General features: G+C 45.0%; 70 protein-coding genes, 2 rRNA genes and 2 other annotated features (1 of these 74 cut by a window edge). All 72 genes read right to left on the bottom strand.

Annotation, left to right across the window (positions count from 1 at the left end; translation table 11 throughout):
- Positions 1-525, bottom strand: partial view of an N-acetylmuramoyl-L-alanine amidase CwlD gene (cwlD, locus tag VKA52_RS09205; RefSeq protein ID WP_160916749.1) — the 5' portion only. Its footprint begins 201 nt before the window's first position; only the first 525 of its 726 coding nucleotides appear in the window; the start codon lies at positions 523-525; the stop codon falls past the left edge of the window.
- Between the two features lie 122 nt (positions 526-647).
- A complete protein-coding gene (locus tag VKA52_RS09200) occupies positions 648-1,496 on the bottom strand; it encodes a VOC family protein (protein ID WP_326315272.1) in 849 nt (282 codons plus the stop codon).
- 257 nt (positions 1,497-1,753) lie between these two features.
- Entirely contained in the window at positions 1,754-2,146 is a 393-nt protein-coding gene (gene rpsI, locus VKA52_RS09195) for a 30S ribosomal protein S9 (protein ID WP_075038155.1), read from the bottom strand.
- An 18-nt stretch (positions 2,147-2,164) separates the two neighbouring features.
- Entirely contained in the window at positions 2,165-2,602 is a 438-nt protein-coding gene (gene rplM, locus VKA52_RS09190; protein WP_146818442.1) for a 50S ribosomal protein L13, read from the bottom strand.
- Between the two features lie 214 nt (positions 2,603-2,816).
- Positions 2,817-3,557: a tRNA pseudouridine(38-40) synthase TruA gene (truA, locus tag VKA52_RS09185; protein WP_326315267.1), complete on the bottom strand. Its 741-nt coding sequence runs from the start codon at positions 3,555-3,557 to the stop codon at positions 2,817-2,819.
- Positions 3,558-3,573: 16 nt separating this feature from the next.
- The gene (locus tag VKA52_RS09180; RefSeq protein ID WP_115894998.1) at positions 3,574-4,371 is read right to left on the bottom strand and encodes an energy-coupling factor transporter transmembrane component T family protein; all 798 of its coding nucleotides are present in this window, start codon (positions 4,369-4,371) and stop codon (positions 3,574-3,576) included.
- A complete protein-coding gene (locus VKA52_RS09175) occupies positions 4,364-5,236 on the bottom strand; it encodes an energy-coupling factor ABC transporter ATP-binding protein (RefSeq protein WP_326315263.1) in 873 nt (290 codons plus the stop codon). The genes VKA52_RS09180 and VKA52_RS09175 overlap by 8 nt, the downstream gene beginning before the upstream one ends.
- Positions 5,212-6,051, bottom strand: a complete 840-nt coding sequence (locus VKA52_RS09170; RefSeq protein ID WP_115895000.1) for an energy-coupling factor ABC transporter ATP-binding protein — start codon at positions 6,049-6,051, stop codon at positions 5,212-5,214. Before VKA52_RS09170 ends, VKA52_RS09175 begins: the two co-directional genes overlap by 25 nt.
- A 189-nt stretch (positions 6,052-6,240) precedes the next feature.
- Positions 6,241-6,600: a 50S ribosomal protein L17 gene (gene rplQ / locus VKA52_RS09165; protein ID WP_160916742.1), complete on the bottom strand. Its 360-nt coding sequence runs from the start codon at positions 6,598-6,600 to the stop codon at positions 6,241-6,243.
- A gap of 45 nt (positions 6,601-6,645) precedes the next feature.
- On the bottom strand, positions 6,646-7,590 hold the full coding sequence (locus VKA52_RS09160) for a DNA-directed RNA polymerase subunit alpha (RefSeq protein WP_089654419.1): 945 nt from the start codon (positions 7,588-7,590) through the stop codon (positions 6,646-6,648).
- Between the two features lie 180 nt (positions 7,591-7,770).
- On the bottom strand, positions 7,771-8,166 hold the full coding sequence (gene rpsK / locus VKA52_RS09155; RefSeq protein ID WP_146818455.1) for a 30S ribosomal protein S11: 396 nt from the start codon (positions 8,164-8,166) through the stop codon (positions 7,771-7,773).
- Between the two features lie 30 nt (positions 8,167-8,196).
- Positions 8,197-8,562, bottom strand: coding sequence for a 30S ribosomal protein S13 (gene rpsM, locus VKA52_RS09150; protein ID WP_160916740.1), 366 nt, complete (start codon positions 8,560-8,562; stop codon positions 8,197-8,199).
- Between the two features lie 24 nt (positions 8,563-8,586).
- Positions 8,587-8,700: a 50S ribosomal protein L36 gene (rpmJ, locus tag VKA52_RS09145; RefSeq protein WP_002509257.1), complete on the bottom strand. Its 114-nt coding sequence runs from the start codon at positions 8,698-8,700 to the stop codon at positions 8,587-8,589.
- Between the two features lie 28 nt (positions 8,701-8,728).
- Positions 8,729-8,947, bottom strand: a complete 219-nt coding sequence (gene infA / locus VKA52_RS09140; protein WP_008636026.1) for a translation initiation factor IF-1 — start codon at positions 8,945-8,947, stop codon at positions 8,729-8,731.
- The gene (locus VKA52_RS09135) at positions 8,925-9,260 is read right to left on the bottom strand and encodes a KOW domain-containing RNA-binding protein (RefSeq protein WP_035511657.1); all 336 of its coding nucleotides are present in this window, start codon (positions 9,258-9,260) and stop codon (positions 8,925-8,927) included. The genes infA and VKA52_RS09135 overlap by 23 nt, the downstream gene beginning before the upstream one ends.
- A gap of 16 nt (positions 9,261-9,276) precedes the next feature.
- A complete protein-coding gene (gene map / locus VKA52_RS09130) occupies positions 9,277-10,023 on the bottom strand; it encodes a type I methionyl aminopeptidase (protein ID WP_160916738.1) in 747 nt (248 codons plus the stop codon).
- Positions 10,020-10,673 carry an adenylate kinase gene (locus VKA52_RS09125; RefSeq protein WP_115895002.1) on the bottom strand — a complete coding sequence of 218 codons (654 nt, stop codon included), beginning with the start codon at positions 10,671-10,673 and terminating at the stop codon, positions 10,020-10,022. The genes map and VKA52_RS09125 overlap by 4 nt, the downstream gene beginning before the upstream one ends.
- A gap of 43 nt (positions 10,674-10,716) precedes the next feature.
- The gene (secY, locus tag VKA52_RS09120; RefSeq protein ID WP_115895003.1) at positions 10,717-12,009 is read right to left on the bottom strand and encodes a preprotein translocase subunit SecY; all 1,293 of its coding nucleotides are present in this window, start codon (positions 12,007-12,009) and stop codon (positions 10,717-10,719) included.
- On the bottom strand, positions 12,009-12,449 hold the full coding sequence (rplO, locus tag VKA52_RS09115) for a 50S ribosomal protein L15 (RefSeq protein WP_089654425.1): 441 nt from the start codon (positions 12,447-12,449) through the stop codon (positions 12,009-12,011). Before rplO ends, secY begins: the two co-directional genes overlap by 1 nt.
- 30 nt (positions 12,450-12,479) lie before the next feature.
- Positions 12,480-12,662: a 50S ribosomal protein L30 gene (gene rpmD, locus VKA52_RS09110; RefSeq protein ID WP_089654426.1), complete on the bottom strand. Its 183-nt coding sequence runs from the start codon at positions 12,660-12,662 to the stop codon at positions 12,480-12,482.
- Between the two features lie 18 nt (positions 12,663-12,680).
- Positions 12,681-13,175: a 30S ribosomal protein S5 gene (rpsE, locus tag VKA52_RS09105; RefSeq protein WP_326315280.1), complete on the bottom strand. Its 495-nt coding sequence runs from the start codon at positions 13,173-13,175 to the stop codon at positions 12,681-12,683.
- Between the two features lie 23 nt (positions 13,176-13,198).
- Positions 13,199-13,561 carry a 50S ribosomal protein L18 gene (rplR, locus tag VKA52_RS09100; RefSeq protein ID WP_115895005.1) on the bottom strand — a complete coding sequence of 121 codons (363 nt, stop codon included), beginning with the start codon at positions 13,559-13,561 and terminating at the stop codon, positions 13,199-13,201.
- Positions 13,562-13,596: 35 nt separating this feature from the next.
- Positions 13,597-14,133 carry a 50S ribosomal protein L6 gene (rplF, locus tag VKA52_RS09095; protein ID WP_089654428.1) on the bottom strand — a complete coding sequence of 179 codons (537 nt, stop codon included), beginning with the start codon at positions 14,131-14,133 and terminating at the stop codon, positions 13,597-13,599.
- A gap of 30 nt (positions 14,134-14,163) precedes the next feature.
- Positions 14,164-14,562 carry a 30S ribosomal protein S8 gene (gene rpsH / locus VKA52_RS09090; RefSeq protein WP_089654429.1) on the bottom strand — a complete coding sequence of 133 codons (399 nt, stop codon included), beginning with the start codon at positions 14,560-14,562 and terminating at the stop codon, positions 14,164-14,166.
- A 30-nt stretch (positions 14,563-14,592) separates the two neighbouring features.
- Positions 14,593-14,778 carry a type Z 30S ribosomal protein S14 gene (locus VKA52_RS09085; protein WP_035511674.1) on the bottom strand — a complete coding sequence of 62 codons (186 nt, stop codon included), beginning with the start codon at positions 14,776-14,778 and terminating at the stop codon, positions 14,593-14,595.
- 26 nt (positions 14,779-14,804) lie between these two features.
- Positions 14,805-15,344 carry a 50S ribosomal protein L5 gene (gene rplE / locus VKA52_RS09080; protein ID WP_115895006.1) on the bottom strand — a complete coding sequence of 180 codons (540 nt, stop codon included), beginning with the start codon at positions 15,342-15,344 and terminating at the stop codon, positions 14,805-14,807.
- Positions 15,345-15,370: 26 nt separating this feature from the next.
- Positions 15,371-15,682: a 50S ribosomal protein L24 gene (rplX, locus tag VKA52_RS09075; RefSeq protein WP_035511676.1), complete on the bottom strand. Its 312-nt coding sequence runs from the start codon at positions 15,680-15,682 to the stop codon at positions 15,371-15,373.
- 40 nt (positions 15,683-15,722) lie between these two features.
- A complete protein-coding gene (rplN, locus tag VKA52_RS09070) occupies positions 15,723-16,091 on the bottom strand; it encodes a 50S ribosomal protein L14 (RefSeq protein WP_035511677.1) in 369 nt (122 codons plus the stop codon).
- Between the two features lie 42 nt (positions 16,092-16,133).
- Positions 16,134-16,397, bottom strand: a complete 264-nt coding sequence (gene rpsQ, locus VKA52_RS09065; protein ID WP_035511679.1) for a 30S ribosomal protein S17 — start codon at positions 16,395-16,397, stop codon at positions 16,134-16,136.
- 24 nt (positions 16,398-16,421) lie between these two features.
- Positions 16,422-16,622 carry a 50S ribosomal protein L29 gene (gene rpmC / locus VKA52_RS09060; protein WP_008636054.1) on the bottom strand — a complete coding sequence of 67 codons (201 nt, stop codon included), beginning with the start codon at positions 16,620-16,622 and terminating at the stop codon, positions 16,422-16,424.
- Positions 16,612-17,046: a 50S ribosomal protein L16 gene (gene rplP / locus VKA52_RS09055; protein WP_027953416.1), complete on the bottom strand. Its 435-nt coding sequence runs from the start codon at positions 17,044-17,046 to the stop codon at positions 16,612-16,614. Before rplP ends, rpmC begins: the two co-directional genes overlap by 11 nt.
- 18 nt (positions 17,047-17,064) lie before the next feature.
- Positions 17,065-17,706 (bottom strand): 30S ribosomal protein S3, encoded by a 642-nt coding sequence (rpsC, locus tag VKA52_RS09050; protein WP_035511682.1) that lies wholly within the window; start codon positions 17,704-17,706, stop codon positions 17,065-17,067.
- A gap of 3 nt (positions 17,707-17,709) precedes the next feature.
- Positions 17,710-18,051 carry a 50S ribosomal protein L22 gene (gene rplV / locus VKA52_RS09045; protein ID WP_035511684.1) on the bottom strand — a complete coding sequence of 114 codons (342 nt, stop codon included), beginning with the start codon at positions 18,049-18,051 and terminating at the stop codon, positions 17,710-17,712.
- Between the two features lie 20 nt (positions 18,052-18,071).
- Entirely contained in the window at positions 18,072-18,350 is a 279-nt protein-coding gene (gene rpsS / locus VKA52_RS09040) for a 30S ribosomal protein S19 (protein ID WP_035511685.1), read from the bottom strand.
- A 57-nt stretch (positions 18,351-18,407) separates the two neighbouring features.
- Positions 18,408-19,241: a 50S ribosomal protein L2 gene (gene rplB / locus VKA52_RS09035; protein WP_146818467.1), complete on the bottom strand. Its 834-nt coding sequence runs from the start codon at positions 19,239-19,241 to the stop codon at positions 18,408-18,410.
- A gap of 36 nt (positions 19,242-19,277) precedes the next feature.
- Positions 19,278-19,565, bottom strand: a complete 288-nt coding sequence (rplW, locus tag VKA52_RS09030; RefSeq protein WP_146818469.1) for a 50S ribosomal protein L23 — start codon at positions 19,563-19,565, stop codon at positions 19,278-19,280.
- On the bottom strand, positions 19,565-20,188 hold the full coding sequence (gene rplD, locus VKA52_RS09025; RefSeq protein ID WP_160916736.1) for a 50S ribosomal protein L4: 624 nt from the start codon (positions 20,186-20,188) through the stop codon (positions 19,565-19,567). The genes rplW and rplD overlap by 1 nt, the downstream gene beginning before the upstream one ends.
- A 21-nt stretch (positions 20,189-20,209) precedes the next feature.
- Positions 20,210-20,845: a 50S ribosomal protein L3 gene (gene rplC, locus VKA52_RS09020; RefSeq protein ID WP_089654434.1), complete on the bottom strand. Its 636-nt coding sequence runs from the start codon at positions 20,843-20,845 to the stop codon at positions 20,210-20,212.
- Between the two features lie 32 nt (positions 20,846-20,877).
- Entirely contained in the window at positions 20,878-21,186 is a 309-nt protein-coding gene (gene rpsJ / locus VKA52_RS09015) for a 30S ribosomal protein S10 (RefSeq protein ID WP_089654435.1), read from the bottom strand.
- A gap of 570 nt (positions 21,187-21,756) precedes the next feature.
- Entirely contained in the window at positions 21,757-22,947 is a 1,191-nt protein-coding gene (gene tuf, locus VKA52_RS09010) for an elongation factor Tu (RefSeq protein WP_089654436.1), read from the bottom strand.
- A 127-nt stretch (positions 22,948-23,074) separates the two neighbouring features.
- Positions 23,075-25,153, bottom strand: a complete 2,079-nt coding sequence (fusA, locus tag VKA52_RS09005; protein ID WP_115824706.1) for an elongation factor G — start codon at positions 25,151-25,153, stop codon at positions 23,075-23,077.
- A 41-nt stretch (positions 25,154-25,194) separates the two neighbouring features.
- Positions 25,195-25,665 (bottom strand): 30S ribosomal protein S7, encoded by a 471-nt coding sequence (gene rpsG / locus VKA52_RS09000; RefSeq protein ID WP_160916734.1) that lies wholly within the window; start codon positions 25,663-25,665, stop codon positions 25,195-25,197.
- A 52-nt stretch (positions 25,666-25,717) separates the two neighbouring features.
- Positions 25,718-26,137 (bottom strand): 30S ribosomal protein S12, encoded by a 420-nt coding sequence (gene rpsL, locus VKA52_RS08995; protein WP_089654439.1) that lies wholly within the window; start codon positions 26,135-26,137, stop codon positions 25,718-25,720.
- Between the two features lie 94 nt (positions 26,138-26,231).
- Positions 26,232-26,483, bottom strand: coding sequence for a 50S ribosomal protein L7ae-like protein (locus tag VKA52_RS08990; protein ID WP_326315229.1), 252 nt, complete (start codon positions 26,481-26,483; stop codon positions 26,232-26,234).
- Positions 26,484-26,626: 143 nt separating this feature from the next.
- A complete protein-coding gene (gene rpoC / locus VKA52_RS08985; RefSeq protein WP_326315227.1) occupies positions 26,627-30,238 on the bottom strand; it encodes a DNA-directed RNA polymerase subunit beta' in 3,612 nt (1,203 codons plus the stop codon).
- Between the two features lie 72 nt (positions 30,239-30,310).
- Complete coding sequence (gene rpoB / locus VKA52_RS08980) at positions 30,311-33,838, bottom strand: DNA-directed RNA polymerase subunit beta (protein ID WP_160916730.1); 3,528 nt, start codon at positions 33,836-33,838, stop codon at positions 30,311-30,313.
- A 315-nt stretch (positions 33,839-34,153) separates the two neighbouring features.
- Complete coding sequence (locus tag VKA52_RS08975) at positions 34,154-34,825, bottom strand: class I SAM-dependent methyltransferase (RefSeq protein ID WP_442788834.1); 672 nt, start codon at positions 34,823-34,825, stop codon at positions 34,154-34,156.
- A gap of 83 nt (positions 34,826-34,908) precedes the next feature.
- The gene (gene rplL / locus VKA52_RS08970) at positions 34,909-35,274 is read right to left on the bottom strand and encodes a 50S ribosomal protein L7/L12 (protein WP_089654443.1); all 366 of its coding nucleotides are present in this window, start codon (positions 35,272-35,274) and stop codon (positions 34,909-34,911) included.
- Between the two features lie 50 nt (positions 35,275-35,324).
- The gene (gene rplJ / locus VKA52_RS08965; RefSeq protein WP_160916763.1) at positions 35,325-35,825 is read right to left on the bottom strand and encodes a 50S ribosomal protein L10; all 501 of its coding nucleotides are present in this window, start codon (positions 35,823-35,825) and stop codon (positions 35,325-35,327) included.
- Between the two features lie 41 nt (positions 35,826-35,866).
- Positions 35,867-36,013, bottom strand: a sequence feature (ribosomal protein L10 leader region).
- A 51-nt stretch (positions 36,014-36,064) separates the two neighbouring features.
- Positions 36,065-36,760 carry a 50S ribosomal protein L1 gene (gene rplA, locus VKA52_RS08960; RefSeq protein WP_146818485.1) on the bottom strand — a complete coding sequence of 232 codons (696 nt, stop codon included), beginning with the start codon at positions 36,758-36,760 and terminating at the stop codon, positions 36,065-36,067.
- Positions 36,761-36,877: 117 nt separating this feature from the next.
- On the bottom strand, positions 36,878-37,303 hold the full coding sequence (gene rplK, locus VKA52_RS08955; RefSeq protein ID WP_035511717.1) for a 50S ribosomal protein L11: 426 nt from the start codon (positions 37,301-37,303) through the stop codon (positions 36,878-36,880).
- Positions 37,304-37,455: 152 nt separating this feature from the next.
- Complete coding sequence (gene nusG, locus VKA52_RS08950) at positions 37,456-37,992, bottom strand: transcription termination/antitermination protein NusG (RefSeq protein WP_146818487.1); 537 nt, start codon at positions 37,990-37,992, stop codon at positions 37,456-37,458.
- Between the two features lie 129 nt (positions 37,993-38,121).
- Positions 38,122-38,298: a preprotein translocase subunit SecE gene (gene secE, locus VKA52_RS08945; RefSeq protein WP_160916728.1), complete on the bottom strand. Its 177-nt coding sequence runs from the start codon at positions 38,296-38,298 to the stop codon at positions 38,122-38,124.
- Between the two features lie 40 nt (positions 38,299-38,338).
- The gene (gene rpmG / locus VKA52_RS08940) at positions 38,339-38,488 is read right to left on the bottom strand and encodes a 50S ribosomal protein L33 (RefSeq protein ID WP_074736204.1); all 150 of its coding nucleotides are present in this window, start codon (positions 38,486-38,488) and stop codon (positions 38,339-38,341) included.
- A 79-nt stretch (positions 38,489-38,567) separates the two neighbouring features.
- On the bottom strand, positions 38,568-39,224 hold the full coding sequence (gene sigH / locus VKA52_RS08935) for an RNA polymerase sporulation sigma factor SigH (protein ID WP_160916726.1): 657 nt from the start codon (positions 39,222-39,224) through the stop codon (positions 38,568-38,570).
- 81 nt (positions 39,225-39,305) lie between these two features.
- On the bottom strand, positions 39,306-39,815 hold the full coding sequence (locus tag VKA52_RS08930; protein WP_115824702.1) for an NYN domain-containing protein: 510 nt from the start codon (positions 39,813-39,815) through the stop codon (positions 39,306-39,308).
- Positions 39,816-39,818: 3 nt separating this feature from the next.
- The gene (rlmB, locus tag VKA52_RS08925; protein WP_160916724.1) at positions 39,819-40,562 is read right to left on the bottom strand and encodes a 23S rRNA (guanosine(2251)-2'-O)-methyltransferase RlmB; all 744 of its coding nucleotides are present in this window, start codon (positions 40,560-40,562) and stop codon (positions 39,819-39,821) included.
- 2 nt (positions 40,563-40,564) lie between these two features.
- Positions 40,565-40,966 (bottom strand): Mini-ribonuclease 3, encoded by a 402-nt coding sequence (locus VKA52_RS08920; protein ID WP_326315216.1) that lies wholly within the window; start codon positions 40,964-40,966, stop codon positions 40,565-40,567.
- Between the two features lie 4 nt (positions 40,967-40,970).
- Positions 40,971-42,371 carry a cysteine--tRNA ligase gene (gene cysS / locus VKA52_RS08915; RefSeq protein WP_326315214.1) on the bottom strand — a complete coding sequence of 467 codons (1,401 nt, stop codon included), beginning with the start codon at positions 42,369-42,371 and terminating at the stop codon, positions 40,971-40,973.
- A complete protein-coding gene (gene cysE, locus VKA52_RS08910; RefSeq protein ID WP_326315212.1) occupies positions 42,361-43,023 on the bottom strand; it encodes a serine O-acetyltransferase in 663 nt (220 codons plus the stop codon). Before cysE ends, cysS begins: the two co-directional genes overlap by 11 nt.
- A gap of 72 nt (positions 43,024-43,095) precedes the next feature.
- Positions 43,096-43,314 (bottom strand) — a binding site (T-box leader).
- 44 nt (positions 43,315-43,358) lie between these two features.
- Entirely contained in the window at positions 43,359-44,828 is a 1,470-nt protein-coding gene (gltX, locus tag VKA52_RS08905) for a glutamate--tRNA ligase (protein ID WP_160916719.1), read from the bottom strand.
- A 57-nt stretch (positions 44,829-44,885) separates the two neighbouring features.
- Complete coding sequence (locus VKA52_RS08900; protein WP_326315210.1) at positions 44,886-46,076, bottom strand: bifunctional 2-C-methyl-D-erythritol 4-phosphate cytidylyltransferase/2-C-methyl-D-erythritol 2,4-cyclodiphosphate synthase; 1,191 nt, start codon at positions 46,074-46,076, stop codon at positions 44,886-44,888.
- A 98-nt stretch (positions 46,077-46,174) separates the two neighbouring features.
- Entirely contained in the window at positions 46,175-47,269 is a 1,095-nt protein-coding gene (locus VKA52_RS08895) for a PIN/TRAM domain-containing protein (RefSeq protein WP_160916715.1), read from the bottom strand.
- Between the two features lie 154 nt (positions 47,270-47,423).
- Positions 47,424-48,497: a DNA integrity scanning diadenylate cyclase DisA gene (disA, locus tag VKA52_RS08890; RefSeq protein WP_206948234.1), complete on the bottom strand. Its 1,074-nt coding sequence runs from the start codon at positions 48,495-48,497 to the stop codon at positions 47,424-47,426.
- Positions 48,498-49,877 (bottom strand): DNA repair protein RadA, encoded by a 1,380-nt coding sequence (gene radA / locus VKA52_RS08885; RefSeq protein WP_160916711.1) that lies wholly within the window; start codon positions 49,875-49,877, stop codon positions 48,498-48,500.
- 261 nt (positions 49,878-50,138) lie between these two features.
- Positions 50,139-52,598, bottom strand: coding sequence for an ATP-dependent protease ATP-binding subunit ClpC (gene clpC / locus VKA52_RS08880; protein WP_160916709.1), 2,460 nt, complete (start codon positions 52,596-52,598; stop codon positions 50,139-50,141).
- Positions 52,599-52,616: 18 nt separating this feature from the next.
- A complete protein-coding gene (locus VKA52_RS08875; RefSeq protein ID WP_160916707.1) occupies positions 52,617-53,687 on the bottom strand; it encodes a protein arginine kinase in 1,071 nt (356 codons plus the stop codon).
- On the bottom strand, positions 53,687-54,235 hold the full coding sequence (locus tag VKA52_RS08870; RefSeq protein WP_160916705.1) for a UvrB/UvrC motif-containing protein: 549 nt from the start codon (positions 54,233-54,235) through the stop codon (positions 53,687-53,689). Before VKA52_RS08870 ends, VKA52_RS08875 begins: the two co-directional genes overlap by 1 nt.
- Before the next feature lie 20 nt (positions 54,236-54,255).
- On the bottom strand, positions 54,256-54,720 hold the full coding sequence (locus VKA52_RS08865) for a CtsR family transcriptional regulator (RefSeq protein ID WP_326315203.1): 465 nt from the start codon (positions 54,718-54,720) through the stop codon (positions 54,256-54,258).
- A gap of 167 nt (positions 54,721-54,887) precedes the next feature.
- Entirely contained in the window at positions 54,888-55,580 is a 693-nt protein-coding gene (locus tag VKA52_RS08860) for an MgtC/SapB family protein (protein WP_160916702.1), read from the bottom strand.
- Positions 55,581-55,665: 85 nt separating this feature from the next.
- Positions 55,666-55,779, bottom strand: a 5S ribosomal RNA gene (gene rrf, locus VKA52_RS08855).
- A gap of 89 nt (positions 55,780-55,868) precedes the next feature.
- Positions 55,869-56,002: ribosomal RNA gene (locus VKA52_RS08850) — 23S ribosomal RNA — on the bottom strand; the annotation flags it as partial.

The following is a 56,002-nucleotide window of genomic DNA, read 5'->3' as shown; positions in this document are numbered from 1 at the left end:
ATCCGTATTCCCTATGTTCTCCTTGATTTCGGATTGAATAAACTTGGCCAACGTTTTGCTTTCCTCATTTTTTGGATAGTAAAAAGTCTGGGCGCCGCTCCATTTTTCAGAAGGAATGGCATTCAAGTGTATACTGATGTATAAATCCGCTTCTTTTTCTTCAATGTACTGAACCCTGTTCCTGACATCTTCCGCCTGCCTGCGCCGAGCTTTTTCCGCTTCATCTGATGCAAGGTCATTGTCATCATCACGGGTTAGGTACACGAGTGCTCCCGCTTGCTGCAAATAATCACGAAGGTACTCAGCCATTTGCAGCGTAATGACTTTCTCTTCCGTACCATCTTTGCCAGAAGCACCAGCATCAGGTCCCCCATGCCCAGGATCCAATACAATCACTTTCCCGGACAGCGGAGATGACCATACTGTCCAAGCGTCCTTCGCTTCCTGAATCGGATAGGAAACAGCGCACACCAATACAATAATCCCTGCTAACCATAGAAAAGTTTTCAACCTAGGATTTCGCATACCTCACACTCCCTTATACTCCTCCATTTCACTATATGGGACAGGATGGACAAATATGTGAAAGCATGAGGAAGCTTTTTAGCAGGGAATCATAACACTCTATTTTCGTTTTGGTTTAAAATTTAAACAACTAACCGTATGCGGTTCTTTGATGGATCTATGGTGTAGATCACTCCATCCTTTTCATCGACAGAAGCTCCCATTTGCCGGATTCTATGGATCGCTTCTTCCCTTGAGTGGTTCTGAGGAAAATGAAGATCAAACCATTTCAACCCTGCTTCCTGCTTCTCTGGAGACGGGGCATCGGTACCCTTCCATGTGTTGAGCCCGATGTGGTGATGATAGTTAGCCGATGAAATAAACAAGGCTTCATCACCGAGCCGGCCCACTACATCGAAACCTAAGCCATCACAATAGAATTGTTTCGCTTTTTCAAGATCAGAGACATGGAGATGAACATGCCCCATGACCGTCCGATCCGGCAGCCCCACCCACCCGGGGTTCGTTTCAAAACGGAACAACCCCTCAAAGTCCAATGGGTCAACTGCCATCTTCACCTCACTGCCGGACCATTCCCATAAGGAAGAGGGCCGGTCAATATACACCTCAATTCCATTTCCATCAGGATCAGAAAAGTAGATCGCTTCACTAACGAGGTGATCGGCTGAAGCCACCTGAACGTTTTTATTAATCAAGTGTTTGACCAAATCGGCGAGATCTGACTTTTCCGGCAAAAGGAGCGCAAAGTGATACAGTCCTGTCGCTTTTCTATTAGGTGGTCTAACATCTTGATCCTCCTCAAGGACAAGAAGCGGTTTTTCTCCCCCTGCACTTAAATGAACGGCTTTACTGGACCGCGCCCATATTTGAAAACCGATAATGTTTGTATAAAAATCCAACGATCGATTCAGATCCATGACTCGTAAAGTGACTAGATTGACATGGGTGTTTTCTTTTTCATGAAAAAGCATGTGAACTCCTCCATTCGTATATCTTTTCCCTCAGTATATCGGAATAAGAATTTCACATATATTCATATGCTTTCAAGTATGTCTGGCACCGGCTTTACTTTCATAGATGCCTGGCACCCCTTTCGCTAGATCCAGTGCCAGGCACCCTTTGTTAGCACCGTTGTCTGGGACGTCATTTAAGACCTCACCGAAACAAAAATAAACATAAAAAAAGACTCCCAACCGAGTCGGTTGAGAGTCTTTTGCATAAGCAATGATTAACGCTTGGAGAATTGTGGAGCGCGACGAGCACCTTTAAGACCGTATTTCTTACGCTCTTTCATACGTGCGTCACGAGTCAATAGACCAGCGCGCTTCAATGGTGTACGGTATTCAGGATCCGCTTGTAACAATGCACGAGCGATTCCGTGACGGATTGCACCAGCTTGTCCTGTGAATCCACCGCCATCTACGTTTACATAAACGTCATAGTTACCTTCTGTTTCTGTAACAGCTAGAGGCTGTTTCAGAATCATACGAAGCGTTTCATATGGGAAAAAGTCTTCAGCATCACGTTTGTTTACTACTACACGACCAGTTCCTGGAACAAGACGTACACGAGCTGTTGAGCTCTTACGACGACCAGTACCTGAGTATTGTACTTGTGCCACTAAGATTACCTCCTTTGATTATCCGCGAAGTTCGTAAACTTCTGGTTTTTGTGCTTCATGCTTGTGGTCCGCACCAGCGTAAACATGAAGTTTCTTGCCCATCTTACGTCCAAGACTTCCTTTTGGAAGCATCCCTTTAACAGCAAGCTCTAGCATTTGCTCAGGGTATTTCGTACGCATTTCGTTAGCCGTACGGGATTTCAAACCACCTACGTGGTTAGAGTGACGATAATAGATCTTATCGTTGATTTTGTTACCTGTAAGTTGGATCTCACCAGCATTGATGATGATGACGTGGTCACCAGTGTCAACGTGTGGTGTGTATGTTGGTTTATTTTTACCGCGAAGGATCGCAGCAACTTCGCTCGCTAAACGGCCGAGTGTTTGCCCTGCAGCATCCACAACATACCATTTACGTTCAACGTTGTTTTCATTTGCCATGAAAGTTGTGCGCATATCGGTTTCCCTCCTGAAATGTTTGATTTCTCATAGACTTCGTTACTACTTTATCATTTATCTCAAATACGATTAGTTTTCCGGGGCTAACCGTGGTACAGAAATAAAATGCCATAGAATATAATATAACACCTTGTAACTATATGTCAAGGGCATGCACACCTGGATTCGTTGTTTTTTTAAAAGAGTGCCTCAATTTCCGGGGCGAACCCATCTAATAAAACACTTCCCATAAAAACAAGCCTTGCGGGGGTGCCGTCTTCCCTGCTTCGTTACGGTTTTTTGCTTCGATGATCCTCTTTACATCTTCAGGGTCACGTTCGTTCCTTCCAATTTCCAAAAGCGTGCCGACAAGAATCCGAACCATGTTATAGAGAAAGCCTGAGCCACGGAAGACAAAAACCATGTCATTTCCCTCTTTGGTTATCTCTGCTTTGTAAATCGTCCGAACCTTGGCCCCTTTGATGTCTGTCTTCGGTGAACAAAAAGAGGTGAAATCATGCTCTCCCTCAAGATGCCTGCACGCTTCTCTCATCCGGTTGATGTCAAGTTCTGCGCGTACGTGGTGAGTATAGTGACGGCGGAAGAGGTCCGGCTCATGAGCCTGATAGACATAATAGCGGTACTCTTTTCCCTTGGCATCATATCTTGCATGGAATTCTTCCGTTGCTTGCTCAGCAGAAACGACTTGAATATCATCCGGTAGAAGCGAGCCCAAGGCTCTTTTCCAATTCGCCATAGGAATATGGAGGGGAGTATCAAAATGAATCACCTGACCGACCGCGTGAACACGGGCATCCGTACGTCCGGAAGCGACCACTTTCACCTGATCTCCTTTGTGCATTTTCCTTAATGCTTTTTCAAGCTCCGCCTGAATGGTATTCCCATTAGGCTGAACCTGATAGCCGGCGTAATTCGTCCCATCATAACCGATGACCATACGAATTCTTTTCATAAAACGTTCCTCCCCGTCAGCTTCTCGTCATGAATAGGGCGATGACTAATAGAGCGAACAGGACATACAAAGAAATATCAAGCTTCGATATCCTCAGCTCCCTGAGTTTTGTACGACCTTCCCCTCCTTGATAGCCACGCGCTTCCATCGCCATAGCGAGCTCTTCTGCGCGTTTGAACGCACTGACGAACAAAGGTACTAGAAGAGGTACAATCGCCTTCACACGGTCCTTTAACGCCCCTGTGCGGAAATCTACCCCTCGGGAGGCCTGGGCTTTGGAAATTTTCTCTGTCTCCTGCATCAGTGTCGGAATGAAACGGAGGGAGATCGACATCATCAGTGCCAGTTCATGGACTGGGAACTTCACTTTTTTCAGTGGACCCAACAGCTCCTCGATGGCATCTGTAATTTCTATCGGCGTTGTTGTCAACGTAAGCAGCGAGGTCACAAGAATGAGGAGAAAGAACCGTAATGAAATGGCTCCCCCCTGGACAAGACCTTCTCTGTATACATCCCAGCCCAATATAGAAAACACGACGTCCCCCTCCCTCGTGACAATTAAATGGAGAAGGAACGTAAACACAATAAGGAACCATACCGGTTTCAAACCTTTCATAATGTAACGGAAGGGGACCCGGGATAGCAAGGCACTGCCAACAGCAAAAAGAGCAAGTACCCCGTAGCTCATAACAGAGTTAGCAAAAAATACGATCACAACAAAAAAGAAGATGATAGCGATTTTCGAACGAGGGTCAAGGCGATGGATCACGGAATCTGTCGGAATATATTGGCCGATAATTAAAGAACTACTCATGATCGCTGCCCCCTCTCACTTTGCGGGCTAATTCTTTTGCTAACTCAGCTATGGTCTGCCCTTTATACTCAAGTTCAATCCCATACTCTTTCTCAGCCTTGCTCAAGAAGGAGATAACTTCCGGAACATCCAACTGGACGCGCTCAAGGTCTTCCTTCTGTTGAAAAATCTCCAATGGAGTCCCTTCTTTGTAAAGTTCCCCATGGTTCATGATCAAAATATAATCGGCATAAGCAAGCGCATCTTCCATGCTGTGAGTGACTAAGATTGTCGTCAGTTCCTTTTCACGATGAAGGTCGTAAAACATATCCATCACTTCTCTTTGACCGCTGGGATCAAGTCCTGCCGTTGGTTCATCTAAAACAAGGACCTTAGGATCCATGGCAAGTACCCCGGATATAGCTACACGACGCATCTGCCCACCACTCAAGTCGAATGGTGAACGATCGAGCAAATCTTCAGGAAGCTTCGTTGATTGAACCGCAGCTTTTGTCCGTCGCTCAATTTCTTCCTGGGGGACACCAAAATTCTGCGGACCGAAAGCAATGTCCTTGGCCACTGTTTCTTCGAACAATTGGTGTTCAGGATATTGGAATACAACACCGACTTTCTCACGTAACTCTCTCAAGTGCTTGTTTTTCACACCAGCTTCAATGGTGAAGTTACCCACCTGTATTTTTCCTTCTGTTGGCTGCAGCAGTCCGTTCAAGTGCTGAATCAGCGTCGACTTCCCTGACCCAGTATGACCAATGACAGCTACAAAGGATCCAGATTCAATCGAGAAGGTCATATCATTCAGTGCTTTGTGTTCGAATGGACTATTCGGTTGATAGGTATAGCTTACATGGTCAAACGAGATGTGCATAAGTCCTCCAACAACTCCTGGTGATTGAGTGGCTCACGAGATAGGCTTAAACCTTCTGCTTTGAGGTGATCAGCCATTTTACTTACAAACGGAGTATCCAAGCCAATTTCAGTCAACTGTTCTTTTCTAGAGAATACGTCACGCGGCGTCCCTTCCATCCAGACTTCTCCACCATTCATGACAATCACTCTTGAAGCCAATGTCACTTCTTGAAGGTCATGGGTAATGGTCACTAATGAAAGGTCTCTTTCCTGCTGGACGTCGCTGACGGTCTGCATGATTTCTTTTCTTCCTTTTGGATCAAGCATAGCGGTTGCTTCATCAAGAATGATAAATTCAGGGGACACAGCAAGGACGCTGGCGATGGCCACGCGCTGTTTTTGGCCTCCTGATAATCGATGGGGTTCATGCGTCTCGTATGCTTCCATACGGACAGAGTTCAGACTTTCTTGAATCCGCTCAAGCATAAGGTCACGAGGCATACCGTGGTTTTCCATACCGAAGGCTACATCATCCCTTACGGTAGTCCCAACAAACTGGTTATCCGGATTTTGAAAAACCATCCCCACCTGTTTCCTGACTTCCCATACCGTCTCAGGGGTCACTTTCATTCCATCGACGATAATTTCCCCTTCCTGAGGGAACAAAAGCCCATTCATTAATTTAGCAATTGTCGATTTGCCTGAACCATTATGACCGATGATGGCCACCCATTCATCCGGACCTATGGTGAAGCTCACGTCCTTTAACACCCAGGGCATGTCTTCCTGGTATTTAAAAGACACATGACGAAACTCGACTTGTCTCTCTCCCATCTGTGTTCCTCCTCTGCTCAACTGACTATTTCCCAGGAAATATGACACCATTTCCTATCAACCGAAGGGTGGCTCATCTAAATTCCGACGCCACCCTGACGGTATTTCCTTCCATTTGGATATAAAAAAAGGGCTGGATGTAACCTCGCGATGAGATTCAGTCCTGCCCTTTTACCCTCATGGTATTCATTAAACTAGTTCAATGATCGCCATTTTCGCTCCATCACCTTTACGCTCGCCTAGCTTAAGCACGCGAGTGTAACCACCTTGACGGTCTTCATAGCGTGGGCCGATGTCAGAGAATAGCTTTTGCAAAGCTGTCTGCTCCCCATCTTCGTCGGCTTGCGCATTGTAAAGGAATGATTCAGCTTGACGACGGGCATGTAGATCGCCGCGTTTCCCTAGTGTAATCATTTTTTCTACAACAGATTTAAGCTCTTTCGCTTTAGCTTCTGTTGTTTCCAAACGTTCGTGAATGATCAAGTCTGTCGCTAAGTTGCGAAGTAGCGCCATACGCTGATCCGTTGTACGTCCTAGTTTTCTAGCCATTGATAATCCCTCCCTTATCTGAATCTCTTAGATGTGTTCTATCAATCAATCGTCTTTTCTTAGACCTAATCCCAGTTCGTCCAACTTGTGCTTCACTTCTTCAAGTGACTTGCGACCAAGGTTACGTACCTTCATCATGTCTTCTTCAGACTTATTCGCAAGTTCCTGCACTGTGTTGATACCAGCGCGCTTCAAGCAGTTGTAGGAACGGACAGATAGATCAAGTTCTTCGATCGTCATTTCTAGAACTTTTTCTTTTTGGTCCTCTTCTTTTTCAACCATGATTTCAGCTTTTTGAGCTTCATCAGTAAGGCCTACAAAGATATTGAGGTGTTCCATATAGATTTTAGCCCCAAGAGAGATCGCTTCTTCCGGACGAATGCTGCCGTCCGTCCATACATCCAACGTCAACTTGTCAAAGTTAGATGTTTGACCGATTCTAGTGTTCTCTACTTGATACGTTACACGGGATACCGGCGTAAAAATAGAGTCAACTGGAATAACGCCAATTGGTTGATCCTCATGGTTGTTTCCTTCAGCCGGACGATATCCTCGGCCGCGTTCTGCTGTAATACGTGCACGGAAGCTGGAGTTGCTATCTAATGTTGCGATGTGAAGATCTGGATTAAGAACTTCTACATCACTGTCGTGCGTAATGTCAGCCGCTGTAACTTTTCCTTCACCCTGTACATCAATCTCCAAAGTCTTTTCTTCGTCGGAATAAACCTTCAAAGCTAGTTTCTTCAGATTAAGAATAACTGTAGTTACGTCCTCGACGACACCTTCAATGGTTGAGAACTCATGAAGGACCCCGTCAATTTGAACTGATGTGACAGCAGAGCCGGGAAGTGAGGATAATAGGATACGACGCAAGGAGTTCCCTAGAGTTGTACCATACCCACGCTCAAGCGGTTCTACGACGAACTTACCAAAAGTAGACTCATCGCTGATCTCGACCGTTTCAATCTTTGGCTTTTCAATTTCGATCATTTACACTAAACCCTCCTTCAAAACGTCGAAACCCCGGTTAGACAATAGGTCTAACCGAAATTCCTCAGGTAGGCAGTCCCGATAAAAAGACAACTGCATATTTTCTCTGTCTACGACGGTGATGATATAAAAGCTATCATAACCCATTATAGACAGGGTGACAAATTCTATTCAGAACTATTATACGCGACGACGTTTTGGTGGGCGGCAACCATTGTGTGGAACTGGAGTTACGTCACGGATTGCCGTAATTTCAAGACCTGCTGCTTGTAGAGAACGGATCGCTGCTTCACGACCAGCACCAGGGCCTTTAACTGTTACTTCAAGAGTTTTCATACCGTTGTCCATAGCGTCTTTCGCTGCAGCTTCAGAAGCCATTTGAGCAGCGAATGGAGTAGATTTACGGGAACCTTTGAAACCAAGGGATCCGGCACTGCTCCATGCGATAACGTTACCTTGAACATCAGTGATCGTTACGATTGTGTTGTTGAAAGTAGAGCGGATGTGTGCCACACCGGTCTCTATATTCTTTTTCACGCGACGCTTACGACTACGAGTGTTTCCTTTACGTGCCATATAGTTAGCTTACCTCCTTTGTGATGCTTATTATTTACGTTTGTTAGCCACGGTACGACGTGGGCCTTTACGTGTACGAGAGTTGTTTTTTGTCTTCTGTCCGCGAAGTGGAAGTCCACGACGGTGACGGATTCCGCGATAAGAACCGATCTCGATCAAACGCTTGATGTTAAGAGAGTTCTCACGACGAAGGTCACCTTCCGTGTTGTGTTGTTCCACTGCTTTACGGATTTTACCTAGTTCGTCTTCTGTAAGGTCGCGAACGCGAGTATCTTCAGAAACGCCAGCTTCAGCTAGTACGTCTTTGGCAAGGGATTTACCGATACCATATACGTAAGTTAGGGATACGACTACTCGCTTATCACGAGGAATATCTACACCTGCAATACGTGCCATAAGTTACGTGCACCTCCTTCAGTTTTAGCCTTGTTTTTGTTTATGCTTAGGGTTTTCACAGATAACCATGACTTTACCTTTACGTTTGATGACTTTGCATTTTTCGCAAATTGGTTTTACAGAAGGCCTTACCTTCATCATCCATACCTCCTTTAAGATCGGAGTTTTATTTATAACGGTACGTAATACGTCCTTTAGTTAAGTCATAAGGGGAAAGTTCTACCGTTACCTTGTCTCCTGGTAAGATTCGAATGAAGTGCATGCGAATTTTCCCGGAAACGTGCGCTAAAACGGAGTGACCGTTCTCGAGTTCAACCTTGAACTGAGCGTTCGGTAAGGTTTCAACGACGGTCCCTTCTACTTCAATTACATCGTCTTTCGCCATCGAGTTGATCTCCCTTCTTCAAATCAGTCACTGCTTCATTGACATATTTTGATACGGCAAATCGAAGCTTGCCATTTGTGACACGACCAGTTTCCAGAAGGCTGTCCTGGACTTCCGGAGAGATGAAATCCATAAGCTCAACATGTTGCAAATTCTTTTTCTTTGGTCGATCATACTTACGTTTCTCTCCGTCGGCAAGCAGCACAAAGCGGCCATCCAGTACATCGATTACTACCGCGTACTGTCCTGCCTCACGCCCCTGCACAATACGAACAATTTGACCTATTCGCGGACTCGACTCAGATTCGTTCAAAAACGATCACCTTCACTTAGGATTTTGTAAGGATTTCGTACCCTTCATCCGTAATTGCAATGGTGTGCTCAAAGTGAGCGCACCTTTTACCATCTTGAGTGACTACCGTCCAATGATCGCCGAGCGTCTTCACATAGCGAGAGCCAGCGTTCACCATCGGTTCTACAGCCAATACCATGCCAGGTTTGAGGCGTGGTCCTTTGTTTGGCGGGCCGTAATGAGGAATTTGAGGATCCTCATGAAGCTCCTGCCCTACTCCGTGACCCACATACTCCCTCACAATCGAAAAGCCTTCAGGCTCAACGAAACTCTGGATCGCATGGGATATATTTGAAAGGCGTACACCTGGTTTTGCTTCATCAAGTCCTTTAAACAATGATTGCTCAGTAACTCTCAACAATTCCATGGTTTCATCATCGACGGTTCCGACCGGATACGTCCAGGCCGAGTCTCCGTGATAACCTTTATATTTGGCACCAATATCGATGCTGATGATATCACCTTCGTTCAACACCCTGTCTCCAGGGATACCATGAACGAGTTCTTCGTTGACAGATGCACAGATACTTCCACGGAATCCATTATAACCTTTAAAAGATGGGATTGCATCCATACTGCGTATGAATTCATCTGCAATCTTATCCAATTCCCCAGTTGTTATACCAGGTTGGATCTTTTGTTCCAACTTTTGGTGCGTCAAGGCGACGATCCGCCCTGCTTCACGCATAATATCTAATTCCCGTGAAGTCTTACAAATAATCATTCAGCTAGTTCTCCCAGCTTTTGATCGATGTCTTGGAATACTTCGTTGATATCTTTGTCACCTTCGAATGATACCAAGTAGCCTTTCTCTTGGTAGAAATCAAGCAGAGGTTGTGATTGCTCAACATTGACCTCCAGGCGCTTTCTTACGGTGTCAGGCTGATCGTCTTCGCGCTGAATCAACTCAGAGCCATCGTGATCACACTTGCCATCTTCTTTAGGCGGGTTGAAGACCACGTGATAGGTAGCACCGCACGTAGGGCAGATGCGTCGTCCAGTAAGACGCTCGATGAGTTGCTCCTTGGGAACATCGATATGAAGGACATAGTCCAATGACTCTTTCATATCAGTTAATAGGTTCTCAAGAGCTTCTGCTTGGGCGATTGTTCTCGGGAAACCATCTAAAAGGAATCCTTTTTGACAATCAGGTTTACTTAGACGCTCGCGAACGATTCCGATGGTCACTTCATCGGGAACCAATTCGCCTTTGTCCATATAGGATTTGGCTTCTTTGCCCAGTGCTGTTCCTTCTTTGATAGCTAATCGGAACATATCTCCAGTTGAGATATGAGGGATGTCATATTTTTCGACTATCTTCTCAGCCTGAGTACCTTTACCGGCACCAGGGAGACCCATCAGAATTAAATTCAACGTGTTCCCCTCGCTCTCATTTATTCATTAGCTTTGACACTAATTATTTAATGAATCCTTGATAGTGGCGTTTTACAAGCTGACTTTCCAGCTGCTTCATGATCTGAAGGGCAACCCCTACAACAATCAGCAGTCCGGTACCTCCGATTTGAATACTTGGTGGCAGCTGCGCGGCAGAGCCCAAGATGATCGGCAGGATAGAGACAGCTGCAAGGAAGATGGATCCTACGAATGTTAATCGGTACATCACCCGAGTCAAGTACGTTTCCGTATTGGCTCCAGGACGAATCCCCGGGATATACCCGCCTTGCTTCTTCAAGTTTTCTGCCATTTGTTCCGGGTTGACCTGAACAAAAGTATAGAAATAAGTGAAGGCAATGATCAACGCAACATAGATAATCATTCCAGGCCAGTTTTGATAATCAAATATATATTGAATGACGGAGGCTACTTCGCTGTTCTCAAAAAGACCAGCGACGGTTCTTGGTGCGATAATGAAAGATATCGCAAAGATGACCGGAATGACTCCTGCAGCATTCACTTTTAGTGGTAAGTGAGTAGAATGCCCACCTACTGGCGAACGGTTAACCAAACGTTTTGCATATTGAATAGGAATCTTACGAAGGGCTTGTTGGATGAAGATGACTCCCACAACAACCGCAATAATAACAAGTACAATCAGAGCGATGATGACCAGGTTAATGAACAATTCTTCTCCAGCACCGGAAATGTATTGATCATACAACTGGTTGACACCGGTCGGGATTGCAGCAACGATCCCTGCAAAAATTAGAATGGAAATACCATTTCCAACACCGTGTTCAGTGATTTGCTCACCAAGCCACATTAGAAACGCTGTACCGCCTGTCAAGACAAGAGCAATGATTAAGAATTTCGTAACCCCTGGGTCAGCGATCAATTGACCACCAGCCAGTGCATTAAAACCTATAGACATGCCGATGGCTTGAATGAAAGCGAGCACAATCGTTCCATAGCGGGTAAACTGAGCTAATTTTCGACGGCCGACTTCACCTTGCTTCTTCCATTCCGCAAACTTAGGAACGACGTCCATCTGCAACAATTGCATGATGATGGAGGCTGTAATGTAGGGCATGATCCCCATAGCGAAGATGGAGAAGTTTTGTAATGCCCCGCCTCCGAATGTGTTCAGGAAACCGAACGCATTCTGTTCATCCATGAAATTGATGGCTTCTCTATTTGTAAAAGGAACCGGGATGAATGTTCCCAGGCGAAAAACAATGAGCATCAACAAAGTGAAAATAATCTTCCGTCGAATATCACCCACGCGCATAAAATTGGAGATTGTCCGGAACATTAAATCACCTCAGTTTGACCGCCCGCTGCTTCAATTGCTTCTTTCGCGGAAGCAGAGAACTTGTGAGCTTTCACTGTAAGTTTCTTTTCGATTGAACCTTTAGCTAATACTTTGATTCCGGCTTTTTGGTTGCTTACCACACCAGACTCAAGCAATAGCTCAGGAGTAACCTCTGTGCCTTCTTCGAAGCGATTCAGTGCATCAAGGTTGATAATCGCAAATTCCTTACGGTGAACGTTAGTGAAACCACGCTTAGGCAGGCGTTGGAAAAGTGGCATTTGACCACCCTCGAAACCTGGGCGAGTTTTGCTTCCTGAACGCTGGCCTTGACCTTTGTGACCACGACCGGAAGTTTTACCGTTACCAGATGCCATACCACGACCTACGCGGTTACGTTCTTTACGAGTACCTTTAGCAGGTTTTAGTTCATGCAGTTTCATGCGTTGCACCTCCTTATATCTTTTGTAGAGTTAAACTTCTTTAACCGAAACTAGGTGAGACACCTTATTAGCCATACCTCGGATCGCTGGGTTATCTTCAAGTACGACAGTTTGACGGATCTTATTCAGACCTAGCGCCTTGACAGTAGAGCGCTGATCTTGCGGTCTACCAATAACACTGCGCGTGAGGGTAATTTCTAACTGTTTAGCCATTTTATTTCCCTCCTTATCCTACAGTTCTTCTACTGATTTACCACGAAGTTTAGCGACGTCTTCTGCACGCTTAAGCTCGCTAAGTCCAGTGATTGTAGCACGTACCATGTTGATTGGCGTGTTAGAACCAAGTGACTTAGATAGGATGTCTTGAACACCTGCAAGCTCAAGTACCGCACGGACAGGTCCACCAGCGATAACTCCGGTACCTTCTGCTGCTGGTTTCATAAGAATGTTACCTGCACCAAAACGTCCGTTGATTTCGTGAGGAATTGTCGTGTTCTTCACTGGTACTGTGATTAGATTTTTCTTAGCATCATCAATGGCTTTTTTGATCGCTTCCGGTACCTCTTGGGCTTTTCCTGTACCGAATCCGACATGACCATTTTTATCTCCAACTACAACCAATGCAGCAAAACGGAAACGACGTCCACCTTTAACTACCTTAGCTACACGGTTGATGGTAACTACGCGTTCTTCAAGATCAAGTTTGTTAGGATCGATGTTTGTAATCATTTATGTCCCTCCTTTAACTATTAAAATTCTAGGCCGGCTTCGCGAGCGGCTTCAGCTAGTGCTTTCACACGTCCATGATACAAGTAACCTCCACGGTCGAATACAACAACTTTAAAACCGTTGTCGATCGCACGCTTAGCCACTAATTCACCGACTTTTTGAGCAGCCTCGACATTGCCTGTAGCATCAAGGTTGAAGTCATTGTCTACAGTAGACGCACTTGCTACTGTTACTTGGCTTTCATCGTTGATTAGCTGAGCATAAATGTGTTTGTTAGAGCGATATACGTTCAAGCGTGGGCGTTCAGCGGTGCCAAAGACATTCTTACGAACGCGTGCATGACGCTTTTTACGTACGACATTTTTATCTGCCTTCGTGATCATCAGGGTCACTCCTTTCTATACGTTAGCTACGAGTCTTACTTAGCTGTTTTACCTTCTTTTCTGCGTACATATTCGCCTTCGTAGCGAATTCCTTTACCTTTGTAAGGCTCTGGAGGACGGATCGCACGGATTTTCGCAGCTACTGCACCAACAAGTTCTTTGTCGATTCCTTTAACTGTTACTTTCGTGTTGGATGGAACTTCGATTTCGATACCTTCGTGGTTATCGACTTCAACAGGGTGAGAGTAACCAGCGTTGATTACAACATTTTGACCCTGTTTCTGCGCACGGTAACCAACACCGATGATTTCAAGACTCTTTTCATAGCCTTTAGAAACACCTTCAACCATGTTACCGATCAGGCTGCGTGTAGTACCGTGAAGAGCACGGTGTTCTTTGTGGTCGCTCGGACGAGCTACAGTAAGAACGTTGTCCTCAACTTTAACTGTGATGTCCTTGTGGAAAGTACGAGTCAATTCCCCTTTAGGACCTTTAACTGTAATCGTGTTGTTATCCTGGATGATTTCTACACCTTCAGGAATTTCAAGTGATTTTAAACCTACGCGAGACATATGTTTGCACCTCCTGTCTGATCTGTTTTTTTACCAGATGTAAGCTAGAACTTCGCCACCGATGGCTTGTTCACGAGCTTCTTTATCTGTCAATACACCTTTTGAAGTGGATACAACGGCTACACCTAGGCCGTTAAGAACTTTCGGAAGTTCTTCAGCGTTAGCGTAAACACGTAGACCTGGCTTACTGATACGCTTCACACCAGTGATTACACGCTCGTTGTTTTGACCGTACTTAAGGAAGATGCGAAGAACTCCTTGCTTGTTGTCTTCTACAAATTCGTAGTCACGTACAAAACCTTCGCGCTTAAGAATATCAGCGATTTCTTTTTTAACGTTGGAAGCTGGAAGCTCAAGCTTCTCGTGACGCACCATGTTAGCGTTACGAATACGTGTCAGCATATCTGCAATTGGATCTGTCATTGTCATAACTCATTAACCTCCTTCCCTGTTTCGGGTTTACCAGCTGGCTTTTTTGACACCAGGGATTTGACCTTTATATGCAAGTTCACGGAAACAAATACGGCAAAGCTTAAACTTACGAAGTACGGAGTGCGGACGTCCGCAGCGTTCACAACGCGTGTATTCGCGCACTTGGTACTTCTGTTTACGCTGTTGCTTCGCGACCATTGATTTTTTAGCCACTATTTTCCCTCCTTATAGTTAGCTCATTATTTTTGGAACGGCATACCGAACTGAGCTAGAAGTTCACGTGCTTCTTCGTCAGAGTCAGCTGTAGTGACAATAACGATATCCATACCACGCACTTTGTTTACTTTATCGTAATCGATTTCTGGGAAAATCAATTGCTCTTTAACACCAAGTGTGTAGTTTCCACGACCGTCAAAAGCTTTCTTAGAAATACCACGGAAGTCACGCACACGTGGAAGAGATACAGCGATCAGCTTTTGGAGGAATTCGTACATGCGCTCTCCACGAAGTGTAACCTTCGCGCCGATTGGCATACCTTCACGTAGACGGAAACCTGCAATTGATTTCTTCGCTTTTGTGATAACTGGCTTCTGTCCAGTGATCAATGTTAGTTCTTCTACAGCTGTGTCAAGTGCTTTCGCGTTTTGAACAGCGTCACCTACACCCATGTTGACAACGATTTTCTCAACTTTTGGTGTTTGCATGATGGAATCATATTCAAATTTGTTCATCAAAGATGAGACAACTTCTTCTTGATATTGTTTCTTTAGTTCGTTCATCGTGTGGCCCTCCTTTCCTGTATGGCTTATTTATCTAGTGCTTCACCAGATTTTTTCGCGATACGAACTTTCTTCCCGTCCTCGACTTTGTAACCAACACGTGTCGGCTCACCAGTCTTAGGGTCGATCGGCATTACGTTGGATACGTGGATCGCAGCTTCTTGTGTTAGGATTCCACCTTGTGGATTCTCCTGAGAAGGCTTCGCGTGCTTTTTCACTTCGTTCACGCCTTCAACAAGAACACGATCTTTCTTCGGATATGCTTCAAGGATTGTTCCTTGTTTGCCCTTATCCTTACCAGTAATCACCATTACTTTATCACCTTTTTTTACGTGCATTCTTCGCGCACCTCCTTAACAAGGCATTTCATTCAGGCTTTTATAATACTTCTGGAGCTAGAGATACAATCTTCATGAATTTAGCATCACGAAGTTCACGAGCTACCGGTCCAAAGATACGAGTACCGCGTGGGCCTTTGTCATCACGCACGATTACTGCTGCGTTTTCATCGAAACGGATGTAAGAACCATCTTTACGGCGCACTCCACTCTTAGAACGTACGATAACAGCTTTTACAACTTCACCTTTTTTAACAACGCCTCCTGGTGTTGCCTGCTTCACAGTAGCAGTGATGATATCACCGATGTTAGCTGTTTTGCGGCCGGATCCACCCAATACTTTGATTGTCTGGATTTCGCGGGCACCAGAGTTGTCTGCAACTTTCAGACGAGATTCCTGTTGAATCATAACATGTAACCTCCCTTCGGATTAACTCCGAGCGAACTTTATTTAGATAATGACAGACTCTTCAACAACTTCTAGAAGACGGAAACGCTTAGAAGCAGACAATGGACGAGTTTCCATGATGCTTACGATGTCGCCGTTTTTCGCTTGGTTGTTTTCGTCATGAGCTTTGAACTTTTTGGAATACTTTACGCGCTTGCCGTAAAGTTTGTGGAACTTATAAGTTTCTACTAGTACGGTGATGGTCTTATCCATCTTGTCAGAAACGACACGGCCAGTATAAACTTTACGATTATTACGTTCAGTCATGTGAGGGTGACCTCCTCTCATCTATTAGTTATTTACGCCTAGCTCACGTTCACGAGCAACAGTCTTCATACGTGCGATGGACTTGCGAACTTCACGGATACGTGCAGTGTTCTCAAGTTGACCTGTTGCCAATTGGAAGCGTAGGTTGAAAAGTTCTTCTTTAAGAGACTTAACTTTTTGTTCAATTTCGGCAGTGGTTAATTCACGGATCTCATTAGCCTTCATTGATTTCACCACCAATTTCTTCACGTTTTACGAATTTTGTACGGATCGGCAGTTTGTGTGAAGCAAGACGCAACGCTTCGCGTGCAACCTCTTCAGATACACCTGCGATCTCGAACATGATTTTCCCTGGCTTCACGACAGCTACGAAACCTTCTGGAGCACCTTTACCGGAACCCATTCGTACTTCTAGGGGCTTAGCAGTATAAGGCTTATCAGGGAAGATTTTAATCCAAACTTTACCGCCACGCTTCATGTAACGAGTCATCGCGATACGCGCTGCCTCGATCTGGCGGGCTGTGATCCATGCAGGATCAATTGCTTGCAAACCATATTCACCGAATGCTACTTCAGTACCGCCTTTTGCACGGCCTTTTAAGCTAGTACGGTGTTGACGACGATATTTAACACGTTTAGGCATTAACATAATGCTTTTCCCCCTTCCTTACTTGTCAGTTTTAGTTGGAAGGACTTCTCCACGATAGATCCACACTTTAACACCAAGCTTACCGTAAGTAGTGTCAGCTTCTGCAGTTCCGTAATCGATGTCTGCACGAAGTGTGTGTAGTGGTACTGTTCCTTCACTGTAATATTCAGCACGAGCGATATCCGCGCCACCTAGACGACCAGATACTTGGGTACGAATACCTTTAGCTCCTGCACGCATAGCGCGTTGTATTGTTTGTTTTTGAGCACGACGGAAAGATACGCGGTTTTCCAATTGACGTGCGATATTGTCAGCCACAAGAGTAGCGTCAAGATCTGGCTTTTTCACTTCAACGATGTTGATGTGAACGCGTTTACCAGTTAGTTGGTTTAGAGCTTTACGAAGTGCTTCTACTTCAGAACCGCCTTTACCGATAACCATTCCTGGCTTAGCTGTGTGCACAGTAATGTTTACACGGTTTGCTGCGCGTTCGATTTCTACCGTAGAAAGAGCAGCATCTTTAAGACGATTTTCAACATATTCACGAATCTTAATGTCTTCATGTAACAAGTCTGCATAGTCTTTGCCAGCGTACCACTTGGATTCCCAATCGCGGATAACGCCGATACGAAGACCTACCGGATTAATTTTTTGACCCACTGATTATCCCTCCTTTTTTTCTGATACGACCACTGTGATGTGGCTTGTGCGTTTGTTGATTTGGCTTGCGCGGCCCATAGCGCGAGGGCGGAAACGTTTAAGAGTTACGCCTTCGTTTACAAACGCTTCGGAAACGTATAGGTTTTCCGGGTCCATTTCATAGTTGTGTTCTGCGTTAGCGATCGCGGAGTTAAGAAGTTTCTCAACTACTGGAGATGCGCCACGCTGTGTTAGACGTAGTGTAGCCAGAGCTTCACCAACATTTTTTCCTCGAATTAAATCAATTACCAGACGAGCTTTACGAGGAGCGATACGAACGGTTTTAGCAACTGCTTTAGCTTGCATTAGAGTGCCTCCTCTCTATATTAACGTTTTGTTTTCTTATCGTCGCCAGAGTGTCCCTTGAACGTACGGGATGGCGCGAATTCACCTAGTTTGTGACCAACCATGTCTTCAGTCACATAAACTGGTACGTGCTTACGACCGTCATAAACGGCGATTGTGTGTCCGACGAAGTTAGGGAAGATCGTAGAACGGCGAGACCAAGTCTTTACGACCTGCTGTTTATTATCTTCGTTCAACTTCTCGACTTTTTTCATTAAGTGATCATCTACAAAAGGTCCTTTTTTCAGGCTGCGGCCCATGAATAAACCTCCCTTCGCGATTGAGAGACGGGTTTTACTGCCCGCCCGACAATCCCGTTATTTTTTACCGCGTCTACGTACGATATATTTATCAGACGGCTTGTTGCGTTTTCTCGTTTTGTATCCAAGAGTTGGTTTACCCCATGGAGATACTGGAGATGGCATACCGATTGGTGCGCGTCCTTCACCACCACCGTGTGGGTGATCACTAGGGTTCATTACGGAACCACGTACTGTAGGGCGCTTACCTTTCCAACGAGAACGTCCAGCTTTACCTACGCTGATTAGTTCGTGCTCAAGGTTACCGACTTGACCGATTGTTGCACGGCAAGAGCTTAGTACCAAGCGAACTTCACCTGATGTCAGGCGTACAAGCGTGTATTTTTCTTCACGACCAAGGATTTGTGCAGAAGCACCTGCAGAACGGACAAGCTGTCCTCCGCGTCCTGGTTTAAGTTCTACGTTGTGTACGATTGTACCAACTGGAATGTCTTTCAACTGAAGAGCATTACCTGGTTTGATATCTGCACCTTCACCAGAAATAATTTCCGTTCCAACCTTCACACCTTTTGGAGCTAGGATGTAACGTTTTTCACCATCAACATAATTGATTAGTGCAATGTTAGCGGAGCGGTTCGGATCATATTCGACTGTAGCAACGCGTCCAGGTATTCCATCTTTGTCACGCTTGAAGTCGATAATACGATACTGACGCTTGTGGCCTCCGCCCTGATGACGAACTGTCAGCTTACCCTGGTTGTTACGTCCACCTTTTTTATGAAGTGGAGTGACAAGGGAGCGTTCAGGTTTGTCAGTTGTGATTTCAGCGAAATCAGATACTGACATGTGTCGACGACCGTTAGTAATCGGTCTGAACTTTTTAATCGCCATCTTTATTTCCCTCCTTCATATTTCAATTCGTGTATTTTATGCTTCGAAGATTTCTAGTTCTTCGCTGTCCTGAGTCAATGTGATGACTGCTTTCTTACGATCGGAGCGGTAGCCGCCGTAACGACCCATACGCTTGAACTTACCTTTAAGGTTCATTGTGTTGACTTGTGCAACTTGAACGCCAAAGATTTCTTCAACTGCTTTTTTAATTTCAGTTTTGTTAGCTTTCGGGCTAACTTCAAACGTATATTTCTTTTCTCCCATAAGATCAGCAGAATGTTCAGTAATGACAGGGCGCTTGATAATATCGCGTGGTTCTTTCATTATGAGAGCACCTCCCCTGCTTTTTCAGCTGCTTCCTTAGTAAGGATCAGCTTGTCATGCGTTAGCAAGTCTAACACACTTACTTGCTCTACAGGAAGACTCTTCACTGTAGGGATATTGTTAGATGATAGAGTTACATTTTCGTCTGCTTCAGCAGTAACGATCAATGCTTTCTCGTTAACATCTAGTGCTTTTAGAATGTTTGCAACTTCTTTTGTTTTCGGAGCATCAAGAGAAAGGCTCTCAAGAACAATGATGTTTTCTTCTTTCACTTTAGAAGAGAAAGCAGATTGAAGTGCCAAACGACGTACTTTTTTAGGCATCGTGTAGCTGTAGCTGCGTGGTGTAGGACCGAAAACAGTTCCGCCACCTACCCATTGTGGTGAACGGATAGATCCTTGACGCGCACGGCCTGTACCTTTTTGGCGCCATGGTTTGCGTCCGCCGCCACTAACTTCAGAACGTCCTTTTACTTTGTGTGTGCCCTGGCGAAGATTCGCGCGTTGCATCAACACAGTTTCGTGTAAAACGTGAGTATTAGGTTCAATTCCAAATACAGATTCATTTAGTTCGATTTCACCAACATTAGAACCGCTTTGGTTTAATAGTGCTACTTTAGGCATGACATATCCTCCCTTCGTTTATTATTTGCTAGCCTTAATTGCACTTGTAATCTTAACGTAAGATTTTTTCGCGCCTGGTACATTACCTTTGATAAGTAGTAGATTACGCTCAGCGTCCACTTTTACTACTTCAAGGTTTTGTAGTGTTACTGTTTCGCCACCCATTTGTCCTGCAAGACCTTTGCCTTTGAAGACTTTGGACGGGTCAGCACCTTGCCCCATAGAACCGGAACGACGGTGGAAACGGGAACCGTGAGTTTTAGGTCCAGTAGATTGGTTGTGGCGCTTGATTGCACCCTGGAATCCTTTACCCTTAGAAGTTCCTGTAACGTCAATTGCGTCACCAGCTTCGAAAATATCAACTTTAACCTCTTGACCTAATTCAAAGTCATCAAGGTTTGTATTACGGAATTCACGAACGTAGCGCTTAGGTGTTGTGCTTGCTTTATCAGCGTGCCCTTGAGCAGCTTTCTTCAAGCGGTTTGACTTTTCATCAGCAAAACCAAGTTGGATCGCTTCATAACCGTCATTTTCTGTTGTTTTCTTTTGAAGAACAACGTTTGGCTCAGCCTGAACAACTGTTACTGGGATCAACTCGCCATTTTCAGAGAAAATTTGAGTCATGCCGACTTTTCGTCCTAAGATTCCTTTCGTCATCCGTTACACCTCCTATTATCTTTACGATTTATTTATAGTTTAATTTCGATATCCACACCAGATGGTAGATCCAAACGCATAAGTGAATCAACAGTCTGTGGTGTTGGATTAACAATGTCGATTAGACGTTTGTGTGTGCGCATTTCGAACTGCTCACGAGAGTCTTTATACTTGTGAGTCGCACGAAGTACAGTATATACAGAACGCTCTGTTGGAAGCGGGATCGGACCAGATACATTAGCTCCGGAACGCTTCGCAGTGTCTACGATCTTTTCTGCGGACTGATCAAGTACTCTGTGATCATACGCCTTTAAACGAATACGAATTTTCTCTTTTGCCATTATTTTCCCTCCTTCTTCGCCCATTTTTGAAATAGACATTCTCCGCGAAAAAAACTTGACCACCAGCCATGGCAAAGGGGCCGGGTGTGTCAACAACCTTTCGCTTCATCGCCTTTTATGACCAACATTATTCATTATATAGAAGAAATGCAGCCAATGCAAGGATAAATCCATAATTTTTTCATCACGGACACTTAAAACATTATACTAGCGTTCACCACTTTTTTCAAGGGGATAGCTAGTATTCATAGGCTTTCCACCAAATGTTTCCGACTACCTCTTTGAAATCCATTGTCCATTTAAACAAATATGAATGAGGATATCAACCATCTCTGTGTAAAGAATAATTTTCTAAACATTCATAATAGATTAGATCCTTATAAGGTTGTCAGTGATGGAAATATAAAAGCCGATTAACGGCAAGACGGATAACCTTCCCATTTCATTCGGCCGGCATGTTATAGCAAAGACTATATTCTTTGGAAGGAATTCAATAGCATGGTTGTATTTCTTCATAAAAAAAGAGCAACAGCCAGAAGCTGTTGCTCTTTATATAGGATAGAACTGAAATTACTTAGTGATTTCAGAAACTACGCCAGAACCTACTGTACGTCCACCTTCACGGATAGAGAAACGAGTTCCGTCCTCAATCGCGATTGGGGAGATAAGTTCTACAGTCATTTCAACGTTGTCCCCAGGCATAACCATTTCTACGCCTTCAGGAAGTTGAATAACACCAGTTACGTCCGTAGTACGGAAGTAGAACTGTGGGCGGTAGTTAGAGAAGAATGGAGTGTGACGTCCACCTTCGTCTTTAGCTAGTACATAAACTTCAGCTTTGAAGTTTGTGTGTGGAGTGATAGAACCAGGCTTTGCTAGTACTTGACCACGGTTGATGTCTTCACGCTTAACACCACGAAGAAGTGCACCGATGTTGTCTCCAGCTTCAGCGTAATCTAGAAGCTTACGGAACATTTCAACACCAGTTACAGCAGTTTTGCTGGACTCTTCAGCCATACCGATGATTTCAACTTCGTCACCGACTTTAACTGTACCACGCTCAACACGACCAGTTGCAACTGTACCACGACCAGTGATAGAGAATACGTCCTCTACTGGCATCATGAATGGCTTGTCAGTGTCACGGTCTGGAGTTGGAACGTACTCGTCAACTGCATCCATAAGATCGTAGATTGCTTGCTCATACTTCTCTTCACCTTCAAGAGCTTTAAGAGCAGAACCGCTGATTACTGGTACGTCATCACCATCGAAGTCGTACTCAGAAAGTAGATCGCGAACTTCCATTTCTACTAGTTCAAGAAGCTCTTCGTCGTCTACCATGTCAACTTTGTTCAAGAATACAACGATAGCTGGTACACCTACGTTTTTAGAAAGTAGGATGTGCTCACGTGTTTGTGGCATTGGACCGTCAGCTGCAGATACAACTAGGATCGCGCCGTCCATTTGAGCAGCACCAGTGATCATGTTCTTAACGTAGTCAGCGTGACCTGGGCAGTCAACGTGTGCATAGTGACGAGTTTCAGTTTCGTACTCAACGTGTGCAGTGGAGATTGTGATTCCACGCTCACGTTCTTCAGGAGCACCGTCGATCATGTCATATGCCATTGCTTCACCAGAACCAGAACGCTTGTGAAGTACAGTCGTAATCGCTGCAGTTAGAGTTGTTTTACCGTGGTCAACGTGTCCAATTGTACCAATGTTAACGTGGGACTTGGACCGGTCAAATTTTTCTTTACCCATTGTATATTTCCTCCTTTAGATAAGTAACAATTTTGGTTTTCAAGATTTATGATGGAGCTTAGGAGTAAGCAAGAGTCACTCCTAAGCTTACACTACAAGTTATACTTTAACTCGTCTAAAAAATCAATTATTCACCAGCATTTTTCTTGATGATTTCCTCAGAGATGCTCTTCGGAACTTCTTCATAGTGGTCGAAGTGCATTGTGTACGTACCACGGCCTTGAGTGTTGGAACGCAACGCTGTTGCATAACCGAACATCTCAGATAGTGGAACGAATGCTTTAACCACTTGTGCATTACCACGAGTTTCCATACCTTCTACACGTCCACGACGGGAAGTTACGTCACCCATGATGTCGCCCATGTATTCCTCAGGAATAACAACTTCTACTTTCATCATCGGTTCAAGTAGAACAGGCTTACACTTGTTTTTCGCCTCTTTAAGTGCCATGGAAGCGGCAACTTTAAAGGCCATTTCGTTGGAGTCGACATCGTGGTAAGAACCGTCATAAAGAGTCGCTTTGATGTCTACCATAGGGTAGCCAGCCAATACACCGTTTTCCATAGACTCTTTAATACCTTGTTCTACAGATGGAATGTATTCACGTGGCACAACACCACCGACGATCTTGTTAACGAATTCGAAACCAGCGCCTTCTTCGTTAGGTTCGAACTCAACCCATACGTGACCGAATTGTCCACGACCACCGGATTGACGTACGAACTTACCTTCCACTTGTGCACTACCGCGGAATGTTTCACGGTAAGCAACTTGTGGAGCACCAATGTTCGCTTCAACTTTGAACTCACGCTTCAGACGGTCAACGATGATGTCCAGGTGAAGTTCACCCATACCAGCGATGATCGTTTGACCCGTTTCAACGTTTGTTTCAGTTTGGAACGTTGGATCCTCTTCAGCTAGTTTACCAAGAGCGATGGACATCTTATCTTGGTCAGCTTTAGATTTAGGCTCGATAGCAACAGAGATTACCGGATCAGGGAATTCCATGGACTCAAGAATAACAAGACTCTTTTCGTCACATAGTGTATCACCCGTACCTGTATCTTTAAGGCCTACCGCACCTGCGATATCCCCTGCATATACAGTGGAGATCTCTTCACGAGAGTTGGCGTGCATTTGTAGGATACGACCTACACGTTCACGCTTGTCTTTCGTGGAGTTTTTCACGTATGATCCAGCATTCAATGTACCGGAGTAAACGCGGAAGAAAGTAAGTTTACCTACATAAGGGTCTGTAGCGACTTTAAATGCCAATGCAGAGAATGGCTCGTTGTCGTCAGGCTTACGTACAACTTCTTCTTCTGTTTGTGGTACGTGACCTTCAATTGGAGGTACATCTAGTGGAGATGGTAGATAATCGATAACACCATCAATTAGAAGTTGAACTCCTTTGTTCTTGAAGGCAGAACCACAGAATACTGGGTAGAATTCAACACTTAGAGTTGCTTTACGGATCGCATCCTTAAGCTGGTCGTTTGTGATTTCTTCTCCCTCTAGATACTGCATCATCAAGTCTTCATCGAGTTCTGCAACAGCTTCTACTAGCTTGCCACGGTACTCTTCAGCTTGATCTTTGTAGTCGTCAGGAATCGGGCGTGCTTCAGCACGTGTTCCCAAGTCGTCCATGTAGTAGTATGCTTCCATCGTTACTAGGTCGATGATTCCTTCGAACTCATCTTCCGCACCGACAGGAAGTTGAACAGCTGCTGCATTTGCTCCTAGGCGGTCTTGCAACGTACCTAGGGAGTAGATGAAGTCAGCTCCGATTTTGTCCATTTTGTTAATGAAGACAATACGTGGAACACCGTATGTCGTAGCTTGGCGCCAAACAGTTTCTGTTTGAGGCTCAACACCAGATTGTGCGTCAAGGACAGCTACGGAACCATCAAGTACACGTAGGGAACGTTCAACTTCAACAGTGAAGTCTACGTGTCCTGGAGTATCGATGATGTTGATACGGTGACCTTTCCACTGAGCAGTCGTAGCGGCGGAAGTGATTGTAATTCCGCGCTCTTGTTCCTGCTCCATCCAGTCCATTTGGGAAGCTCCTTCGTGAGTTTCACCAATCTTGTGGATACGTCCTGTGTAGAAAAGAATACGCTCTGTCGCCGTTGTTTTACCAGCGTCGATGTGAGCCATTACCCCGATATTCCGAGTCTTTTCCAAGGAGAACTCTCTAGCCATGCATCTTTCTCCTTCCTGTTTGAACCTTTATTTTTTGGTGATTACCAGCGATAGTGAGCGAATGCTTTGTTCGCTTCCGCCATCTTGTGCATTTCTTCGCGACGCTTCACAGATGCACCTGTGTTGTTAGCAGCATCTAGAATTTCGTTAGCTAGGCGCTCTTCCATCGTTTTCTCTCCGCGAAGACGCGCATAGTTTACGATGAAACGCAAGCCTAGTGCCTGGCGACGTTCTGGACGAACTTCAACAGGTACCTGATAGTTGGAACCACCTACACGACGAGCGCGTACCTCCAATACAGGCATTACGTTCTTCATTGCTTGATCAAATGCTTCCATAGCGTCATTGCCGCTACGTTCTTGAACAAGTTCAAATGCTTTATAAAGGATTTTCTGTGCTTTACCGCGCTGACCGTTAACCATGATTTGGTTGATCAAGCGAGTAACAAGCTTAGAGTTATACATTGGATCTGGTAACACATCACGTTTAGCTACTGGACCTTTACGTGGCATATGTTCCCCTCCCTTCTTCGATGTTTTTATTTAAGCGATATTTACATATCGATTATTTTTTAGCTTTTGGTTTTTTCGTACCGTATTTGGAACGACCTTGCATACGGCCATCAACACTTGCTGTGTCAAGAGCACCACGTACAACGGTGTAACGTACACCTGGCAAGTCTTTAACTTTACCGCCACGGATAAGAACAACACTGTGTTCTTGAAGGTTGTGGCCTTCACCAGGGATATAAGCGTTAACCTCAAGCTGGTTAGTTAGACGAACACGTGCATACTTACGTAGGGCAGAGTTCGGTTTCTTAGGTGTCATTGTTCCAACACGTGTGCAAACCCCACGCTTTTGTGGAGAAGAAAGATCAGTCATACGCTTTTTATAGCTGTTGTAACCTTTGTTCAAAGCTGGAGAGTTTGACTGCTTCGTTTTGCTTACGCGCCCTTTGCGTACCAATTGGTTAATTGTTGGCATGTTTGTATCCTCCCTTCGTACTTTTTTAATACCACACATCCAGGTGGTTCATATAAAGGCAAAAAACAAAGCTTTCGCGTCATACGCCAAAACTTTATTGCTTTATCGCCACTGTAGCCGCACCAACATCAATACCACATGCATTCCCGAGCTCCTCCATCGAAGGGACTCGTGTGTGAGGAATGTTCAGTTGTTGGGCTAATTTAGCTACTTTAAGTGTCATCGACTGATCAGCATCTTCAGCCGTAATGACTTCAACCACTTCGCCATTTTTCATGGCTTTCAGTGTTTGTTTGGTTCCAATAATTATATCGGATTTAGCCTGTGCTACTTTTTCATAAGACATCTTCATATCCTCCAAAGTAACAAGGATAAATGGAAGCACCTTGATTATATTATCACTCACCCAAATGCATGTCAACTGCATCTGGGTGAGTTTTTTTAGTGCTTCCTTTAATTTTACACCTTGTTAACATCTACTTCTTTATTTTAAGAATGTGTGACTTCTTCGGTCACTTCTGGAACCTCTTGTCGTTGTTGTTCGGATTGCGCTTGAATCTTGCGGTAACGAGTCATACCCGTACCTGCAGGAACAAGCTTACCGATAATAACATTCTCTTTCAATCCTAGCAACTCATCGCGCTTACCTTTAATGGCTGCGTCTGTAAGGACACGTGTTGTCTCCTGGAAGGATGCAGCGGATAGGAAGCTGTCTGTTTCAAGAGACGCTTTGGTAATACCAAGGATGACTGGACGGCCGACAGCCGGCTGGCCACCTTCCATAAGCGCTTTTTGGTTCGCTTCTTTGAATTGGTGAATTTCAAGTAGAGAACCTGGAAGTACATCGGTGTCACCAGAATCAAGGACACGTACTTTACGAAGCATCTGGCGTACCATAACTTCAACGTGCTTATCGGAGATTTCCACCCCTTGCATACGGTAAACTTTCTGCACTTCTTTGAGAAGGTATTCTTGAACGCCGTCAAGTCCCTGTACGGTCAGCAATTCTTTAGGATCAATGGAACCTTCAGTCAGAGGTTCACCTGCTTTGACCTCATCTCCAACCGACACTTTCATACGTGCACCGTATGGAGCCGTGTATGAACGTGATTCTACAGCACCTTGAACGACAATTTCCTGCTTCTCTTTGACTTCATTGATTTCGTGTACCGTACCATCAATTTCTGTGATAACGGCTTGACCTTTCGGATTACGCGCTTCCACGATCTCCTGGATACGTGGAAGACCCTGCGTGATATCGTCTCCGGCTACACCACCTGTGTGGAAGGTACGCATTGTAAGCTGTGTACCCGGCTCACCGATGGATTGTGCAGCGATGATTCCGACTGCTTCACCGACTTCAACTTCATCACCTGTTGCAAGGTTACGGCCATAACACTTCTTACAAACCCCATGTTTTGTATTACAAGTGAATGCCGTACGAATCACAATCTCTTCAATGCCAGCATCAACGATTTGTCGTGCGACATCTTCATAAATAACTTCATTTCTTTCAACCATAATCGCATCTGTTTCAGGGTGCTTCACTGTCTGGAATGCTGTACGTCCGATGAGACGGTCGATCAATGGTTCAACCACTTCGGTACCCTCTGTCAGTGCAGCTACAGGCAAGCCTCTGTCTGTTCCACAATCGTCCTCACGAACGATAACATCTTGCGCTACGTCTACAAGTCGACGTGTCAAGTAACCAGAGTCGGCTGTCTTAAGGGCTGTATCGGCAAGTCCTTTACGGGCACCGTGTGTAGAGATGAAGTATTCAAGTACTGTCAGACCTTCACGGAAACTTGATTTGATCGGTAGTTCAATGATTCGTCCAGCCGGGTTGGCCATCAGACCACGCATACCAGCAAGCTGCGTGAAGTTAGAGGCGTTACCACGGGCTCCGGAATCACTCATCATGAAGATCGGGTTACGCGGGTTCAAGGACTTCATCAGACGGTTCTGAATATCATCTTTAGCCGCAGACCAAATTTCAATGACGCGATCGTAACGTTCTTCTTCTGTGATTAGACCACGACGGAACTGTTTCAAGACTTTATCCACTTTCTCTTGCGCTTCATCAAGGATTTCCTGCTTCTCTGGAAGTACGACAACGTCAGATACACCGACAGTAATACCGGCCTTCGTGGAGTATGCAAACCCAAGATCCTTCATGCGGTCAAGCATTTTAGACGTTTCACTGATGGAGAAACGCTTAAACACTTCAGCGATGATATCACCAAGGATTCCTTTCTTGAATGGAGATACTTCTTCACGCTTAGAAATTTCTTCACGGATATCTGTACCTTTTTCAATGAAGTAGTGATCAGGAGTCTTGATTTCCAAGTTCTCTTTCGTCGGTTCATTGATATATGGGAATGAATTCGGCAGCATTTCGTTGAAAATCAACTTACCTACTGAAGTCAGTAGAAGCTGCTGATTCTGTTTCTCAGTAAATGTTTCGTTATTCAAAGAGCTAGCCTGAACTGCTACACGCGTGTGCAGGTGAGCATAGCCATTTTGGTAAGCCATTAGAGCTTCGTTCAAGTCTTTGAAGAACATGCCTTCTCCGATGGCACCTTTTCTCTCAAGAGTCAGGTAGTAGTTACCTAATACCATATCCTGGGAAGGTGTAACGACCGGCTTACCATCCTTAGGGTTAAGGATGTTTTGAGCAGCAAGCATTAAGATACGCGCTTCCGCCTGAGCTTCTGAGGATAACGGCACGTGTACGGCCATCTGGTCTCCATCAAAGTCGGCGTTGTATGCCGTACATACAAGCGGATGCAGACGAATGGCACGACCTTCGACAAGAGTCGGTTCAAAGGCCTGGATACCCAAGCGGTGCAATGTTGGTGCACGGTTGAGTAGAACCGGGTGTTCTTTGATGACATCTTCAAGGACATCCCATACTTCGTGGTGTACGCGCTCGATCTTACGCTTCGCTGATTTGATGTTATGAGCAAGACCTCGGGATACGAGTTCTTTCATAACGAATGGTTTGAACAATTCAAGGGCCATTTCTTTTGGAAGACCACATTGGTACATCTTCAAGGATGGTCCTACGACGATAACAGAACGGCCGGAATAGTCGACACGCTTACCTAGCAAGTTCTGACGGAAACGTCCTTGCTTACCTTTCAACATATGAGAAAGGGATTTAAGTGGTCGGTTTCCTGGTCCTGTTACAGGACGGCCGCGACGGCCATTGTCGATCAAAGCATCAACAGCTTCCTGCAGCATACGCTTCTCGTTTTGAACGATGATGGTCGGTGCACCAAGATCCAACAAACGCTTCAGGCGGTTGTTACGGTTGATTACACGACGATACAAGTCGTTCAAATCAGAAGTTGCAAAACGCCCACCATCGAGCTGGACCATTGGACGAAGTTCCGGCGGAATGACCGGAAGAACGTCAAGAATCATCCATGATGGATCGTTTCCTGAGTTACGGAAGGATTCTAATACTTCAAGACGCTTGATTGCACGTGTACGGCGTTGTCCTTGAGCTGTCTTCAGCTCTTCTTTCAACATCTCTACTTCACCATCAAGGTCGATATCATATAGAAGCTTACGGATCGCTTCCGCGCCCATAGCTGCCTGGAATCCTTGTCCGAACTTCTCGCGGTATGAGCGGTACTCTTTTTCAGAAAGCAATTGCTTCCTTTCAAGAGCCGTCTCACCCGGATCCGTTACAATATAGGCTGCGAAATAGATGACTTCCTCCAAAGCTCTCGGAGACATATCCAACACAAGCCCCATACGACTCGGAATTCCTTTGAAGTACCAAATATGAGAGACAGGGGCAGCTAGCTCTAGGTGCCCCATACGCTCACGGCGAACTTTCGCCTTGGTTACTTCAACGCCACAGCGGTCACAAACGACACCCTTATAACGGACACGCTTATATTTTCCGCAGTGACATTCCCAGTCTTTCTGCGGGCCAAAGATTCGCTCGCAGAAAAGACCGTCTTTTTCTGGTTTCAACGTACGATAGTTGATGGTTTCTGGCTTCTTAACCTCACCGTAGGACCAAGAACGAATCTTATCCGGTGAAGCCAGACCTATTTTCATATACTCAAAGTTATTTACATCTAGCAAGGGGCCTACCTCCCTTTCAGTATCCGGGTTTTACCCTAAGCTTAGAACACGAGCAGCAGCAGTGTTTCTATCTTAATCGTCTAAGTTCAAATTCTCGGATTCTTTGGTTTGCTCTTCTTCGATATCGCGCATTTCGATCTCTTGTTCATCAGCAGAAAGGATCTTCACATCCATACCTAAACTCTGAAGTTCTTTAATTAGGACCTTGAATGATTCAGGGACCCCTGGTTCAGGAACGTTATCACCTTTAACGATGGCCTCGTACGTTTTCACACGTCCGACGACATCATCTGATTTGACAGTCAAGATCTCTTGAAGAGTATAAGCCGCACCGTATGCTTCAAGTGCCCATACCTCCATCTCACCGAAACGCTGTCCACCGAATTGTGCTTTACCACCAAGCGGTTGTTGCGTGACCAATGAATACGGTCCAGTTGAACGGGCGTGCAGTTTATCGTCAACCATGTGTGCAAGTTTAATCATATACATAACACCAACGGATACACGGTTATCAAATGGATCACCTGTACGTCCGTCATAAAGAATTGTTTTCGCATCACGAGCCATACCTGCTTCTTGCAGTGTCTCCCAAACGTCTTCCTCACGCGCACCGTCAAATACCGGGGTGGCAATTCTCTCACCCATTAAGCGAGCAGCCATACCCATGTGAAGCTCCAGTACCTGACCGATGTTCATACGCGACGGAACACCTAGTGGGTTCAACATGATGTCTACCGGTGTACCATCCGGAAGGAAAGGCATGTCTTCTTCTGGAAGAATCTTAGAAATAACACCTTTGTTTCCGTGACGACCGGCCATTTTATCCCCTTCAGAAATCTTACGCTTCTGAACGATATAGACACGGATCAACTGGTTAACACCCGGTGGTAGTTCGTCACCATCTTCGCGGTTAAAGATCTTCACATCAAGGACAATTCCGCCTGCACCGTGTGGCACACGCAGGGAAGTGTCACGCACTTCACGAGCTTTTTCACCGAAAATCGCATGTAGAAGACGTTCCTCTGCCGATAGTTCTGTCACACCTTTTGGAGTAACTTTACCAACAAGTAGATCTCCGTCGCTTACTTCAGCACCTACACGGATAATTCCGCGGTCGTCCAAGTCACGAAGGGCATCTTCCCCAACGTTCGGAATGTCACGAGTGATTTCTTCTGGTCCAAGCTTCGTATCACGAGCTTCAGACTCATATTCTTCAATGTGAATGGACGTGTACACATCATCTTTAACGAGGCGTTCACTCATGATGATCGCATCCTCATAGTTGTAACCGTCCCATGTCATGAAGGCAACAAGCGGGTTTTGACCCAGTGCCAATTCACCCATATCCATGGAAGGTCCGTCAGCCAGGATTTCGCCCTGTTTGACGCGATCTCCTTTAGAAACAATCGGGCGCTGGTTGTAACAGCTTCCCTGGTTGGATCGAATGAATTTCTGCAGACGATAACGGTCAAGATCTCCTTCGACCTCTTTGCCATCCACTTCAGAAATACGGCGGACACGAACTTCTTTCGCTTCTACGCGCTCTACAATTCCTTCGTGTCGGCAGATGACCGCAGCACCAGAGTCTTTACCAGACACATACTCCATACCTGTACCCACAAGCGGAGCATCAGGCTTGAGCAATGGCACCGCTTGACGCTGCATGTTCGCACCCATCAAGGAACGGTTGGAGTCATCGTTCTCAAGGAAAGGAATACATGCGGTCGCTGCAGATACAACCTGCTTCGGTGATACGTCCATGTAGTCGATACGGTCACGGCTTACGACGGTGTTCTCACCACGGAAACGGGCGATTACTTCTTCATCTGTAAAGGCTCCATCATCTTCAAGCTTGGCGTTCGCCTGAGCGACAACGTAGTTGTCTTCCTCATCAGCTGTCAGATAATCGATTTGCGCTGTAACTTTATTCGTATCTGGATCAACGCGGCGGTATGGCGTTTCGATGAAACCAAACTCATTTACTTTCGCATAAGAGGAAAGGGAGTTGATCAAACCGATGTTCGGACCTTCCGGCGTTTCGATCGGACACATACGACCATAGTGGGAGTAGTGTACGTCACGAACTTCAAATCCTGCACGTTCACGAGTCAGACCACCCGGTCCCAGTGCTGAGAGACGGCGCTTGTGCGTCAGTTCTGCCAACGGGTTCGTTTGGTCCATGAACTGAGACAATTGCGAGCTTCCGAAGAACTCTTTAATAGAAGCAATGACAGGACGAATGTTAATCAATTGTTGTGGTGTGATGGAGGACGTATCCTGAATGGACATACGCTCACGAACCACACGCTCCATACGAGAAAGACCAATACGGAATTGGTTCTGCAGCAATTCACCAACAGAACGCAGGCGGCGGTTACCTAGGTGGTCGATGTCATCCGTTCCACCCACATCGTGCAACAAGTTGAAGAAATAGCTGATGGAAGAAAGGATATCCGCAGGGGTAATGTTCTTCACGTCACGGTCAATGTTTGCATTGCCGATGACATTGATGGAACGTTCACCTTCTGGGTCCGTCGGGTCAACAATTTTGACAGACTGAACCTGGATAGGATCTTCAAGGACACCGTCTACCGGGTCCAACGTTTCTTCACTCAATGTGCCCTCTTCGTCATCAAAGTGAGGGATCAGCTTATTCAATAGACGACGATCAATCTTGTCCCCTTTTTCAGCGATCACTTCGCCCGTTTCTTCGTCTACCAGCGTTTCTGCCAGCGTCTGATTGAACAAACGGTCTTTGATGTGAAGTTTTTTATTCATTTTATAGCGACCTACACGCGCTAGGTCATAGCGTTTCGGGTCGAAGAAACGGGAAACGAGCAAGCTTTTCGCATTCTCTACTGTCGGCGGCTCGCCAGGGCGTAGACGCTCGTAGATCTCAAGCAATGCTTTCTCTGTGTTTTCCGTATTGTCTTTTTCCAACGTGTTCTTCAAGTATTCGTTATCACCAATAAGATCGATGATCTCCTGGTCTGTGCCGAATCCTAAAGCACGTAAAAGCACGGTGATCGGTAACTTACGGGTACGGTCGATACGGACGTGTACGACGTCTTTAGCATCGGTTTCGAACTCAAGCCACGCTCCGCGGTTCGGGATGACGGTAGCTGTGTAACCTCTCTTACCATTCTTATCAATCTTCTTGTTAAAGTACACGCTAGGAGAACGAACAAGCTGAGAAACGATAACACGCTCAGCACCATTGATTACAAAGGTACCTGTGTCTGTCATAAGTGGGAAGTCACCCATAAATACTTCTTGTTCTTTCACTTCTCCTGTCTCATTATTTAAGAGACGTACTTTCACACGAAGTGGTGCGTTATATGTTACATCGCGATCCTTTGACTCATCGACTGGATACTTTGGTTCGCCAAGACTGTAGTCCACAAACTCCAATGACAAATTACCTGTGAAATCTTCGATTGGGGAAATATCCTGGAACATTTCCTTCAAACCTTCTTCTAAGAACCAATCGTAAGAAGCGGTTTGAATTTCAATCAAGTTCGGTAATTCTAATACCTCACTGATGCGTGCGTAACTTCTGCGCTGGCGGTGTCGTCCATACTGAACTAGTTGACCTGTCAACTGATTCACCCCTCAAATCAAGCATTTTAATAACGAAAAAAGGGTCCGGCAAGACATGCCGAACAGGCTTGCGGTTGATCTTGCCACAAGCACTATTTAAACATCCGTTTCACAACGAATGGTGATTCTTCATTTCTCTCTAACGTTAGACAAAAAAGAAAAAGGCTTTTCATACGTAAAAACCTCATTTACTTTCAGTGTTCGATTTTACCATTCTGACCATCTATCAACTTTTTATACACATTTCTAAAAAAAGACTTGACAGAGTTCAGATATATTGGCATTTTTCAATACTAGCACAACTAGTAGGGCTAGTCAAACTTTTTTAGCTCTAAGGATGTAGTACCCTTTGTGCTTATCCACGACCTCTGCATTTCCGAACAAATCTTCAAGTTTTTGCTTCGCAGACGGCGCCCCCTGTTTCTTTTGAATCACGACCCACAGCTCTCCTTCATCAAGTAGAGCTTCCTTCGCTTCTTCAAACATTGTGTGGACCACTTGTTTCCCGGCCCGGATGGGTGGGTTTGTAAGGATAGCGGCAAACTTCTGATCTACTATTCCTTGTAAACGGTCGCTTTCTTGAATCGTAATGTTCACCACTTCATTATCTTCGGCATTTTTTTCGGCCAGCCCCAACGCTCTCTCATTTACATCGACCATAAATACATGACGGTCTTCGTGAGCTTTAGCCAGGGACAAACCGATCGGGCCGTAGCCACAACCAAGGTCAAGTATGTCACCTTGAACACCTGGTTCCTGGAAGGTATCAATTAAAAAACGCGATCCGAAATCCACTTCTTTTTTGGAAAAGACAGCATTATCCGTCGTGAATGTGAAGACATGACCGAGCAACTCAAAGTTCCATGTCTTTTCTTCACTGCTCGTCGTTGTTTTCTTTGAATAATAATGCTCCGACATAACCCGAACACCTTCTTTTTCATCTATTGAAACGGCAAGGTTTATTCCTGATTCTAGCAAGTCTAACAAATCATGAGCACTCTTGCTAAATATGCCTGTTAAGAAAAAGAAAGCCCGCCGATAAATCAGCGAGCTTTACTTTAAACATTCTCTTACTTAACTTCGACAGAAGCGCCTGCTTCTTCAAGCTTAGACTTGATTTCTTCAGCTTCTTCTTTAGAAATAGCTTCTTTGATTGTTGCCGGAGCACCATCAACCATTTCCTTCGCGTCTTTAAGACCAGCACCAGTGATTTCACGTACTGCTTTAACTACTTTGATCTTAGAAGATCCAGCAGATTCTAGTACTACATCAAATTCAGTTTGCTCTTCAGCAGCTTCGCCACCTGCAGCAGGCGCGCCAGCAGCAACTGGAGCTGCAGCAGATACACCAAATTCTTCTTCAATTGCTTTAACTAGATCGTTAAGCTCAAGAACAGACATTTCCTTAATCGCTTCGATAATTTGTTCGTTAGACATGAGAAATTTCCTCCTTAGTTTTTGTTGTTATAGTTTAAACGAACGCTAACTTACGCGCTTTCTTCTTCTTTTTGATCCGCGATCGCTTGCGTAGCGTAAGCGAAGTTGCGGATAGGTGCTTGTAGTACGCTTAGGAACATAGATACAAGACCTTCGTAGTTTGGAAGGTTTGCAAGTTCTTTGATTTGCTCAAGAGTTGCAACTTGACCTTCAACTACCCCACCTTTGATTTCAAGGCTATCGTGATCTTTAGCGAAGTTGTTCAATACTTTAGCCGCAGCTACAGCATCGTCTTCATGGAAAGCGACAGCTGTCGGTCCTTGAAGGACTTCGTTAAGTTCAGATAGTTCGACTTCGTCAGCAGCACGACGGACCATTGTGTTTTTATACACTTTGAAATCTACGCCTGCTTCACGAAGCTGGGTACGAAGTTCAGTAACTTCTGCTACATCAAGTCCGCGGTAGTCTACAACGACTGCAGATTTACTGTTGCGGAACTTGTCAGCCAAGTCAGATACAATCTGTTTCTTCTGTTCGATAACACTGCTCATTGTTCCACCTCCTATTGACTTTTCATCATACCGTTCGAAGGTTTTACTCATAAAAAACACCTCCACATAGACATGGAGGTGTTTCATAGAGCAGGGCAGATCGCGCTGCTCTATTTATATCACACACCTCGGCAGGACTTTAAGTGGGAACCCACACCTGCTGTCTACGGTATAACGTATTTATTTATACAACGCTACCTAGTATATCTCGTAGATAACGGAAAGTCAACACTTTTTTATTACTTCGTGTAACCAGAAACGTCTACTTTGATTCCAGGTCCCATTGTAGATGAAACAGCAGCGTTACGCATATAAGTTCCCTTAGATGCTTGTGGCTTCGCTTTAACAAGTGTTTCAGTGATTGCTGCGAAGTTTTCAGCCAGCTTGTTCTCATCGAAAGATGCTTTACCGATTGGAACATGGATGTTCGCTGCTTTATCAACGCGGTATTCTACTTTACCTGCTTTGATTTCGTTAACAGCTTTTTCTACTTCGAATGTCACTGTACCTGTTTTAGGGTTTGGCATAAGACCTTTTGGTCCTAGTACTCGACCTAGTTTACCAACTTCAGCCATCATGTCAGGAGTTGCTACTACAACATCAAAATCGAACCAACCTTGGTTGATCTTGTTGATTAGGTCTTGTTCACCTACGTAGTCAGCACCTGCTGCTTCTGCTTCTTTCGCTTTATCACCTTTAGCGAAAACAAGCACACGCTGAGATTTACCTGTACCGTGTGGAAGCACCATTGCGCCACGGATTTGCTGATCCGCTTTCTTAGGATCTACACCCAGACGGAATGCCGCTTCGACAGTTTCGTCAAAGTTCGCTTTTGAAGTTTCTTTTACAAGCTTGATGGCTTCTTGCACATCGTAAGCTTTTGTACGGTCAACAAGCTTCGCTAGCTCTTGTTGCTTTTTCGATTTCTTAGCCATTATTAATTTCCTCCTCGTTGTGGTTTTAACGGATTTTCCTCCCACGAATAAAGGTTGCGAAAGAGTCAATAGCTCCATTTCCGCAACCTTTTCCTATCTCCATGTAACGCTGTGGGATTAATCTTCGATCGTGATTCCCATGCTGCGCGCTGTACCTTCAACCATGCGCATTGCAGCTTCAACGTCAGCAGCGTTCAAATCAGGCATTTTCGTTTCTGCGATTTCGCGTACTTGGTCGCGTTTAACAGAAGCTACTTTGTTACGGTTCGGTTCACCGGAACCTGATTCAACTCCTGCCGCTTTCTTAAGAAGAACAGCAGCTGGTGGAGTTTTCGTAACGAATGTAAAGGAACGGTCCTCATAAACCGTAATTTCTACTGGAATGATCGTACCTGCTTGTTCCTGTGTACGAGCGTTAAATTCCTTACAGAATCCCATGATGTTAATACCTGCTTGACCTAGTGCTGGTCCAACCGGCGGTGCTGGGTTCGCTTTACCTGCAGGAATCTGAAGCTTTACAACATTAATAACTTTTTTAGCCACGAGACACACCTCCTTAAAGTCCGTGATGTGGTAATAGGGTTCAACCCCTCCCACTCATTGCGATATCTACGCAATCGCCCTCTTTTGGGGCGCATATAGAACATAAAAATTCTAGCATCTTTATTTCCAATATGCAAGGGGAGAGTTGAATTTTATAATTTTTCGATTTGGGTAAAGTCTAACTCTACCGGGGTTTCACGCCCGAACATATTGACGTGGACTTTCACTTTCTGCTTGTCCGTATCAATATATTCAATGGATCCTGTGAAGTTTGCGAAAGGTCCGTCTGTCACTTTAACACTTTCCTTCACCTCGAAGTCAACCTCCGCTTTCGGCTGTTCGTTCATGCCCATGCGCTTAAGAACCGTTTCTACTTCTTCAGGCAGGAGAGGGATCGGCTTAGAACCGGAACCAGTGGATCCTACGAAACCAGTAACACCTGGCGTATTACGTACCACGTACCAGGAGTCATCTGTCATGACCATTTCAGCCAAAACATAACCAGGAAATACTTTTTTCTTCGCCACTTTCCTCTTGCCATTTTTAATTTCTGCTTCTTCGTCCTCGGGAACAAGAACACGGAAGATCTTGTCTTCCATTCCCATTGATTCCACACGCTTTTCCAGGTTTGTTTTCACCTTGTTCTCATAACCTGAATAGGTGTGGACTACATACCATCTTTTTTCCATATTCGCAGGACAAGTGCTTGCCCTTCCCTCCCTTATACTAGAGTTGATGAATATTACTCCAACATGAAAAAACCCGCGGGACGGGTTTTTTGTAAGTCTATCTCCTATTATAGCATAAAAACCACTCTACTATTCTTGAGCGATGAGTTCAATCACTTGGGAAATCCCAAGATCTACAATAGCGAAGAATACAGCTACGAAAGTGACAGTCAAAATAACCGTAACCGTGTACTTCCACAGTTCCTGACCTTTAGGCCAACTAACCTTCTTCATCTCTCGTGCTACATTCTTGAAGAACTTAAACATGCTGTAATACCCCCAAACTTGCGCCAACTGGCTTCCTTCTCTATTTCGTCTCGCGGTGTAAAGTATGCGTTCCGCACTTTTTACAAAACTTGCGGACTTCAAGACGTTCGGATTGGTTGGATCGATTTATATATGAACTATAATTCCGACTTAAACATTCTGTACAAGCTAATATGACTTTTTTTCTCATTATCCGTCACCTCAATCTAGAGAGGTTTACACATACTCACTAAATGTAGCACTCTTACCGATTACTGTCAATGCAGCTTTCATAGAGTGATTTCATTGACTTCCAAGTATTTTTCAAGCTTTCTCTTCACACGTTGTAAAGCGTTATCAATAGATTTCACGTGTCGATCAAGCTCAACCGAAATCTCCTGGTAGGAACGTCCGTCCAAGTAGAGGGTCAGCACTTTTTTCTCTAAATCACTTAATAACTCTGACATTTTCTCTTCCATGTCTGAAAACTTCTCTTTATTAACAATCAATTCTTGTGGGTCGATAGCCTTTGAACCAGCGATGACATCCAGTAATGTCCGATCTGATTCCTCATCATAAATAGGCTTGTCCAAAGAAACGTAGGAATTCAACGGGATATGCTTCTGTCTTGTGGCGGTTTTAATTGCGGTGATAATTTGACGGGTGACACATAATTCTGCAAAGGCTTTGAAGGATGACAGCTTGCCTTCTCTGTAATCGCGGATGGCTTTGTAAAGACCGATCATCCCTTCCTGGACGATATCCTCCCGGTCTGCGCCAATAAGAAAGTATGTCCGAGCTTTCGCGCGCACAAAATTCTTGTACTTATTAATCAAGTAATCTAGCGCCTGGACCTGTCCTTGATTAATCCGTTCAACGACTTCTTCGTCATCAAGCTTGCTAAGATCCAAATCGTTGGTGCTTTTCTCCGTTTGTAAGATGCTCACACAGGATCCCTCCGACCGTGCTACCTCAATATAGCAATATTATACAGTACGATTCTGAAAAGCGTCAACAAGTTGTCAGAATTATTTATCTCCTCGGCGCCATTTCTCAAACAGTTCCCTTACCTCTTTATTGATTGGTATTTTAGATTGATAAGGGTACTGGTTCTGGCTTTCGACATCTTTCTCTATTTGGTTTTCAATATTCTTCACTTCAATATACAGTTCTCTTGCTGATTTTCTGAAAGCTCCCTGCCCGAAAATGGTCCGTTGTTCTGCATAGTCTGACGTCGCGACATAGACTTGAGTACGAACATCATTCAACTCTCCCGCGAGTTTTTCAATCCGTTCATCAGCGGTTTCGTTTTCTTTTGTAAAGATAACTTCAACTTTGTAATTTTTTTGTTTTTTTTCAACTCCCCGGACATGGTAAGCATCAAAAACGATCATGATCCGGTCCCCGGTGTATGATTGATACTCCGCCATCATCTCTATAAGGAGATCCCGGGCCTGGCCGAGATCTTTCTCCTTTAGATTTTTTAATTCCGGCCAAGCGCCAATCATATTGTATCCATCGACAATTAAGACGTTCATGCCTTATTCCCCTAACGGATGACGCTTTCTATAGACTTCGTACATCAAAAGGGAAGCCGCTACAGATGCGTTCAAAGAAGTTACTTCTCCGGCCATAGGGAGACTGACCGTCCAATCACACTTATCTTTCGTTAATCGGCTCATGCCGCGACCTTCACTTCCAATGACGAGGGCGATCGGCATTTTCCCGTCAAGCTCCCGGTAATCTTCTGTACCTACTGCGTCTGTACCTACCACCCAGACAAACCTTTCCTTCAACTCATCAATCGTCCGTGCAAGGTTCGTTACACGAGCAACCGGAATATATTCGATCGCCCCTGTCGACGTTTTCGCAACGGTTGCCGTTAAAGAAACAGAACGTCTCTTCGGTATGATGACACCATGTGCTCCTGCCGCATCTGCCGTCCGCAGTATGGAACCGAGATTATGCGGGTCTTCAATTTCATCACAAATAATGAAAAATGGAGGCTCGTCCCTTTCTTCTGCTTTCGCAAATAAATCTTCCAAATCACTGTATTCATACGCAGCCACCGAAGCAATGACCCCCTGGTGATTTCCATCAACAAGCTGGTCAATTTTCTTCTTCGGCACTTTTTGAACAATGAGTCCTTGTTCCTTGGCCAGCTGTTCAAGCTTTTTGTACGCCTGGTGCTGCAACTGGTCCGATACCATCACTTTATTGATCGGTCTGCCTGACCGGATGGCTTCCTGGACCGAATTCTTTCCGATGATCCATTCTCCGCTCATGATTATTCACTCCTTTCTTCAACTATTTGAATAGCGTTTTGTATCAATGTTTCCAGCCGCTCGGTCTGGCCCGATAAATACAAAAACCCTAAAACCGCTTCGAATGCGGTCGAATAACGATAAGTCTGTACGTTGGTGCTTTTAGGGACGGATCCCGATTTTGCGTTCCGCCCCCTCCTAAGCACACCTTCCTCTTCTTCCGTGAGCCTTCCTTCCTGCTGCCATACATTAACCACATTCGCCTGCGACACAGCCGAAACAAACTGGATGGCTGCCTGGTGAAGATGCTGAGGCTTCACCTCTCCTTTTTCAAGCAGGTGCTGCCTCACATAAAGCTCATAAACAGAGTCGCCCATATAGGCGAGAGCAAGACTCTTCATCTGTTTCGCATTTGCGATCGCCATCGTCCTACCCCCGCTTCCATCTCGTGCCCTGGGATGTATCTTCAAGGATGATGTTGCGATCTTTCAACTCATCACGAATTTCGTCGGCACGCGCGAAGTCACGATTCTTTCTGGCTTGCTTCCGCTCTTCAATTAGAGCATCCACTTCCTCATCAAGCAATTCTTCCTGAGCCTGCAGTTGAATACCGAGAACCCCTGTCAATTCTTCAAACAATTCTTCAAAAGCCGTCAAGACTTTTTCGTGAGTCTGCTCCTCCTGTAAATATAAGTTTGCAGTTTTGGTTAAGTCAAACAGGACGGAAATCGCGTTCGCCGTGTTGAAGTCATCATCCATTTCTTTAATGAATTGCTCTTTATAACCAGCCACTTTATCCAGCCACTCACTTTGATCTTCCTTCAAGCTCATCGTGGAATTTTTTCGGTGCTGGATGTTTTCATACGCATTCTTGATACGATCAAAGCTGCTTTTCGCCCCTTTCAACAACTCATCACTGAAGTTGATGGGATGACGGTATTGGACACTCAGCATGAAGAAGCGGATCACTTGAGGGTCATGCTTTTTCACAAGATCGTGGGCAAGGATGAAGTTCCCTAAGGACTTCGACATTTTTTCATTGTCAATATTAATATACCCGTTATGCATCCAGTAGCGGGCAAAAGATTCCCCGTTATGAGCTTCTGATTGCGCAATCTCATTTTCATGGTGGGGGAATGTTAAATCCTGCCCGCCCGCATGGATATCAATCGTATCTCCAAGGTATTTCTTCGCCATCGCTGAGCACTCGATATGCCACCCCGGCCGGCCGCTTCCCCAAGGACTCTCCCAGGTGATTTCGCCTTCCTTCGCATCTTTCCATAGTGTGAAGTCTAGCGGATCTTCCTTTTTGTCCCCGACTTCAATGCGGGACCCGGATCTTAACTCATCAATGGACTGGTGGGAAAGCTTTCCGTATTGATCGAAAGAGCGCGTACGGAAATACACGTCCCCTCCTGCTTCATAAGCAAACCCTTTGTCGATCAACCCCTGGATAAAGCTGATAATCTCATCCATGTTTTCCGTCACACGCGGATGATCCACGGCTTCTTTCACGCCAAGTGCCCCAACGTCTTCTTTGTATGCCGTAATGAAACGATTGGCGATATCTGTGACTCCTTCGCCCATTTCATTCGATGCATTAATTAATTTGTCATCGACATCTGTAAAGTTGAGTACATAATGGACATCATATCCTCTGTATTCAAAATACCTTCTCACTGTATCGAATACGATCGCCGGCCTTGCATTCCCTATGTGAATGTAGTTATAAACCGTTGGACCGCAAACGTACATTTTCACTTTTCCTTCTTCCAGCGGCTGGAACGGTTCTTTTTTTCTTGTCAGTGTGTTGTATATGTTAATCGCCATGTTGGTTCACTCCTTTGGTTTCCTTCAATTCTTTGCGCAGTTCTGCCATTTCCTTTTCGATTTCGTTCAACCGGTCGTACACAGGGTCCGGGAGTTTGTGATGGTCAAGATCCTTCTTTTGGACTTTCTTGCCATCCTGGATGACGACATGACCAGGGATACCGACAACCGTCGAGTTGTTCGGAACATCATGGAGCACCACCGAACCAGCTCCTACCTTAGAGTTTTCCCCAATCGTAATCGATCCCAGCACTTTCGCTCCCGTGGCGACTAATGAGTTATCAAGAAGCGTCGGGTGTCTTTTCCCTCTTTCTTTCCCTGTCCCTCCAAGCGTCACTCCCTGAAAAATCGTCACATTATCACCAATTTCACACGTTTCCCCAATAACGACGCCCATGCCATGGTCAATGAAGAAACGTCTCCCGATCTTCGCTCCAGGGTGTATTTCAATGCCCGTCAGGAAGCGGCTCCATTGAGAGATCAGCCGGGCAAGGAAGAAAAACTTCCGCTTGTGACAAGCATGGGCCACCCGGTGCGCCCATATCGCATGCAGTCCTGAATATGTCAGAATCACTTCAATATAAGAACGAGCAGCAGGATCTTGATCGAACACCACATCCACATCTTCTTTAAACATTTTGAACAGCCCCATACTTGCTCCCCTCCTTGTGCTGAAACAGAAGCGTTCCCCATAAAAATAAAAAACGCGCCTTTGTGCCAATGGCACAGAGACGCGTCGAACGTGGTTCCACTCTGTTTGGGATCGGCTTTTAGACCTTTCCCCGCTTCATCCTTGATAACGGAAGGTACCCGCTTCGGCATACTTCGTTCAGCCGAAGACTCCGAGGTGCATTTCAAAGGCTTCTCTACGAACCACTTCCAGCCGTGGTGATTCTCTCTGTAGAAGAGAGGGCCTCTTACTTCTCCTCATCAACGTTTCGTATAGGTATCTCTACTATATGATATTCTTTCCCACTTGTGAACGAATTAAGCTTGCAACTTGCTTAATACATCATTCAGACGAACCGTGACCGTTTCGAGTCCAAGCAAATGAATCGCATTCGGAAGTTCAGGGCCGTGGGTTTGACCGGTCGTTGCTACACGGACAGGCATAAACAACTTTTTCCCTTTATGCCCTGTCTCTTTCTGAACAGCTTTGATTTGCTTTTTAATGTTTTCAGGTGTGAATTCTTCAAGCTCATGAAGGTTCTTCTTGAACGTTTCCAATACTTCCGGTACTTGTTCTCCTTCAAGGACTTCCATCGCAGCCTCATCATACTGAATTTCCTGATTAAAGAACAATTCGGTCAGTTCGACGATTTCCGCTCCATAGCTCAATTGTTCCTGGTAAAGACTGATAAGCTCACGAGCCCACTTTCGATCTTCCTCACTCATATCTTCAGACAAGCGTCCAGCTTCAATTAAATGAGGCAGAGCAAGCTCAACAACGCGGTCCAAATCAGAAGCTTTAATGTACTGATTGTTCATCCACTTCAGCTTCGCCGGGTCAAAGACCGCTGGTGAAGTGGATAGTCGATCTGCATCAAAGATCTCCACAAGCTGATCCTGTGTGAATATTTCTTCTTCCCCGACTGGCGACCACCCTAGTAGAGTGATGAAGTTGAAGAGAGCTTCCGGAAGGTATCCTAGATTCTTATATTGTTCAATAAACTGAAGGATGTGCTGGTCACGCTTACTCAGTTTCTTACGCTCTTCATTGAGGATCAATGTCATATGACCGAACTTTGGAGCTTCCCAGTCGAACGCTTCATACACCATCATTTGCTTAGGTGTATTGGAAATATGCTCTTCCCCGCGAAGGACGTGTGTGATTTTCATTAAGTAATCATCAATCGCAACAGCAAAATTATACGTTGGAGTTCCGTTCTGCTTAACGATGACCCAATCACCAAAATCGCTGGACTCAAAAGTAATGTCCCCACGGACGATATCGTTGAACGTGTACGTATGGTTTTCAGGGACGCGGATACGAATACTAGGCTTACGGCCTTCCGCTTCAAATGCTGCGATTTGCTCTTCTGTAAGGTCGCGATGCGCACCAGAGTATTTCGGCGCTTCGCCACGTGCCATTTGCGCTTCACGTTCTGCTTCAAGCTCTTCTGATGTCATATAGCATTTGTAAGCAAGACCGCGTTCCATTAGTTCATCGACATATTTCTTGTAAATATCCAGACGTTCCATCTGACGGTAGGGACCATATTCGCCCCCTTTTTCTGAACTCTCGTCCCATTCAATACCCAACCATTTCAAGTAGTCGAGCTGGCTCTTTTCTCCGCCCTCGACGTTACGCTTTTCATCCGTATCCTCAATACGAATGACGACCTTTCCACCTGCGTTTTTCGCATAAAGGTAGTTGAATAGAGCTGTCCTCGCATTACCAATGTGAAGGTGCCCTGTCGGACTTGGTGCATAACGCACCCTTACTTCGTTAGACATAATTGTTCTCCTTTCCTGTTCCGGTCTATATCCTTGACTTATTTTATCACTTTTTGTTTAGGTATGCTGATTATTTTGCAAAAGGACGACCGCTTGTGCGGCAATTCCTTCCTTCCGGCCTGTAAAGCCGAGTTTTTCTGTAGTTGTTGCTTTCACGTTAATCCGTCCAGGTTCCACCCTAAGGAGAGAGGCGATGCTCTCACGGATTTGATCAATGTAGGGCGCCATTTTAGGAGCCTGGGCGATTACCGTACAATCCATGTTCCCCAGTTCATACCCACGCTCTGTCACGATATCCCACACGTGCTGAAGCAGTTTCCCTGAGTCTGCATCTTTGAATGCAGGATCCGTGTCTGGAAAATGTTTGCCGATATCCCCTTCACCAATTGCTCCAAGACACGCATCCGCAATCGTGTGAAGCAGGACATCTGCGTCTGAATGACCGAGCAGCCCCTTTTCATGTGGGATTTCGATTCCTCCGATGATACAAGGACGTCCTTCCGTCAATTGGTGTACATCAAATCCTTGGCCGACACGAAACATAGGTCCATCCTCCACCTTTCCATTTCTCTGATTATTCAAGTAAGCTTGGGCTTTATGTAAGTCTTCTGGAGTCGTAAGCTTGATATTGTCATAGCTTCCCTTCACGATGGACACTTCTTTATCCAACCTCTCCACGAGAGAAGCGTCGTCTGTGCCGTAGTATCTGCTTTTCCTCGCTCGTTCATGCGCTTCATAAATCAAATGATAAGAGAAGGCTTGAGGAGTCTGGGCCGCCCATAACGTACTTCTATCCAATGTGTCCAACCCATGATCTGACTTCTGCTTGATCGTATCCGTCACCGGTACGGCAAGAAGAGCAGCCTCTTTTTCGTATGTCGTCACCGACAGTTCGTGTAAGAGCTCCTGAGGGACAAACGGACGGGCCCCGTCATGAATAAACACAGGAATCCCTCTGTTTCGAACGGCCTGCAACCCTGCAAATACACTATCCTGCCTTTCTGCTCCTCCATTGACGAGGTGCACCGGCTGACGGAGCGGATATTCTTGTAGAAGCTCTTCCATCTGAGACCGTTCGCGTTCGTTAGTCACTAAGATCAACTCTTCACACCAATCATCCTTATCAAAGACGGAAAGGGTATGACAGATTAACGGTTGGTCACCGATTCTCAAAAACTGTTTGTTGTGGCCGGCGAGCATCCGCTTACCCTGCCCTGCCGCGAGTATAATGGCTGTATATTTTTTCATGCGTATCCATCCTACGTTTGTTTAGACGTTCATAAAATAACAAAAGCGATAACACGCATGTTATCACTTTTGTCATTCTCTATTTGTTTATACCGTTTTTACAAGGCTTTTTCAAGTGATTTCGGCTTTGCGAAAATCATACGACCGGCTGATGTCTGCAACACGCTGGTCACTACCACTTCAATTGTCTTCCCGATAAAGTCTTTCCCTTCTTCGACAACGATCATTGTGCCGTCATCCAAGTAGGCGACCCCTTGATTCTGCTCTTTCCCGTCTTTGATGACTTGAATTGTCATCTCTTCCCCAGGAAGAACGACCGGTTTCACAGCATTCGCAAGATCATTAATGTTCAAGACTTGAACATTTTGAAACTCACAAACTTTATTCAAGTTGAAATCATTCGTTACGACAATCCCGTCCATCACTTTCGCAAGCTTCACAAGCTTACTGTCTACTTCCTGAATGTCTTCGAAATCCCCTTCGTAAATCTCAACATTCACAGGAAGATCTTTTTGAAGACGGTTCAGGACATCCAACCCACGACGTCCACGATTTCTTTTCAGACCATCGGATGAATCAGCGATGTGCTGCAATTCTTCCAATACGAATTGTGGAATCACAATTGTTCCTTCAAGAAAATGTGTATCGCAAATATCCGCAATACGGCCATCAATGATGACACTTGTATCCAAGATCTTTCGTTTTGGAATCAAAGCAGGATCCAAGGTAGAATCCTCCTGAAGTTCTTCTTCTGGCTTCTTCTCTTTCCTTGAAACCAAGTTCAGGAATTCATCTTTCCGTTTAAAACCGACCTGAAACCCAAAGTAACCTAGTAAGAATGTTAAAAAGATCGGTACAACCTGATTAACTACTTGAATTTGGATATCTTGCACAGGGATGTTGATCAAGTAGGCGATAATCAGCCCGACTATCAAACCGAGACTTCCAAACAACAAATCTGCTACTGGGGCCCGGACGAGAGTGTCCTCGATCCACCTTAAAAAATCGACAATATAATCCACAATCCAAAAAGTAAATAAAAATAATATAAGTGCTCCTAGTACGGCCCCTAAGACAGATTGAATCCAATTCTGCCATGTCAGTCCCATGGTTGTGAACAACTCTGGAAAATAGAGGTAACCGATGGTTCCGCCGGTTATGACAATAAACAACTGTACGATACGTTTAAGCACTTGTATTCACCTCCTCAAACACAGTATGACCAAACCTAACAACCATTAACCATATAAAAAAGGAATGATGGTTTTTAACTTAGCACAACTTCCAAATTAAGTCAATGAGCAAACAGATAATCATACCATATTGTTCACAAATAAGTCAATATTCTTATATATGGCGATCTACGAACAACTGTTCTTGTATGCGATCAAGGCCATCTCTGATTTTCATCGCACGAATCTCTCCTACACCATCGACTTCAACAAGTTCTTTAGGAGAAGCCTGGATCAGCTCTTCCAACGTCCCAAACCTTTCTACCAAGTGTTCAATAATGAGAACTGGAAGTCTTGGGATACGACTTAAAATCCGGTACCCTCTGGGAACGATAGGGTCCGACAATTTCGTATTCGGTGAATACCCCATAAGTTTCAATACCTGCTCATCCGAGAGAAGTTCCGTATTGGTGATTTCCTGCATTTTTCTCAGAATATAATAAGGTTCATAATCCGGCCGCTTACTATAATCACGTAAAAGCAAAGTTGCTTCATCTTCAATATTCGAAACTAATTCCGTCAATTGCAGCTGAATCAAACGTCCTTCCGTACCGAGCTCATTCACATAGTTCAAGATCTCGGTCTTCGTCCGGAGCACCATTTCAATACGGTGGACGACCTGCACGACTTCCGAAAAGGAAACCATGTTTTCAAACTCCATGGCCCCAAGATTCGTCACACTTTGATCCAGCACATTTTTATACTTTTCCAACGTCTGAATCGCCTGGTTGGCCTTCGTCAAAATCACACCAATATCCTTGAGCGAGTAACGGAGAGAACCTTTATACAACGTGATTACGTTCCGTCGTTGAGATATCGCTATGACGAGAGCCCCTGTTTGTTTAGCCACCCGCTCTGCCGTCCGGTGCCTCATCCCCGTTTCCGTGGACAGGATATCCGGGTCCGGCATCAATTGTGCATTGGCATAAAGAATGCGCGTTCCTTCGTCATTTAAAATTAATGCCCCATCCATTTTCGCCAATTCGTAAAGGTGGGCGGGCGTGAAATCAGACTGGATATGGAAACCGCCATCCACGAGATCCCGCATATGATCTCCGTATCCAAGCACAATCAACCCACCTGTTTTTGCACGAAGGACGTTATCAATCCCATCTCTCAGTGGTGTGCCAGGGGCCACCAGCTGGAGAATTTCTCCGATTCCATTTTCGTTGATTTCATGCCATTCCATTTATGAATCCCCCAGTGTTACCTTCATCGCCTCCTGAACGGTACTGACACCGATCACTTCGATTTGAGAAGGAGGCGTCCAGCCATCCATGTTCTTCTTGGGAATGATGACCCTGTTGAAGCCTAATTTCGCCGCTTCCTGGACCCTTTGCTCAATTCTTGCAACTCTTCGTATCTCACCCGTCAAGCCAACTTCCCCAACGACCACATCATCTCCATTCGGAGACTGATTCCGGAAACTTGAGGCAATGCTGATCGCAACGGCTAAATCAATCGCCGGCTCATCCAATTTCACGCCACCAGCGACTTTTACGTAAGCATCCTGGTTCTGAAGCAGGAGCCCTGCTCTCTTTTCCAAAACAGCCATTAAAAGCGGTACACGGCTGTTATCAAGACCTGTAGCCATCCGTCTCGGGTTTCCGTATGCCGTAGGTGAGATCAAGGCCTGTATTTCTACAAGTACCGGTCTTGTCCCTTCCATGGAAGCCACCACGATTGAACCCGCAGCCCCTTGCGAACGTTCTTCCAGGAAAATTTCTGAAGGGTTCAGAACCTCTTCCAGGCCTTTCTCCTTCATTTCAAAGATTCCCATTTCATGAGTACTTCCAAAACGGTTCTTCACACTTCTTAGAATTCTGAATGTGTGATGCTGCTCTCCTTCGAAATAAAGGACGGCATCCACCATATGTTCAAGCAGACGTGGGCCGGCAATGGAACCTTCTTTAGTAACATGCCCCACGATGAAAATAGGGATACCTTTGCTTTTAGCGATTCTCATCAAGTGACTTGTACATTCACGAACTTGGGAAACGCTCCCCGGAGCAGAGGTCACATCTTCTTTGAAAATGGTCTGGATTGAATCTATGACCACAAATTTTGGTTCAATGTTTTCAATTTGGTTGATGACATCCTGTAAGTTTGTTTCCGGTAAAACATAGAGTTCATCGGATGTAATATCCAAACGCTCGGCCCGAAGCTTCGTTTGTCGCGATGACTCCTCCCCGGATATGTAGAGGACAGGAAAGTCTTTTTTCGCGATCTGTGCAGAGACCTGAAGCAAAAGAGTGGATTTACCGATTCCCGGATCCCCGCCAATCAAAACTAGAGACCCCGCCACGATTCCTCCACCTAACACCCGGTTAAACTCAGGCATATCTGTCGGCATACGTGGTTCTTTTTGCGACTTTATTTGTGTGATTTTTTCAGGTTTCGTTGTTGCGGAAGTGGAGCTTGTCTGAAACACATGTCTGGAATTCGCCGGAGCAGCTGTCATTTCTTCAACCAGCGTGTTCCATTGATTACACCCCGGACATTTTCCCATCCATTTAGGTGTCTCATACCCACATTCCTGGCAAACAAACTTCGTTTTCCTTTTTGCCAAGATTATCTCGCTCCTTATTCTTATTATTCTATACGTAAAAGATTGTGAATCAGTTTCACGATCTTATCAATTGTATTAAATCATTCTAGTAAAATCATAGCGGAAGAAGAAAAAAATCGGAAGGCAAACCCTTCCGATTTTTCTTAGGCTCTGTTCACTATATGATGAATTTCTATGAAGTAGAAGAAGGGGAGCAGCCCTTCATCCTCGTCATTTCCACCATCTGTGTGATCTGAGTCTTCCTGCTTCTATACAACTATTTTAATTCGTAGACTCTTGCTGGGTATGAACCACAAAGTTCTTATCATCATCAAGCTCAATTTTCACACTTTGCCCTTTGGCGATGTTTTCTTTCAAGAGTTCTTCTGAAAGCAGGTCTTCCACATTCTTTTGTATAGAACGGCGCAATGGACGTGCTCCGTATTCCGGATCGAACCCTGATTCTGCAATATGCTGAATAGCGGCATCCGATAAGACGAAGTCAATCTCTTGTTCTTTCAGACGTTTACGCAGTTCTTCGACCATCAATGTCACAATATCTTTCATGTGTTTTCTCTCCAGGGAGTGGAAAACAATCGTTTCATCGATACGGTTCAAAAACTCAGGACGGAACGCTTTCTTCAAAGCATCTGTCACTTTAGATTTCATATCTTTATAATCCTGATCGGTATCACCCATGGAGAAGCCAACATATTTGTTCTGTTTCAATTCTTGAGCACCGACGTTGGATGTCATGATCAGCACGGTGTTACGGAAATCTACGACGCGTCCTTTGGAATCGGTTAGACGACCATCCTCAAGAACCTGAAGCAAAATGTTGAATACTTCCGGATGCGCTTTTTCAATTTCGTCAAGCAGGACCACAGAGTAAGGCTTATTGCGTACTTTCTCTGTTAATTGGCCGCCTTCATCATAGCCGACATAACCTGGAGGTGAACCGACAAGGCGGGACGTACTGTGTTTTTCCATATACTCGGACATGTCGATTCGGATCATCGCATCTTCTTCTCCGAACATGCTCTCTGCTAAAGCGCGAGCGAGTTCTGTTTTACCGACACCTGTTGGTCCAAGGAAAATAAATGAACCGATTGGACGTTTCGGATCTTTAAGTCCGGCACGGGCACGGCGGATCGCTTTAGAAATCGCTTTGACCGCTTCTTCCTGGCCGATCACACGGTTGTGAAGAGTATCTTCAAGATGGAGAAGGCGTTCGCTCTCATCTTTCGTCATCTTGGAGACAGGCACTCCCGTCCATGTAGATACGACAGAAGCAATGTCCTCTACTGTAACTTCGGAATCTTCCTGCCCTTGTTTTTCTTTCCACTCATCTTTCGTTTGTTCCAACTCATCTCTCAAGCGCTGTTCACTGTCTCTTAAAGAGGCAGCTTTCTCAAATTCCTGACTCTGTACAGCAGCATCCTTCTCTTTCCGCACTTCTTCAAGCTTCTGTTCTAACTCTTTCAAGTTCGGTGGAGCTGTGTAGGAGCGCAGACGAACTTTGGATGCAGCTTCATCAATCAAGTCAATCGCTTTATCCGGCAAGAAGCGGTCTGTGATGTAACGATCAGAGAAACGGACCGCGGACTCGATTGAGTCATCCGTAATCGTTACACGGTGGTGTGCTTCATAACGGTCGCGAAGACCTTGGAGAATTTGGATGGATTCATCGAGGTTCGGTTCATCTACTTGGATAGGCTGGAACCTACGCTCAAGAGCAGCATCCTTCTCAATGTATTTGCGGTACTCATCGAGTGTCGTAGCACCGATACATTGCAATTCACCACGAGCAAGAGACGGCTTAAGGATATTGGATGCATCAATCGCACCTTCTGCCCCACCAGCACCAATTAACGTGTGCAGTTCGTCGATGAACAGGATGATGTTCCCTGCCTGACGAATCTCTTCCATCACTTTTTTCAGGCGGTCTTCAAATTCACCACGATACTTGGTCCCGGCAACGACGGTACCCATATCAAGGGTCATCACTCGTTTATCGCGAAGTATCTCCGGTACTTCATTATTCATAATCTGCTGTGCCAGACCTTCAGCGATGGCTGTTTTACCAACACCAGGCTCACCGACAAGAACCGGGTTATTCTTCGTACGACGGCTCAATACTTGAATGACACGCTCAATTTCTTTGCTTCGCCCGATGACAGGGTCAATGTTTCCCTCTTTCGCAATCGCTGTAAGGTCACGAGCCAGTGAATCAAGCGTCGGAGTATTAGCATTCGCTGCCTGAGCACCTGATCCGCCACCACGACGGTTTTGACCACCTGTGGACTCATTGTTCCCAAGCAATTGTAATACCTGCTGACGAGCCTTGTTCAAGCTTACACCCAGGTTATTCAGGACACGGGCGGCCACGCCTTCTCCTTCACGGATCAATCCAAGAAGGATATGTTCAGTTCCTACGTATGAGTGTCCCAGTTTACGAGCTTCATCCATAGAAAGCTCAATGACTTTCTTCGCACGAGGCGTATAATGAATCGTTTGGGAAACTTTCTCTCCCTTACCGATTAATTTCTCTACTTCCTGCTGGATTTTTGAAGACTCAAGTCCTAATGCAGTCAGAGCTTTGGCAGCTATGCCTTCTCCTTCACTAACTAAGCCTAAAAGGATATGCTCCGTACCAATGTTATTATGACCTAAACGAACAGCTTCTTCCTGTGCCAGCGCTAATACTTTTTGTGCTCTTTCTGTAAATCGCCCAAACATCATGGACATTCCCTCCTAACATTATTCTTCATTTTCTAATTGAAGTCGTTCGCGAATTAATGATGCTCTTCTTACATCCCTTTCATCAGGGGATAAAGGAGTTTTCGCGTATTGTTGCAAGAATCCGGGCTGTGTAAGAACCATCAATTCATTTAAAATCGTTCGCGGAATATGATCGATGAATCCTAGATCGATGCCAAGTCTCAAGTCAGAAAGGCATTTTGCCGCCTCCTTAGATTCTATGATTCGACTATTGGTCAATACACCATAGGAGCGAAAGATACGGTCCTCCAATTGAATACTCGAGCGAGCCATCAAGGCTTCTCTTGCTTTTCTCTCTTGTTCAATCAGCTGTTTGACGACACTGTGAAGGTCTTCAACAATATCCTCTTCTGATTTACCAAGGGTAATCTGATTGGATATCTGATAAATATTTCCAAGAGCCTCGCTGCCCTCCCCGTAAATCCCCCTCACCACAAGACCCAGTTGGTTAATGGCCGGCGTCATACGGTTTATTTGGTTCGTCATGGATAAGGCAGGCAAATGCATCATGACAGAAGCTCTCATTCCCGTACCCACATTAGTCGGACAAGCGGTTAAATATCCCCGTTTCTCATCAAAAGCATAATCCACTTTTTCTTCGAGCCAATCATCCAGTTGACTGGCTTGTTCCAGTGCCTGATCCAACTGAAAGCCGGGGAAATATAACTGTATGCGAATATGATCCTCTTCATTAATCATAATTGATACTTGTTCATTTTGTGAGATGAGAGACGCCGACTTATCCGCTTTTTCAGCTAAATGTGGACTGATCAAATGTTTTTCTACCAACACTCTCTTTTCAATAGGCTGTAAATCTTTCATCTGGACCAGCTCAAAGTCTTTATAATCTCTGAAAGACTTCTTTTGGAACTCTTGCTGGAAGAATTCCAACACTTTATTCAATGTCTCCTCTGAAGCAATGATAGGAAAAGGATGTTGTGAGAAATTACGAGCAAGTCGTATACGGCTGCTGAGTACAATATCGCTGTCCGGACCCTCTTGCTTCATCCACGGACTAATAGCTTCATTCATGAATTGCTGTAAAGACATTACTCATCACCATCCTCCCTATGATGCAGTTGACTTTCTAAAGATCTGATCTTATCTCTAACTTTCGCTGCCTCTTCGAATTCTTCCTGCTCAATTAATTGTCGAAGATTAGTTTTATATTCTTCCATCTCTTTTTTAAGATGTAAGTTTCCACCTTCCCTTTTCGGGATCTTTCCATCATGTCTTGTGTTCCCGCTGTGAACACGGCGCAGAATGGGATTCAGTCGTTCATCGAATGTTTTATAGCATTCTGCACAGCCAAACTTCCCTATCCTTGCAAACTCCTCGTAGCTCAGCCCGCAATTGGGACATTTCAGCATCGGTTTTTGAGTATATGAGTGAGCGCTCTGTCCTTTTAAAGGAGAAGGTCCCTCGGAATGGAACAGACCTGAAAGGAGATCATTCAAGGTGAAGTTCTCTTCCCCGTAATTCATGTACCCATTTTCCTTCGCACATTTTTCACATACATGGACTTCTGATTTTTGACCATTAATCACCTGCGTCAAATGGACGGTAGCAGGACGCTGATGACATTTCTGACACTCCATCTGAATCTCTCCCTTCTCACTCAACATTTATATTTAAGGGTGAATAGCATCGCTGTCATGATTCGGGCACGAACTTCATCGCGAAGTGGTAAAGAAAATGCAAGAACGTCGCGATCGATAACACTTGCCATCAGTTTGCTTTCCCGTTCAGTGATGATCTCATAATCTACCAGCCTTTCAAGAACATCAATGGCTTTCGTTTGGGAAACATGGGGGTTGATGAGATCCATCACCTCTTCAATCATTTCTGATCCTTTTCGGTACTGGATTCGGCTGATACGGATATACCCGCCGCCTCCCCTTTTACTTTCCACTATATACCCTTTTTCCACAGTAAAACGTGTCTTAATCACATAATTGATCTGTGAAGGTACACAATCAAATTTCTCGGCAAGTTCACTACGCTTGATTTCAATCGCCTGGTGTCGATTTTCATCTAAGATCTCTTTGAGATATTCTTCAATAACATCAGAGATATTCCGCATGCTCCCTCCCCCTTTTTTGACTTTGACTATCTTTGACTTTAATTTTATTATACTCATTTTTGTTTGTCATGCAACTTGTTTGTTTAGAAGAATTACATCTTCTATGTTTCCCCTTTTCATCATGAAATAAAACAAAAAAAGCTGCACAGAATCAACTGTGCAACTCTTTAGTACCGATGTCCACATTCTTCTACACCATCCATCAAAGACAGACGCTCTAAAAGAAGGGATCGATCATACCTTTGTCCTTTATTCAATTCAACGACGACCTTTTTTTGAGTTTGATCCAACGCAACAATATCTATTTTCCGGACATCCAACTTCATTTGTTCAAATACGGTCAACACTTTATTAACCGGAGCATCCTTACTTATGGTCACTTGAAAAATATTTTTTCGATTCCCATTGAACTTTTCTTTTTCAACCTTATTTAGAAAAACTAAGCTCATAAGCACAAAGATTGTTGTGACCGTCGCCACGTCATACATCCCTGCACCAACAACGAGGCCAATACCGGCTACCGTCCATATGGAAGCTGCTGTAGTTAACCCTCTAATAGTCATCCCGTTGACAATTATAGTGCCGGCCCCTAAAAATCCAATGCCGCTAATGACATAGGAAGGGATGCGGGCTGGATCGAAACGGACATGTTCATATTGATCAATAAACGTTTCAAAACCATACAAGGAAAGGAGCATCATCATACAAGCCCCCACCCCGACAAGAATATGGGTGCGGAAGCCAGCCGAATGATTCTTGACTTCCCTCTCGAAGCCAATCAACCCTGAAAGAAGGAGTGCAAAAAATAACCGGAAAACAAATAAAAGAATGTCGTCATGAAAGAAATATGACCAGTTCAAACGATCCCTCCTTTCTTTTATGTCTATGTTTAATGAAGTTGATATAGAAAAAAACCAGAAGAATGATCTTCTGGTTTTTCAAGTGATGTGGCGGCGTCCTACTCTCACGGGGGTAAACCCGACTACCATCGGCGCTGAAGAGCTTAACTGCTGTGTTCGGCATGGGAACAGGTGTGACCTCTTCGCCTTCACCACCACATCAATATAAAGTTTGAGGTGAACCCTCAAAACTGGATAAGGAAACATCTTGTTTGAAAAGCAACGTTCTTTACGAATGATTATAATCAGATAGATAAGTCATCGATCCATTAGTATCCGTCAGCTCCACGTGTCACCACGCTTCCACCTCGGACCTATCAACCTCATCGTCTCTGAGGGATCTTATTTGCTTAAAGCAAAGGGAAATCTCATCTCAAGGGGGG

The sequence above is a fragment of the Halobacillus sp. HZG1 genome (assembly GCF_035818575.1).
In the GTDB taxonomy this organism is placed as follows: domain Bacteria; phylum Bacillota; class Bacilli; order Bacillales; family Halobacillaceae; genus Halobacillus; species Halobacillus litoralis.
Note: the sequence above shows the minus strand (reverse complement) of the source record. Positions and strands in the feature narration are given on the sequence as shown.

Bases quoted from the DNA above. Each gene is read 5' to 3' on its own strand.
- VKA52_RS09200 (WP_326315272.1), bottom strand. From the start codon at position 1,496: ATGCTTTTTCATGAAAAAGAAAACACCCATGTCAATCTAGTCACTTTA.
- rplM (WP_146818442.1), bottom strand. From the start codon at position 2,602: ATGCGCACAACTTTCATGGCAAATGAAAACAACGTTGAACGTAAATGG.
- truA (WP_326315267.1), bottom strand. From the start codon at position 3,557: ATGAAAAGAATTCGTATGGTCATCGGTTATGATGGGACGAATTACGCC.
- VKA52_RS09180 (WP_115894998.1), bottom strand. From the start codon at position 4,371: ATGAGTAGTTCTTTAATTATCGGCCAATATATTCCGACAGATTCCGTG.
- VKA52_RS09175 (WP_326315263.1), bottom strand. From the start codon at position 5,236: ATGCACATCTCGTTTGACCATGTAAGCTATACCTATCAACCGAATAGT.
- VKA52_RS09170 (WP_115895000.1), bottom strand. From the start codon at position 6,051: ATGGGAGAGAGACAAGTCGAGTTTCGTCATGTGTCTTTTAAATACCAG.
- rplQ (WP_160916742.1), bottom strand. From the start codon at position 6,600: ATGGCTAGAAAACTAGGACGTACAACGGATCAGCGTATGGCGCTACTT.
- VKA52_RS09160 (WP_089654419.1), bottom strand. From the start codon at position 7,590: ATGATCGAAATTGAAAAGCCAAAGATTGAAACGGTCGAGATCAGCGAT.
- rpsK (WP_146818455.1), bottom strand. From the start codon at position 8,166: ATGGCACGTAAAGGAAACACTCGTAGTCGTAAGCGTCGCGTGAAAAAG.
- rpsM (WP_160916740.1), bottom strand. From the start codon at position 8,562: ATGGCACGTATTGCAGGTGTAGATATTCCTCGTGATAAGCGAGTAGTC.
- rpmJ (WP_002509257.1), bottom strand. From the start codon at position 8,700: ATGAAGGTAAGGCCTTCTGTAAAACCAATTTGCGAAAAATGCAAAGTC.
- infA (WP_008636026.1), bottom strand. From the start codon at position 8,947: ATGGCGAAAGACGATGTAATTGAAGTAGAAGGGACCGTCGTTGAAACC.
- map (WP_160916738.1), bottom strand. From the start codon at position 10,023: ATGATTATTTGTAAGACTTCACGGGAATTAGATATTATGCGTGAAGCA.
- secY (WP_115895003.1), bottom strand. From the start codon at position 12,009: ATGTTCCGGACAATCTCCAATTTTATGCGCGTGGGTGATATTCGACGG.
- rplO (WP_089654425.1), bottom strand. From the start codon at position 12,449: ATGAAACTGCATGAACTAAAACCTGCTAAAGGTACTCGTAAAGAACGT.
- rpmD (WP_089654426.1), bottom strand. From the start codon at position 12,662: ATGGCTAAACAGTTAGAAATTACCCTCACGCGCAGTGTTATTGGTAGA.
- rplR (WP_115895005.1), bottom strand. From the start codon at position 13,561: ATGATCACGAAGGCAGATAAAAATGTCGTACGTAAAAAGCGTCATGCA.
- rplF (WP_089654428.1), bottom strand. From the start codon at position 14,133: ATGTCTCGCGTAGGTTTAAAATCACTTGAAATTCCTGAAGGTGTAGAA.
- rpsH (WP_089654429.1), bottom strand. From the start codon at position 14,562: ATGACAATGACAGATCCAATTGCAGATATGCTGACACGTATTCGTAAC.
- rplE (WP_115895006.1), bottom strand. From the start codon at position 15,344: ATGAACGAACTAAAGAAACAATATCAAGAAGAAGTTGTCTCATCTTTG.
- rplX (WP_035511676.1), bottom strand. From the start codon at position 15,682: ATGCACGTAAAAAAAGGTGATAAAGTAATGGTGATTACTGGTAAGGAT.
- rplN (WP_035511677.1), bottom strand. From the start codon at position 16,091: ATGATTCAACAGGAATCTCGTCTGAAAGTTGCAGACAACTCTGGTGCC.
- rpsQ (WP_035511679.1), bottom strand. From the start codon at position 16,397: ATGACTGAACGTAATAATCGTAAAGTTTATACTGGCCGTGTCGTTTCT.
- rpmC (WP_008636054.1), bottom strand. From the start codon at position 16,622: ATGAAGGCTAATGAGATCCGTGAATTAACCACTGCCGAAATTGAACAA.
- rplP (WP_027953416.1), bottom strand. From the start codon at position 17,046: ATGTTAATGCCTAAACGTGTTAAATATCGTCGTCAACACCGTACTAGC.
- rplV (WP_035511684.1), bottom strand. From the start codon at position 18,051: ATGCAAGCTAAAGCAGTTGCTAAAACCGTTCGTATCGCTCCTCGTAAA.
- rpsS (WP_035511685.1), bottom strand. From the start codon at position 18,350: ATGGGCCGCAGCCTGAAAAAAGGACCTTTTGTAGATGATCACTTAATG.
- rplB (WP_146818467.1), bottom strand. From the start codon at position 19,241: ATGGCGATTAAAAAGTTCAGACCGATTACTAACGGTCGTCGACACATG.
- rplW (WP_146818469.1), bottom strand. From the start codon at position 19,565: ATGAAAGAACCACGCGATATTATCAAGCGCCCTGTCATTACTGAACAT.
- rplD (WP_160916736.1), bottom strand. From the start codon at position 20,188: ATGCCTAAAGTAGCACTATTAAACCAAAGCGGTTCTAATGTTGGTGAA.
- rplC (WP_089654434.1), bottom strand. From the start codon at position 20,845: ATGACGAAAGGAATCTTAGGACGAAAAGTCGGCATGACTCAAATTTTC.
- rpsJ (WP_089654435.1), bottom strand. From the start codon at position 21,186: ATGGCAAAAGAGAAAATTCGTATTCGTTTAAAGGCGTATGATCACAGA.
- tuf (WP_089654436.1), bottom strand. From the start codon at position 22,947: ATGGGTAAAGAAAAATTTGACCGGTCCAAGTCCCACGTTAACATTGGT.
- fusA (WP_115824706.1), bottom strand. From the start codon at position 25,153: ATGGCTAGAGAGTTCTCCTTGGAAAAGACTCGGAATATCGGGGTAATG.
- rpsG (WP_160916734.1), bottom strand. From the start codon at position 25,665: ATGCCACGTAAAGGTCCAGTAGCTAAACGTGATGTGTTACCAGATCCA.
- rpsL (WP_089654439.1), bottom strand. From the start codon at position 26,137: ATGCCAACAATTAACCAATTGGTACGCAAAGGGCGCGTAAGCAAAACG.
- VKA52_RS08990 (WP_326315229.1), bottom strand. From the start codon at position 26,483: ATGTCTTATGAAAAAGTAGCACAGGCTAAATCCGATATAATTATTGGA.
- rplL (WP_089654443.1), bottom strand. From the start codon at position 35,274: ATGTCTAACGAACAAATTATCGAAGCGATTAAGGAAATGTCTGTTCTT.
- rplJ (WP_160916763.1), bottom strand. From the start codon at position 35,825: ATGAGCAGTGTTATCGAACAGAAGAAACAGATTGTATCTGACTTGGCT.
- rplA (WP_146818485.1), bottom strand. From the start codon at position 36,760: ATGGCTAAGAAATCGAAAAAGCAACAAGAGCTAGCGAAGCTTGTTGAC.
- nusG (WP_146818487.1), bottom strand. From the start codon at position 37,992: ATGGAAAAAAGATGGTATGTAGTCCACACCTATTCAGGTTATGAGAAC.
- secE (WP_160916728.1), bottom strand. From the start codon at position 38,298: ATGTTTAAGTTCTTCAAGAATGTAGCACGAGAGATGAAGAAGGTTAGT.
- rpmG (WP_074736204.1), bottom strand. From the start codon at position 38,488: ATGAGAAAAAAAGTCATATTAGCTTGTACAGAATGTTTAAGTCGGAAT.
- VKA52_RS08930 (WP_115824702.1), bottom strand. From the start codon at position 39,815: ATGAACGTCTTAATTGTCGATGGATACAATATGATTGGCGCTTGGCCG.
- rlmB (WP_160916724.1), bottom strand. From the start codon at position 40,562: ATGAGCGGAGAATGGATCATCGGAAAGAATTCGGTCCAGGAAGCCATC.
- VKA52_RS08920 (WP_326315216.1), bottom strand. From the start codon at position 40,966: ATGGCGATCGCAAATGCGAAACAGATGAAGAGTCTTGCTCTCGCCTAT.
- cysS (WP_326315214.1), bottom strand. From the start codon at position 42,371: ATGGCGATTAACATATACAACACACTGACAAGAAAAAAAGAACCGTTC.
- cysE (WP_326315212.1), bottom strand. From the start codon at position 43,023: ATGGGGCTGTTCAAAATGTTTAAAGAAGATGTGGATGTGGTGTTCGAT.
- gltX (WP_160916719.1), bottom strand. From the start codon at position 44,828: ATGTCTAACGAAGTAAGGGTGCGTTATGCACCAAGTCCGACAGGGCAC.
- VKA52_RS08900 (WP_326315210.1), bottom strand. From the start codon at position 46,076: ATGAAAAAATATACAGCCATTATACTCGCGGCAGGGCAGGGTAAGCGG.
- disA (WP_206948234.1), bottom strand. From the start codon at position 48,497: ATGGAATGGCATGAAATCAACGAAAATGGAATCGGAGAAATTCTCCAG.
- clpC (WP_160916709.1), bottom strand. From the start codon at position 52,598: ATGATGTTTGGGCGATTTACAGAAAGAGCACAAAAAGTATTAGCGCTG.
- VKA52_RS08875 (WP_160916707.1), bottom strand. From the start codon at position 53,687: ATGTCTTTACAGCAATTCATGAATGAAGCTATTAGTCCGTGGATGAAG.
- VKA52_RS08870 (WP_160916705.1), bottom strand. From the start codon at position 54,235: ATGGAGTGTCAGAAATGTCATCAGCGTCCTGCTACCGTCCATTTGACG.
- VKA52_RS08865 (WP_326315203.1), bottom strand. From the start codon at position 54,720: ATGCGGAATATCTCTGATGTTATTGAAGAATATCTCAAAGAGATCTTA.